51 protein-coding genes and 1 pseudogene (2 of these 52 running past the window's edge) are annotated in these 54,878 nt (G+C 73.9%); 22 read left to right on the forward strand and 30 right to left on the reverse strand.

Going from position 1 to position 54,878, the window contains the following annotated elements; all coding sequences use genetic code 11:
* Nucleotides 1-149, forward strand: the 3' end of a protein-coding gene (locus tag ACIRRH_RS17200) for a hypothetical protein (RefSeq protein ID WP_403067518.1). Its footprint begins 604 nt before the window's first position; only the last 149 of its 753 coding nucleotides appear in the window; its start codon lies off the left edge, out of view; the stop codon is at nt 147-149.
* A 46-nt stretch (nt 150-195) separates the two neighbouring features.
* Here ACIRRH_RS17200 and ACIRRH_RS17205 read toward each other — a convergent pair whose 3' ends face one another.
* Nucleotides 196-930, reverse strand: a complete 735-nt coding sequence (locus ACIRRH_RS17205; protein ID WP_403067520.1) for a (2Fe-2S)-binding protein — start codon at nt 928-930, stop codon at nt 196-198.
* Between the two features lie 160 nt (nt 931-1,090).
* On the reverse strand, nt 1,091-1,657 hold the full coding sequence (locus tag ACIRRH_RS17210) for a hypothetical protein (protein WP_403067522.1): 567 nt from the start codon (nt 1,655-1,657) through the stop codon (nt 1,091-1,093).
* A 157-nt stretch (nt 1,658-1,814) separates the two neighbouring features.
* On the opposite strand from ACIRRH_RS17210, the gene ACIRRH_RS17215 reads away from it, so the two are divergent.
* On the forward strand, nt 1,815-3,041 hold the full coding sequence (locus ACIRRH_RS17215) for an RNA-guided endonuclease InsQ/TnpB family protein (RefSeq protein WP_403067524.1): 1,227 nt from the start codon (nt 1,815-1,817) through the stop codon (nt 3,039-3,041).
* Nucleotides 3,042-3,238: 197 nt separating this feature from the next.
* Nucleotides 3,239-4,531: a sensor histidine kinase gene (locus tag ACIRRH_RS17220; RefSeq protein ID WP_403067526.1), complete on the forward strand. Its 1,293-nt coding sequence runs from the start codon at nt 3,239-3,241 to the stop codon at nt 4,529-4,531.
* Nucleotides 4,532-4,590: 59 nt separating this feature from the next.
* Here the strand turns inward: ACIRRH_RS17220 and ACIRRH_RS17225 are convergent, their stop codons facing one another.
* Nucleotides 4,591-6,162: a purple acid phosphatase family protein gene (locus ACIRRH_RS17225; protein WP_403067528.1), complete on the reverse strand. Its 1,572-nt coding sequence runs from the start codon at nt 6,160-6,162 to the stop codon at nt 4,591-4,593.
* An 88-nt stretch (nt 6,163-6,250) separates the two neighbouring features.
* Here ACIRRH_RS17225 and ACIRRH_RS17230 point away from each other — a divergent pair, with 88 nt between their 5' ends.
* Entirely contained in the window at nt 6,251-6,940 is a 690-nt protein-coding gene (locus ACIRRH_RS17230) for a response regulator (RefSeq protein ID WP_403067530.1), read from the forward strand.
* A 309-nt stretch (nt 6,941-7,249) separates the two neighbouring features.
* Here ACIRRH_RS17230 and ACIRRH_RS17235 read toward each other — a convergent pair whose 3' ends face one another.
* The 3 genes from ACIRRH_RS17235 to ACIRRH_RS17245 all read right to left on the reverse strand — a co-directional run bounded on the left by ACIRRH_RS17235 (nt 7,250) and on the right by ACIRRH_RS17245 (nt 11,735).
* Nucleotides 7,250-8,914: a peptide-N4-asparagine amidase gene (locus ACIRRH_RS17235; RefSeq protein WP_403067532.1), complete on the reverse strand. Its 1,665-nt coding sequence runs from the start codon at nt 8,912-8,914 to the stop codon at nt 7,250-7,252.
* Nucleotides 8,915-9,149: 235 nt separating this feature from the next.
* Complete coding sequence (gene polX / locus ACIRRH_RS17240; RefSeq protein ID WP_403067534.1) at nt 9,150-10,880, reverse strand: DNA polymerase/3'-5' exonuclease PolX; 1,731 nt, start codon at nt 10,878-10,880, stop codon at nt 9,150-9,152.
* 123 nt (nt 10,881-11,003) lie between these two features.
* The gene (locus ACIRRH_RS17245) at nt 11,004-11,735 is read right to left on the reverse strand and encodes a sensor histidine kinase (protein WP_403067536.1); all 732 of its coding nucleotides are present in this window, start codon (nt 11,733-11,735) and stop codon (nt 11,004-11,006) included.
* 278 nt (nt 11,736-12,013) lie between these two features.
* On the opposite strand from ACIRRH_RS17245, the gene ACIRRH_RS17250 reads away from it, so the two are divergent.
* Both ACIRRH_RS17250 and ACIRRH_RS17255 read left to right on the forward strand, forming a co-directional pair.
* Nucleotides 12,014-12,628 carry an ArsR/SmtB family transcription factor gene (locus tag ACIRRH_RS17250; RefSeq protein WP_403067538.1) on the forward strand — a complete coding sequence of 205 codons (615 nt, stop codon included), beginning with the start codon at nt 12,014-12,016 and terminating at the stop codon, nt 12,626-12,628.
* Nucleotides 12,625-13,950 (forward strand): MFS transporter, encoded by a 1,326-nt coding sequence (locus ACIRRH_RS17255; protein ID WP_403067540.1) that lies wholly within the window; start codon nt 12,625-12,627, stop codon nt 13,948-13,950. Before ACIRRH_RS17250 ends, ACIRRH_RS17255 begins: the two co-directional genes overlap by 4 nt.
* Nucleotides 13,951-14,047: 97 nt before the next feature.
* Here the strand turns inward: ACIRRH_RS17255 and ACIRRH_RS17260 are convergent, their stop codons facing one another.
* Nucleotides 14,048-15,022, reverse strand: a complete 975-nt coding sequence (locus ACIRRH_RS17260) for a DMT family transporter (protein ID WP_403067542.1) — start codon at nt 15,020-15,022, stop codon at nt 14,048-14,050.
* A gap of 267 nt (nt 15,023-15,289) precedes the next feature.
* Between ACIRRH_RS17260 and ACIRRH_RS17265 the strand changes: the two genes are divergently transcribed.
* Nucleotides 15,290-15,553 carry a dsRBD fold-containing protein gene (locus ACIRRH_RS17265; protein WP_224282700.1) on the forward strand — a complete coding sequence of 88 codons (264 nt, stop codon included), beginning with the start codon at nt 15,290-15,292 and terminating at the stop codon, nt 15,551-15,553.
* A gap of 658 nt (nt 15,554-16,211) precedes the next feature.
* On the opposite strand, the gene ACIRRH_RS17270 is transcribed toward ACIRRH_RS17265, so the two are convergent.
* The gene (locus ACIRRH_RS17270; protein ID WP_403067544.1) at nt 16,212-17,081 is read right to left on the reverse strand and encodes an alpha/beta fold hydrolase; all 870 of its coding nucleotides are present in this window, start codon (nt 17,079-17,081) and stop codon (nt 16,212-16,214) included.
* Nucleotides 17,082-17,214: 133 nt separating this feature from the next.
* Between ACIRRH_RS17270 and ACIRRH_RS17275 the strand changes: the two genes are divergently transcribed.
* On the forward strand, nt 17,215-17,670 hold the full coding sequence (locus ACIRRH_RS17275; RefSeq protein WP_403067546.1) for a MarR family winged helix-turn-helix transcriptional regulator: 456 nt from the start codon (nt 17,215-17,217) through the stop codon (nt 17,668-17,670).
* Nucleotides 17,671-17,699: 29 nt separating this feature from the next.
* Here the strand turns inward: ACIRRH_RS17275 and ACIRRH_RS17280 are convergent, their stop codons facing one another.
* Complete coding sequence (locus ACIRRH_RS17280; protein WP_403067548.1) at nt 17,700-18,626, reverse strand: AEC family transporter; 927 nt, start codon at nt 18,624-18,626, stop codon at nt 17,700-17,702.
* Between the two features lie 227 nt (nt 18,627-18,853).
* Here ACIRRH_RS17280 and ACIRRH_RS17285 point away from each other — a divergent pair, with 227 nt between their 5' ends.
* Nucleotides 18,854-19,312, forward strand: coding sequence for an HD domain-containing protein (locus tag ACIRRH_RS17285; RefSeq protein WP_224282703.1), 459 nt, complete (start codon nt 18,854-18,856; stop codon nt 19,310-19,312).
* Between the two features lie 204 nt (nt 19,313-19,516).
* Here ACIRRH_RS17285 and ACIRRH_RS17290 read toward each other — a convergent pair whose 3' ends face one another.
* A complete protein-coding gene (locus ACIRRH_RS17290) occupies nt 19,517-19,912 on the reverse strand; it encodes a transglycosylase SLT domain-containing protein (protein WP_403067550.1) in 396 nt (131 codons plus the stop codon).
* A 418-nt stretch (nt 19,913-20,330) separates the two neighbouring features.
* Nucleotides 20,331-21,926: a carboxyl transferase domain-containing protein gene (locus ACIRRH_RS17295; protein WP_403067552.1), complete on the reverse strand. Its 1,596-nt coding sequence runs from the start codon at nt 21,924-21,926 to the stop codon at nt 20,331-20,333.
* Nucleotides 21,927-22,335: 409 nt separating this feature from the next.
* On the opposite strand from ACIRRH_RS17295, the gene ACIRRH_RS17300 reads away from it, so the two are divergent.
* Nucleotides 22,336-22,668, forward strand: coding sequence for a ribonuclease domain-containing protein (locus ACIRRH_RS17300; protein WP_403067936.1), 333 nt, complete (start codon nt 22,336-22,338; stop codon nt 22,666-22,668).
* Nucleotides 22,669-22,861: 193 nt separating this feature from the next.
* Here ACIRRH_RS17300 and ACIRRH_RS17305 read toward each other — a convergent pair whose 3' ends face one another.
* Nucleotides 22,862-23,680 carry an MOSC domain-containing protein gene (locus ACIRRH_RS17305; RefSeq protein ID WP_403067554.1) on the reverse strand — a complete coding sequence of 273 codons (819 nt, stop codon included), beginning with the start codon at nt 23,678-23,680 and terminating at the stop codon, nt 22,862-22,864.
* 127 nt (nt 23,681-23,807) lie between these two features.
* Here ACIRRH_RS17305 and ACIRRH_RS17310 point away from each other — a divergent pair, with 127 nt between their 5' ends.
* Both ACIRRH_RS17310 and ACIRRH_RS17315 read left to right on the forward strand, forming a co-directional pair.
* Nucleotides 23,808-24,500, forward strand: a complete 693-nt coding sequence (locus ACIRRH_RS17310) for a TetR/AcrR family transcriptional regulator (RefSeq protein ID WP_403067556.1) — start codon at nt 23,808-23,810, stop codon at nt 24,498-24,500.
* Between the two features lie 179 nt (nt 24,501-24,679).
* On the forward strand, nt 24,680-25,213 hold the full coding sequence (locus ACIRRH_RS17315) for a universal stress protein (protein ID WP_403067558.1): 534 nt from the start codon (nt 24,680-24,682) through the stop codon (nt 25,211-25,213).
* Here ACIRRH_RS17315 and ACIRRH_RS17320 read toward each other — a convergent pair.
* The gene (locus ACIRRH_RS17320) at nt 25,210-25,932 is read right to left on the reverse strand and encodes an alpha/beta hydrolase family protein (RefSeq protein WP_403067560.1); all 723 of its coding nucleotides are present in this window, start codon (nt 25,930-25,932) and stop codon (nt 25,210-25,212) included. The genes ACIRRH_RS17315 and ACIRRH_RS17320 overlap by 4 nt on opposite strands.
* 231 nt (nt 25,933-26,163) lie before the next feature.
* Nucleotides 26,164-26,970: an IclR family transcriptional regulator gene (locus ACIRRH_RS17325; RefSeq protein WP_403067562.1), complete on the reverse strand. Its 807-nt coding sequence runs from the start codon at nt 26,968-26,970 to the stop codon at nt 26,164-26,166.
* 326 nt (nt 26,971-27,296) lie between these two features.
* On the opposite strand from ACIRRH_RS17325, the gene ACIRRH_RS17330 reads away from it, so the two are divergent.
* The 3 genes from ACIRRH_RS17330 (at nt 27,297) to ACIRRH_RS17340 (ending at nt 30,600) form a co-directional block, all read left to right on the forward strand.
* The gene (locus ACIRRH_RS17330) at nt 27,297-28,607 is read left to right on the forward strand and encodes an extracellular solute-binding protein (protein ID WP_403067564.1); all 1,311 of its coding nucleotides are present in this window, start codon (nt 27,297-27,299) and stop codon (nt 28,605-28,607) included.
* A 116-nt stretch (nt 28,608-28,723) separates the two neighbouring features.
* On the forward strand, nt 28,724-29,701 hold the full coding sequence (locus tag ACIRRH_RS17335) for a carbohydrate ABC transporter permease (protein ID WP_403067566.1): 978 nt from the start codon (nt 28,724-28,726) through the stop codon (nt 29,699-29,701).
* Between the two features lie 20 nt (nt 29,702-29,721).
* Entirely contained in the window at nt 29,722-30,600 is an 879-nt protein-coding gene (locus ACIRRH_RS17340) for a carbohydrate ABC transporter permease (RefSeq protein WP_363390034.1), read from the forward strand.
* A 106-nt stretch (nt 30,601-30,706) separates the two neighbouring features.
* Here ACIRRH_RS17340 and ACIRRH_RS17345 read toward each other — a convergent pair whose 3' ends face one another.
* The 3 genes from ACIRRH_RS17345 to ACIRRH_RS17355 form a co-directional block, all read right to left on the reverse strand.
* Entirely contained in the window at nt 30,707-31,318 is a 612-nt protein-coding gene (locus ACIRRH_RS17345) for a hypothetical protein (protein ID WP_403067569.1), read from the reverse strand.
* Nucleotides 31,319-31,477: 159 nt separating this feature from the next.
* Nucleotides 31,478-32,236 (reverse strand): VOC family protein, encoded by a 759-nt coding sequence (locus tag ACIRRH_RS17350; protein ID WP_403067571.1) that lies wholly within the window; start codon nt 32,234-32,236, stop codon nt 31,478-31,480.
* A 128-nt stretch (nt 32,237-32,364) separates the two neighbouring features.
* The gene (locus ACIRRH_RS17355; protein WP_403067573.1) at nt 32,365-33,006 is read right to left on the reverse strand and encodes an alpha-ketoglutarate-dependent dioxygenase AlkB; all 642 of its coding nucleotides are present in this window, start codon (nt 33,004-33,006) and stop codon (nt 32,365-32,367) included.
* 61 nt (nt 33,007-33,067) lie between these two features.
* Between ACIRRH_RS17355 and ACIRRH_RS17360 the strand changes: the two genes are divergently transcribed.
* The gene (locus ACIRRH_RS17360) at nt 33,068-33,685 is read left to right on the forward strand and encodes a hypothetical protein (RefSeq protein ID WP_403067575.1); all 618 of its coding nucleotides are present in this window, start codon (nt 33,068-33,070) and stop codon (nt 33,683-33,685) included.
* A gap of 95 nt (nt 33,686-33,780) precedes the next feature.
* A complete protein-coding gene (locus ACIRRH_RS17365) occupies nt 33,781-34,299 on the forward strand; it encodes a universal stress protein (RefSeq protein ID WP_403067577.1) in 519 nt (172 codons plus the stop codon).
* Between the two features lie 7 nt (nt 34,300-34,306).
* On the opposite strand, the gene ACIRRH_RS17370 is transcribed toward ACIRRH_RS17365, so the two are convergent.
* From ACIRRH_RS17370 to ACIRRH_RS17410, 9 genes and pseudogenes are all read right to left on the reverse strand, one after another.
* Complete coding sequence (locus ACIRRH_RS17370; protein WP_403067579.1) at nt 34,307-35,926, reverse strand: amidohydrolase; 1,620 nt, start codon at nt 35,924-35,926, stop codon at nt 34,307-34,309.
* Nucleotides 35,923-36,780 (reverse strand): PaaX family transcriptional regulator C-terminal domain-containing protein, encoded by an 858-nt coding sequence (locus tag ACIRRH_RS17375; protein WP_224281137.1) that lies wholly within the window; start codon nt 36,778-36,780, stop codon nt 35,923-35,925. The genes ACIRRH_RS17370 and ACIRRH_RS17375 overlap by 4 nt, the downstream gene beginning before the upstream one ends.
* A gap of 142 nt (nt 36,781-36,922) precedes the next feature.
* The gene (locus ACIRRH_RS17380; protein WP_403067581.1) at nt 36,923-37,675 is read right to left on the reverse strand and encodes an Asp/Glu racemase; all 753 of its coding nucleotides are present in this window, start codon (nt 37,673-37,675) and stop codon (nt 36,923-36,925) included.
* A gap of 34 nt (nt 37,676-37,709) precedes the next feature.
* Complete coding sequence (locus tag ACIRRH_RS17385; protein WP_403067583.1) at nt 37,710-38,603, reverse strand: fumarylacetoacetate hydrolase family protein; 894 nt, start codon at nt 38,601-38,603, stop codon at nt 37,710-37,712.
* Between the two features lie 17 nt (nt 38,604-38,620).
* Entirely contained in the window at nt 38,621-39,748 is a 1,128-nt protein-coding gene (locus tag ACIRRH_RS17390) for a cupin domain-containing protein (RefSeq protein WP_403067585.1), read from the reverse strand.
* The gene (locus ACIRRH_RS17395) at nt 39,745-40,716 is read right to left on the reverse strand and encodes a carbon-nitrogen hydrolase family protein (RefSeq protein WP_403067587.1); all 972 of its coding nucleotides are present in this window, start codon (nt 40,714-40,716) and stop codon (nt 39,745-39,747) included. Before ACIRRH_RS17395 ends, ACIRRH_RS17390 begins: the two co-directional genes overlap by 4 nt.
* A 9-nt stretch (nt 40,717-40,725) precedes the next feature.
* Nucleotides 40,726-43,095 (reverse strand): FAD-dependent monooxygenase, encoded by a 2,370-nt coding sequence (locus tag ACIRRH_RS17400; RefSeq protein WP_403067589.1) that lies wholly within the window; start codon nt 43,093-43,095, stop codon nt 40,726-40,728.
* On the reverse strand, nt 43,092-43,475 hold the full coding sequence (locus ACIRRH_RS17405) for a thioesterase family protein (RefSeq protein ID WP_224281143.1): 384 nt from the start codon (nt 43,473-43,475) through the stop codon (nt 43,092-43,094). The genes ACIRRH_RS17400 and ACIRRH_RS17405 overlap by 4 nt, the downstream gene beginning before the upstream one ends.
* Before the next feature lie 33 nt (nt 43,476-43,508).
* Nucleotides 43,509-45,122 (reverse strand): annotated as a pseudogene (locus ACIRRH_RS17410) (AMP-binding protein); the annotation flags it as partial.
* A 323-nt stretch (nt 45,123-45,445) separates the two neighbouring features.
* Here ACIRRH_RS17410 and ACIRRH_RS17415 point away from each other — a divergent pair.
* The gene (locus tag ACIRRH_RS17415; RefSeq protein ID WP_403067591.1) at nt 45,446-46,705 is read left to right on the forward strand and encodes a sensor histidine kinase; all 1,260 of its coding nucleotides are present in this window, start codon (nt 45,446-45,448) and stop codon (nt 46,703-46,705) included.
* Nucleotides 46,690-47,337, forward strand: a complete 648-nt coding sequence (locus ACIRRH_RS17420; RefSeq protein ID WP_403067593.1) for a LuxR C-terminal-related transcriptional regulator — start codon at nt 46,690-46,692, stop codon at nt 47,335-47,337. Before ACIRRH_RS17415 ends, ACIRRH_RS17420 begins: the two co-directional genes overlap by 16 nt.
* An 11-nt stretch (nt 47,338-47,348) precedes the next feature.
* Here ACIRRH_RS17420 and ACIRRH_RS17425 read toward each other — a convergent pair whose 3' ends face one another.
* From ACIRRH_RS17425 to ACIRRH_RS17440, 4 genes are all read right to left on the reverse strand, one after another.
* Nucleotides 47,349-48,446 carry a hypothetical protein gene (locus tag ACIRRH_RS17425; protein WP_403067595.1) on the reverse strand — a complete coding sequence of 366 codons (1,098 nt, stop codon included), beginning with the start codon at nt 48,444-48,446 and terminating at the stop codon, nt 47,349-47,351.
* A gap of 200 nt (nt 48,447-48,646) precedes the next feature.
* Nucleotides 48,647-49,660, reverse strand: a complete 1,014-nt coding sequence (gene adhP / locus ACIRRH_RS17430) for an alcohol dehydrogenase AdhP (RefSeq protein ID WP_403067597.1) — start codon at nt 49,658-49,660, stop codon at nt 48,647-48,649.
* A 197-nt stretch (nt 49,661-49,857) separates the two neighbouring features.
* Nucleotides 49,858-50,355 (reverse strand): GNAT family N-acetyltransferase, encoded by a 498-nt coding sequence (locus ACIRRH_RS17435; RefSeq protein ID WP_403067599.1) that lies wholly within the window; start codon nt 50,353-50,355, stop codon nt 49,858-49,860.
* Nucleotides 50,352-51,677: a DUF6271 family protein gene (locus tag ACIRRH_RS17440; RefSeq protein ID WP_403067601.1), complete on the reverse strand. Its 1,326-nt coding sequence runs from the start codon at nt 51,675-51,677 to the stop codon at nt 50,352-50,354. The genes ACIRRH_RS17435 and ACIRRH_RS17440 overlap by 4 nt, the downstream gene beginning before the upstream one ends.
* Before the next feature lie 358 nt (nt 51,678-52,035).
* Between ACIRRH_RS17440 and ACIRRH_RS17445 the strand changes: the two genes are divergently transcribed.
* From ACIRRH_RS17445 to ACIRRH_RS17455, 3 genes are all read left to right on the forward strand, one after another.
* The gene (locus ACIRRH_RS17445; protein WP_403067603.1) at nt 52,036-53,229 is read left to right on the forward strand and encodes a peptidoglycan-binding protein; all 1,194 of its coding nucleotides are present in this window, start codon (nt 52,036-52,038) and stop codon (nt 53,227-53,229) included.
* Between the two features lie 158 nt (nt 53,230-53,387).
* Nucleotides 53,388-54,077, forward strand: a complete 690-nt coding sequence (locus ACIRRH_RS17450) for a DUF2269 domain-containing protein (RefSeq protein ID WP_403067605.1) — start codon at nt 53,388-53,390, stop codon at nt 54,075-54,077.
* Nucleotides 54,078-54,149: 72 nt separating this feature from the next.
* Nucleotides 54,150-54,878, forward strand: the 5' portion of a protein-coding gene (locus ACIRRH_RS17455) for an MsnO8 family LLM class oxidoreductase (protein WP_403067939.1). 279 nt of this gene lie beyond the right edge of the window; 729 of the gene's 1,008 nt are visible here — the first part of the coding sequence; its start codon is at nt 54,150-54,152; its stop codon lies beyond the right edge, outside the window.

Here is a 54,878-nt window from a genome sequence, read left to right on the forward strand (position 1 = left end):
CGCTGCTCGACGCCGAGGGGCGGGTCCTGGCCGCCACCACCCCGGCCCTGCCGGTGGGTTCGCTGGCGCGCGGGCTGCTCGTGGACCCGGCGGCCGAGCGGGCCGGGGTGCCGTCGGCGGCGGTGGACTGGACGGTGGTGCGCGGCTGACGGGGGCGGCGGGCGGCGGCCAATATGACCTTCATTTATGAAGGTATTAGTCGTTCCGCTTCCCGCGGCCGGGCGGTGTGCTGAAGCAGCAGTCCCCGCAGAGCCCGGCACCCGGCCCCGCCCGGTAGTAGAGGCAGCAGCTGTTGCGCCGGAACGCCGTGCCGCTCGGCCCGGTGCGCAGGGTGCCCGATCCGGCCAGCGGTGGACGGTCCAGCAGCTCCGCGGCCAACGCCCGTGCGGCGCCCGGCGCATGGGCGTCCAGCACCCGCAGCGTCCCGGCCAGCGCGGACGCGGCGTTGCCGAGCAGCAGGCGCGGGGAGAGCGGGGCGACGGCCCGGACGGCCGCCGCCAGCCGCTCCAACCAGCCGAGCAGGACGGCTTCGTGGAGCTGGTCGGCGAGCGTTCCGGCGGCCGGCCGGGCGGGCTCCGGGGGCGTCCACAGATCGAGCGGGCCCTGGTCCGGGATCCGCATCCAGGCGTGCTCCAGGGTCGGGACCGTCCCCAGCAGGACGGCCGAGCCCAATCCCACCGACCAGAAGCGGGCGGCCAGTCCCAGGTGCAGGATCGAGGCGGCGACCCGGGGCTCGTCGGTGCCGAGCCGCCGCGCCACCACCCGCAGCCGCGCCGCCAACGGCGCGTCCGGCCCGGTGCCGTACAGCTCGGCCAGCGGTCGGAAGCCCGCAGGCGGTGGCCCGGCCGGCGAGGTGTCCAGCGCGAAGTACGGCCCGACCGCGCCGAGCCGGGCGTAGTCGGGCGGCTGCCGGTCCAGCGCGGGGTTCAACGACCGTCCCCTGTTCGGTCGTTGAACCCCGCGCCCGCCAGTGGCGGGATGGTCGGACGGTTCGGGGACAACGGGGCCTCCAGGTCTCCGGGTGTTCGCGCGGCGGTGCGCAGCCCCGCTCGTTGCCCGAGAGGCCCTGGCAGGCCCGGTCGGCCGGGTCTCAGCTGCGCACGGAGAAGTCACCACTGGTCGTGCGGATGAACGGTACCGTGCCCTGGCAGTCCGACACCGGCTGGCCGAACACGCCCCAGACCCAGCCCATCCGGTCCCCGCGCCGCCCGTTGTCCTCCACCGAGAGCGAGACCTTCTGGCCGACCAGCTCCAGCCCCGGGAACCAGGGCGCCTCGCCCTTGGTGATCACCCCGGTGGCGATCGCCTCCCGGCCGCCGACGGCCAGGCAGGTGATGTCCCCCTCGAAGTCGGCGACCAGCCGGCCGTCGGTGCGCACGTGGCGGACGTGGAAGTGGCCTGCGGTGCTGCGCGGGTCGGTGTTGATGGCGGCGCGGGCGTCCACCGAGATCTGCACCGGGTCGCCTTCGAAGCCGTGGAACGAGGTGGTGAGGACGGTGTTGCCGGTGCCGCGCACGCTGACCGGTCCGAAGTCGGGTGCCGCGGCGGCCGGTTGTGCGGTGGGGGCCGGTGCGGCGACGGCGGCCGGTGCGGCGGTGGCGGCCGTCGCGGCCAGGAGGAGGAGCGAGACTGCGGCGGTGGCGAGGCGGCGGTTCATCTGAAGCCTCCAAGGGGACCCCGGTCTTTGGGCCGGGGAGGAATTGGATTGCCCGCGTGGCGGGGCAGGGATGGGCAGACCGCTGTCAAGGCGGCTGCCGCCTGTGCAGGTGACTGCGTGTCATGTAGTCACAAGAAGTGGTGTTAGCGTGTAATCCATGACGACCATCCACGTGAAGCGGGCGTTCAAGTTCCGCTTCTATCCGACCGATGCGCAGGCGGCTGAGCTGTCGCGCACGTTCGGGTGCGTGCGGAAGGTCTACAACCTGGCGTTGCAGGCCCGCACGGAGGCGTGGACGCTGCGCCAGGAGCGGGTCAACTACAACGCCACCTCCGCGATGCTGACGGCGTGGAAGAAGACCGAGGAGCTTGCCTACCTGGGCGAGGTGTCGTCGGTTCCGTTGCAGCAGGCACTGAGGCACCTCCAGGGGGCGTTCTCGAACTTCTGGCAGAAGCGGGCGAAGTACCCGACGTTCAAGTCCCGGAAGAAATCCCGCAAGTCCGCCGAGTACACCAGCTCGGCGTTCCGGTTCCGGGACGGCAGGCTCACCCTGGCGAAGATGGCGGAGCCGCTGGCCATCGTGTGGTCGAGGCAGCTGCCGGAAGGCGCGACACCGTCCACGGTGACGGTGTCGCAGGACAGTGCGGGGCGTTGGTTCGTCTCCCTGCTGTGCGAAGACCGCCCCACCATGCCGGACGCCCCGGGTGGTTCCGCCGTGGGTATCGACGCAGGTGTCACCAGCCTGGTGACGCTCTCCACCGGAGAGAAGATCACCAACCCCCGGCACGAGCGCAAGGACCGGGAACGCCTCGCCAGGGCCCAGCGGAACCTTGCCCGCAAGGTCAAGGGCGAGGGCGCCAACCGGACCAAGGCCCGTATCAAGGTCGGCCGGGTTCACGCGCGGATCGCCGACCGGCGCAGGGACTTCCTGCACAAGCTCACCACTCGACTCGTCCGCGATAACCAAGTGGTCGTGATCGAGGATCTGACCGTCCGGAACATGCTCAGGAACCGGCGACTGTCCCGCGCCATCGCCGACGCCTCGTGGTCGGAGATGCGCAGCATGTTGGAGTACAAGTGCGAATGGTATGGCAGGGATCTGGTGGTCGTGGACCGCTGGTTCCCCTCGTCCAAGCTGTGCTCCACCTGCGGCACCCTGCGAAGCAGGATGCCGCTCAACGTCCGCGAATGGACGTGTGACTGCGGAACGACCCACGACCGGGACGTGAACGCGGCGAAGAACATCCTGGCCGCCGGGCTGGCGGTTGCAGCCTGTGGAGACGGTGTAAGACCTCAACGGAGCACTCCGGGCGGGCGGTCGTCGGTGAAGCAGGAAGTCGTCCCACCGCGGCGCTCGCGCGCAGCGGCTCAGCCGCGAGGCTGAGGGGAATCCCCCTCGTTTACGAGGGGGAGGAAGTCAAGGCGGTTCGTTCTCCTTCGGCGCGGTCGTTCCGACGCCATCGAGCATGCTCTGCGCCCGGCCGTGCAGACCTCCCGCTGCGGAGGGGAGTTGACGGCGGACCGCTCCCTCCCGAGGAGGAGGCCGCCTCCCCCGGGAGAGCTGCCCGTAGGCTCGGCCGGGTGCGCACCGACTCCTCCTCCGTCCGGTCCGATTCCACGTGGCCGCGGTCGGCCCGGATCCGGCGGCGGCTCGCCGCCGTCGCCGCGCCGGCCCTGATGCCGCCCGTCGCGCTGGCGCAGGCGGACGCCCGCGGTGCGGCCGCGCTGCTCGCCCTGACGGCGCTGCTCGCCGCGGTGGTGGCGGTGCTGCCGTGGCCCATCGGTCGGATCACCCTCGGCCCGGCCGCCGGGGCGGTGGCCGGCGCCTCGCTGCTGGTCGATCTGGCCTACCCGGGGCCCTACCGGCTGCCCGCGTTCTGGATGCCCTTCGAGTGGCTCGCACTGCTCGGGCTGCTCTTCCGGGCCGTCCGCCGGCTGCCCGACCGCTCGGTCTGGGCGGTCAGCGGGCTGCTCGGGCTCGCGGCCGTGCTGCTGCCGCTGCGGTTCGCCCTGCGCGTGCCGCAGGGCGGCGCGGCCGGGACGGTGGGCGGGGTGCTGCTCGCGTTGCCGCCGGTGCTCGGCGTCGCGGGCGCGGCCCTCTACCTGCGGGTCCTGGACGCCCGCCGGGAGCGGGCGGTGGCCCGGGCCCGGCGCGAGCAGCGGCTCGAAGTGGCCCGGGGGCTGCACGACTTCGTCGCCCACGAGATCACCGGCATCGTGCTGGAGGCCCAGGCCGGCCAACTCCCGGGCCAGGAGCCGGAGGAGACCGCCGCACTGCTGCGCCGCCTGGAGGAGGCCGGGCTGCGGGCACTGGACTCGATGGACGAGATGGTCGGCGCCCTGCGTGAGCCGAGCGGTCCGGAGGGGCCGGAGGGTCCTAAGGGTCCGGAGGGCCGGGGTGGCCGGGCCTCCGGCCGGGGGGACCGGGGGGACCGGGAGGAGTGGACCGACGGGGCGAGCACGCGTCGGCTGGGCCTGGCCGACCTCCCCGAGCTGGTCGCCCGCTTCGGCACCACGGGCGGCCTGCGCGCCACCGCCGAGCTGGCGCCCGGCACCGCCGGCCGACTCTCCGCCGAGGCCGAGGCGACCGCGTACGCCGTCGTCCTGGAGGCCCTCACCAACATCCGCCGGCACGCCCCGCAGGCCACCGAGGTCACCGTCCGGGTGGCCGCCGGCGAGGACGGCGCCGTCGAGCTGACCGTCACCGACGGCGGCGGCCCCACCCGCAGGCCGTTGCTGCGCCGCCGCCCGGGCGCCGGCGGCACCGGCCTGGCCGGACTCACCGCCCGCGCCGCCGCCCACGGGGGCTCGCTGACCGCCGGCCCGGGCACGTCCGCGGGCTGGCGGGTCAGCTGCTCCCTGCCGGGACGCTGAGAGGCGCGTCCTGCGGCGCCGGCCCGTCGGCCTGCGGCGCTTCCGGGGGCGCCGCGGGGTCAGTGGCCGCGGGTGCCGCGCGGACGGGTCAGGGTGAAGCGGTCGACCGGGACGAGGTCCCCGTACGGACCGTTGACGGAGTAGTAGGTGACGCCGATGGTGGTCCGCCCGTCGCGACCGCCCGGGTCGACGTCGAAGGACGCGAAGCCGTACGGGTTGTCGGCGTCCCGGAAGGCGGACCAGGGGGCGTCCTCGATCACGTACACCGGCGGGCGCTTGCCGGTGGCCGGGTCGGGGGCGTCGACGCCGGTGATCACCCGGGCCTTGGCGGGGCTGAAGAAGAGCTGGTTGGACGGGACCGAGGTGCCGCCACCGCCGATGACCATGTGGACGGTGCCCTTGGTGGTGTCGATGGTCTCGGTGTCGGTGGAGACCGGGACCGGCGTGCGGGTGTCGGTCGGCTGCTGGCCGCGGATCGGGTGCGAGCGCTCGTAGTGGTGCTCGTGGCCGCAGACCACCAGGTCCACGCCGTACTTGTCGAACAGCGGCACCCAGGCCTCGCGGATGCCGAGGTCGGCGCCGTTGAACTTGTCGGCGGTGGAGATCACCACCTGGTGCATGCAGACCACGATCCAGTCGATCCCCGGGTCCGCGTCGGCCGCGATCAACTCCCGCTCCAGCCAGAGCTGCTGGGCGCCGCCGGAGTAGCCGTGGACGTAGCTGTTGCCGCCGTCCTGGTAGGCCACGTCGTCGTTGTTGAGGCTGATCACCCGCACCGACCCGGCCGTGAAGGAGTACCACAGGCCGCGCGTCTGCGCGTCGGAGCGGGCGTCCGGCAGCTCGAAGTACGCCTGGTAGGCACCGAATCCGATCGGGCCGTTGCCCTTCTCGTTCTCGTGGTTGCCGGCCGCGGGCATCCAGGGGCGGTGGCGCGCCGAGCGGCTGTTGTTCTCGAACCAGTCGGACCAGGTGCGGACCCGGTCGGTGGCGATGTTCGCGTAGCAGAGGTCGCCGTTGAGCAGGTGGAACAGCGGGGCGATCCGCTCGACCCCGGCGGTGGTGTCGCCGGCGGCGGGGCTGCCGAGGTTGTCGTTCACGTAGCCGTTGGCGGTCTTCCTGCCGAGGGTGGGGGTGCCCTGGTCGCCGAAGCTGGTGAAGGTGAAGGCGGACCGGCCCCGCGGGGCGGTGCGGACGGTGCCGAGCTCAGGGGTGGCGCCGTCGTGGACGGCGGCGTAGACGTAGTCCGTGTCGGCGTGCAGGCCGGTCAGCCGGGCGTGGTGCACCTGGACCTCGGTGCCGGAGGCGGCGTCCCGGTAGGTGCGGGTCGCGGCCTGGACCGTCCGGCCGAAGCCGCTGTTCGAAGTCCCGTACATCACGCGCGGGTTGCCGACGGACCTGGTGGTGTGCCAGGAGACGACCACCTCGCGCGAGGCGTCCGAGCCGAACTGGAGGTGCAGGCCGGCCACGCGCGGCGCGCCGGAGCGGCCCGGCCGCTGCCACAGCACCGGGGAAGCGGCGGCGGGGGTGGCCGGGATGCCGGAGAGGGACACGGCACCGCCGAGACCGACGCCGGTCGCACCGGCCAGGAGCCCGCGCCTGCTGACGGGGAGACGTCCACTGGAATCGTTCATGGCGGCCAGCCCACCGGACGAAGGTGAACCGGGCCGGGTCCGCCGCGTGAACTTTCCCGTCCGGCGGCCGTGCGCCACACTGCTGGGCGTGACGAGTACGAACGGCGAGGGCCCGCGGGTGATCCGCACCCTGATCGCGGACGACCAGGAGGCCGTCCGGCGCAGCGTGCGGCGGATCCTGACGGCCCAGCCGGACATCGAGGTGGTGGGCGAGGCGGCGGACGGGCTCGCCGCGCTGGAACTGGCGGCCGAACTGCGGCCGGACGTCGCGCTGGTGGACATCCGGATGCCGCGGATGGACGGACTGGAGCTGACCCGGCGGCTGGCCGGGCCGGGGGTGGCGGAGCCGGTGCGGGTGGTGGTGCTGACCACCTTCGACCTGGACGAGTACGTGTACCCGGCGCTGCAGCACGGGGCGTCCGGCTTCCTGCTGAAGCGTTCCGGCCCGTCCCTGCTGGCGGAGGCGGTACGGGCGGCGGCGGACGGGGAGAGCCTGATCAGCCCGTCGGTCACGGTCCGGCTGCTGCGGCACGTGTCGGCGCCGCGCCGACCGGAGCGCCGCCGGCCGGGGCTCGTGGTCCCGTTGACCGAGCGGGAGGTGGAGATCGCCGGGCACGTCGCGGCGGGCCTCACCAACGCGGACATCGCCGCGGAGCTGTTCATCTCGCCGGGGACGGTGAAGACCCACGTCGCCAGCATCCAGCGCAAGCTCGGGGTGGCGAACCGGGTCGGGATCGCGGTGCACGCCTGGGAGATGGGCTGGGCGGGTGCGCGGTAGCCGAGGGGCGTACGGACACGGGCGCGTCCACGGGGCCGAGGGGATGCTCCGTGGACGCGCTGAACCTACGAGGTGGGGGTGGCCTCCGGACTTGACGTCCTCCGGCCGGTAGTTCGATCGTCGACCGAGGTAGTAATTCAGCGGCAGACCCTGATCCGTCTCGATCCGTCGCCACTGCCTCCTGCGGTCGAACTTCCTTCAGCTACCTCGCAGGTCCATTTCCCATCATGCGCCTCCTACGCGCCGTGCACCAGAGGTGAGCGGCATGAATCCGACCAATTTTCGCAATACGGGCATCGGGGATCTCCCTCAGGGGCGCGGCCAGCCGTCCACGAAGCTCAGCGTCCGCTGGTACGGCCCCTCGGGCCCGGTGCTGCGGTACTCCTCGGTGCTGCTGCCGCTCCGGACGGTGCGGTCCCCGTCGTGCCGCCGGGCGGTGGGGCGCAGGGTGTGGTCGATGGTGGAGCGCTCGGTGACGTGGCCGCCGGTGGCCGTGGTGGCCTCACGGTGGTAGCCGAGGTCCATGGTGGTGGACTGGTCGGTGTTGCCGGCCGCGTCGCGGCTCACCTTGTAGCCGACGTCCAGCGGTTCGCCCTCGTGCACGGTGGTGGTGCGGTGCGGTCCGCCGCCCCAGGTGGCGGTGGTGCGGGTGAGGTCGGTGCCGTTGTGCAGCGTCACGTCGTTGCCGCCGTCGCGCAGTCGCTGGGCGGAGCGGAAGGCGAGTTCGTCGCGGACCTCGGTGGTGATCCGGCCGTGCGAGGTCTGCACCCAGCCCCGGGCGAGGTCGTTCCGGGCGGCGGTGACCGTCCAGTCGCCGCTGCCGCCGCCGTGGTCGGCGAGGTCGGTGGCGACGGTGGCCTCCGGGGCGACCCGGTAGTCGGTGAGCTGCCCGGTGGTGCGGGCGGTGCCGTGGTCCGTCTCGGCGAAGAGGTTGACCTGGCCGGTCCAGACGTCGTTGCTCTGCGCCTCGGCGGCGTTCACGGTGACGCCCACGGCGTGCGGCCGGCCGTCCAGCAGCAGCCCGACGTACGGGGTGAGGTCGAGCCGGTAGGCGGGCAGGTCGAACGCGAAGACGCCGGGCACGGGCCGCCAGAGCAGCGGGTCCCAGCCGCCGGTGTAGATCACCGGGTACGGCCAGACCGCGCCGGCCACCCGGCCGTCCACGGTGAGCCGCAGCTCGCGGAACGGGCCCTTGCCGCAGATGCCGGTGCCCGGGTTGGCAGCGGCGAAGGCGTCCGGTGCGGAGGCGTACGCGAACTCCTCGCAGGCGCCGCCGCCCCGGGCGTAGACCTCGGCGGTGAGGCGTTCGAGGTTCTGCGGGAAGGTGAGGTCGCGCCCGGCGGCGGGGGCGGCCTGGGTGAGCCCGAACGGCCCGGTGGTGAGCACCCGGTCGGCGGAGCGGGCAGCCGGCCAGCGGTCGTCCGCGGTGTAGAAGGTCAGGCTCGCACTGATCGTGAAGACGCCGGTGTAGGTGGAGTCGGTGACGTTGGCGAGGTCGAAGGAGAACTCCTGCGGGCCGCTCGCGAACAGCGGGGCGTAGCGGGTGACGTCGTGCTCGACGTTCCACGCGATGCCGTCCTTGGACGGCTCCGGGGTGGAGGAGAGCAGCACCTGGACGCCGCCGACGCGGACGCTGAAGATCCGGTCGAACTGCCGTCCGGCGACCTGCCCGTGGAGGTCCAGGACCACCGCAGACCAGGGGCCGGCGCAGTCGGCGGGCGGGGCGAGGGTCGTGTCGTACGGGGTGTCCGGCGGGTTGCCGTACCCGTTGCGGAACTCGCGCTCGTGCATCACCTCGACGGTGCAGGAGCGGGTGTCGGGGCGGGTGAGCGGCTTGGTGGCGGTGACCGGGTCGTGGTAGTCGGTGCCGAAGTCGGCGTGGGCCGGGCCGGCGGCGGTGAGGGTGCCGGCCAGGGTGAGGACGGCGGCGCCGGCCAGACCGGCGGCGCGGCGGAGCAACGGGCGCAGGGTCAAGGCGGGTTCCCGGGGTCGGGCGGCCCGCGGGCGGGTGCCGCGGGCCGGTCGGATGATCCGGGAATCCTTCCGGTGGTGGCATGCCAGCGTCAAGCATCGGCGCCTTCCCGGACGCCGGGGACCCCGGGCGCGCGGCCGGGCCCGGGCACCGCAGCCCCGGGTGCCGGCCTCGCCCGGGGCCTCCTGCGGCGGACGTTTCCGCGGGCGCCCCTCGATGCCGGGGCCGCCCCGGCGGCTACTTGGGCACCGCGTCCTTGCGGAGGAAGTGCTTCAGCTTCTGCCAGGTCCAGGTGTTGATCACGTCCCCGGCGGTGAGCCAGCCGCGCTGCGCCGTGCCGATGCCGTAACGCGGGTAGGCGAGATGGCCGGTGGCGTGCGCGTCGCTGTCGATCGCGAAGCGCACGCCGTGCCGCCGGGCCCGCAGGACGTCCTCGTCGCGCAGGTCGAGCCGCTGCGGGGAGCTGTTGATCTCGATCGCGGTGCCGGTGCGCGCGGCGGCCTCGAACACCGCGTCCAGGTCGACGTCGATCGGCCCGCGCCGGCCGATCCGGCGGGTGGTGAGGTGCCCGATGACGTGCACGTACGGGTTCTCGCAGGCGCGGACCAGCCGGCGGGTCTGGGCGGCCCGGTCCAGGGCGAAGTGCGAGTGCACGGAGGCCACGCAGACGTCGAAGCCGGCCAGGAACCCGGGTGGCCAGTCCACCCCGCCGTCCGGTCCGATGTTCAGCTCGGTGCCGTGCAGCAGGCGCAACTTCTTGTGCCGGTCAGCGAATTGCCGCAACTGCTCGCGCTGGGCGAGCATCTTCTCGTCCGTCATCCGCTGCATCACCAGGTCCGGGGCGTGGTCGGTGACGGCGAAGTAGGAGTAGCCGCGGGCGGCGGCGGTGTCGATCATCTCCTCCAGGGTGGCCAGCCCGTCGGTCAGGTCGGTGTGGGTGTGCAGGTCGCCGCGCAGGTCGGACTCCTGGACCAGCTCCGGGAGCCCGCCGTTCAGCGCGGCCTCGATCTCTCCCCGGTCCTCGCGCAGCGGCGGAGGGATCCACGGCAGGCCGAGCGCTGCGTACACCTCGTCCTCGGTCTCCGAGACCACCTTGGCGCCGCCGTCCACCTCGAACAGTCCGTACTCGGAGAGCTTCAGCCCGGCCCGGACGGCCATCGTGCGCAGCTTGATGTTGTGCGCCTTCGAGCCGGTGAAGTAGACCAGCGCCGCTCCCCAGTCCTCCTCCGGCAGGACCCGCAGGTCCACCTGTACGCCCTGGGTGGTACGGACCGAGGTCTTGGTGCTCCCGCTGCCGATCACCTCGGCGACGTAGGGGAGTTCGGTGAGCGCGGCCATCAGTGGGGCGGAGTCCTCGGCGGTCGCGAGGATGTCGATGTCGCCCACCGTCTCGCGCATCCGGCGCAGCGAGCCCGCGACCGTGCAGCGGGTGCAGCCGGGGACGGCGGAGAGCGCGGCGACCAGCTGCTCGGCCAGCTCGGTGGCGGTGTCCAGCAGGGTGCGGCCGCCGGACTGCCGCATCAACTCGATGCCGTGCAGGATCTTCTCGCCGCTGCGCTCGCCGAAACCGGGCAGGTCGGCGAGCTTCTCGGCGCGGGCAGCCGCGGCGAGTTCGTCCACCGAGGCGATCCCGAGGTCGCGGTAGAGGGCCAGGGCGCGCTTGGGCCCGACGCTGGGGACGGCCATCATCTCCCGTACGCCGGACGGGATCTCGGCGCGCAGCGCCTCCAGGGCGGGGAAGGTCCCGGTGGCGAGGTACTCGGCGATCTTCTCGGCGGTGGACCTGCCGACGCCCGGGATCTCCTGCAGACCCTTGACGTCCAGGCCGGCCAGGTCCTCGGGGTGGCCGCCGACCGCGCGGGCGGCCTTCTCGTAGGCGCGGGCCCGGAAGGCGTCCCCGCCGGTGATGTTGATCAGATCGGCGTACTCCTGGAGCAGCTCCCTGACCTGGTCGTTGAGCCGGGGCATGGGGCAAGTCTAGGGCGCCGTCGCCGAACTCGCGTCGTTCGCCCGGCAGGCGCGAACTCGACGACGGCGCCCCGGTTCGGCGGGGCGGCTCCGCCGGGTGGAGGCGGTCGGCGGGTGCTCCCGTCACTCCTGCGCGACGGTCAGCAGCAGGACCACGGTCAGTCCGCCGCCGGGGGTGGTCTCCACCGTGAGCCGGCCGCCCGCGGCCAGCACCAGGCTGTGCAGGGCGGGCCCCGCCGGGCCGTCCGCCCGCACGCCCGTGATCGGCCACTCGCAGGCCTCGGGCAGCTCGTGGGCGCCCCGGTCGGAGATCCGGATCTCCACCCGGCCGCGGGTCGCCGCCGTCCGGCCGGGGGGCCGCAGTGCGGGCGCGCCGCCCGCCACGTCGGCCCGCACCAGCACCCGGCCGCCCGGCGGGCTGCGCCGGATGGCGTGGTCGACCAGTCCGGCGACGGCCGTCTCCAGTCGGCGGGCGTCCCCGGCCACCACCGGGAGCCCGGGCGCGACCCGGACCGTGACGACCGCCGCCCGGCCGCCGCCGCGCACCACCCGGCGGAGCACGTCGGCCACCTGGACGTGCCGGGCCATCGGCTCGCAGCCGGCCTGCCGGGCGGTCCACCGCAGCCGCTCCAGCTCCGTGCGGGTGAGCGGCCTGGGTGCGGCCATCGCGCCCGGCGAGAACGGGCCGAGACCCTCCTCGGCCGCGGCGGCCGCCAGTGTGCCCGGGCGTCCGGGCCCGCCCCGACGGCCGGTGCCGCCCGTGCCGACGGTGCTGCCCGCGCCGACGGTGCCGCCGATCGCGCCGAGCGCCCGGGCCCCCGACGCGACGTAGCCCCAGAGCCTCCCGCGTGCCATCGTCCTGCCCCTCGTGCTCCCCGGCGGCCGTCATCGAATCCGCAGCCGAACGGGGTGGGCCGCCTTCCGGGCCCTTCCTGCCAGCCTGCGCCTCGGCCGCCCGGGTGACAATCCTGCTCCGGGTCGCGGTCCGCTCCGGGAGCCCCGCCGAGCGGCCGGCCGGACACCCGCCGACCGGCGGGGCCGGGAGCGGCGGTCTCCTCCATGGCGAGCAACCCCAAAGAGTTCTTCGCAAAAAAACCTTTGCAAAGAACCCTTTGGGGTTCTAGTCTCCTGCCATGACCGAAGAACGCGGCTGGAAGCACAGCGACGACCCGCACGTCGCCATCACCGCCAAGAACATGCGGGCGATGGCGCACCCCGTGCGCATGCAGTTGGTCGGACTGCTGCGCAAGCACGGCCCGTCCACGGCGACGAGGCTCGCCGCGCAGCTGGGGCTGAACTCCGGAGCCACCAGCTACCACCTGCGCCAGCTCGCAGCCGCGGGCTTCGTCGAGGAGGACGAGGAACGCGGCAACGCCCGTGAGCGGTGGTGGCGTTCGGCCCACCGGATGACCGTCTGGACGGGGGACGACATGGCGGACGAGGAGCCCGAGACGGCCGCCGGCTTCCTGCGGTCCGTCCTGGCCGCGCACACCCTGGCGGCCCAGCGCACGCTGGACGCCTTCGAGACCATGCCGCGCGACTGGCGCCGGGTGACGGACCTCAGCGACCAGGGACTGCAGCTCACGCCCGCCGAGGCCGAGCAGCTGACCGGCGAACTGTTCGAGGTGATCCGGCGCTACCGGCGGATCGACCACGGCGGGCCCGCCCCGGAGGGCACCGAGCAGGTCTCCGTCGTCGTCCACGTCCTGCCGGACGCGACCACCACGAGCGAGGGGGAAACCGCATGACCACCACCGTCGTCGCCCCGTCCGGGCGCAGCTTCCGGCCGCTGGCCGGGGTACTGACCGCCACGGCCGTCTCCGTGACCGGCACGCGCGTCTCGGCCATCGCCCTGCCCTGGTTCGTCCTGGCCACCACCGGCAGTGCCACCATGACGGGCCTGGTCGCGTTCGCCGAGATGGCGCCGTACGTGGCGGTCAAGGCGCTGACCGGGCCGTTAGTGGACCGGCTCGGGCCGCGCGTGGTGTCCTGGACGACGGACGCGGTCAGCGCCGTCGCGGCCGGGCTGGTCCCGCTGCTGCACGCGCAGGGGCTGCTCCCGTTCTGGGTGCTGCTGGTGATGGTCGCGGTGATCGGGGCGATGCGCGGCCCGGGGGACCTGGCCAAGTCCGTCATGGTCCCGGAGGCCGCCGACCACGCCCGGGTGCCGATGGAACGCGCCACCGGGCTGTCGGGCGTCACCGAGCGGTTGGCCTCCACCATCGGCCCGGCGGTCGGCGGCGGGCTGGTCGCCCTGATCGGCCCGCTGGCCGGCCTGGCGATCAACGCGGGCACCTTCGCGCTCGGGTCGCTGATCATCGCGATCGCGCTCCCGCACGGCATGGGGCGCTCGGCCGTGCCCGCCGCGGCCACCGATCCGTCCGAACAGGAGCCGCCCGCGGGCTACTGGCGGATGTTCCGTGAGGGCTTCACCTTCCTGCGATCCGAGCCGCTGCTGCTCACCGTGATCGTGATGATCGGCATCACCAACCTGATCGACGCCGGGTTCACCACCGTTCTCGTCCCGGTCTGGGCGCGGGAGTCCGGCAACGGACCGGCCGCCATCGGCCTGCTCGCCGCCGTCATGGGTGCCACCGCGGTCGTCGGCAGCCTGATCGCGGCGGCCGTCGCCTCCCGGCTGCCCCGCCGGACGGTCTTCTTCACCGGCTTCCTGCTGTGCGGCGCGCCCCGCTTCCTGGTGCTTGCCCTCGGCGCGCCGATGTGGCTGGTGTTCACGGTCGTCGCGATCAGCGGCTTCGGCTCCGGCTTCCTCAACCCGATCATCGGAGCGGTGCTCTTCGAGCGGGTGCCCCGCCACCTGCTGGGCCGCGTCCACGCCCTCGGCGACTCCCTGGCCTGGGCCGGCATCCCGCTCGGCGGGCTGGTCGCCGGCGCGGCGGTCGCCCTGGTCGGACTGATACCCAGCCTGATCGTGGGCGGAGCCCTGTACTTCGCGACCACGACCCTGGCCGGGCTGCGCCCCGAGTGGCGCGAGATGGACCGTCTCCGGGGGAGCACGGCCCGAGCGGACAGCACGGCCGTCGAACCGGAACCGGCGCACAGTGCGTAAGCCGCTCCTCGGGGCCGGCCAGCAGGTCTTACCGGCGGCCGGGGCAGGCCCGCCCGCCGGCCACGGCACCCGCCTGTGCGCTCCGGCACATCGGGGCCTAAGCGTTGCTCCCGGGGCGGCCGTTCTCCTCGGACCCGCCCGTCGGCCTGTCCCCCGGCACGTCCTCGGACTTCTTCCCCGGTTCGTCCTCCGGCAACGTCCCGATGCTCTCCAGGGTGTCGCGGACGGTCCCGGGCATCGCCGGATGGCGTCCGATCACGATCACCCCGATCACGATCGCCAGCAGCCCGGCCGCCTGCCAGGCCAGCGCCCCCGGGGTCACCTGCAGCCGGTCGCCGAGGAAGCCCACCGCGCAGGCGATCCCGGCCACCGGCTGGGCGGCGGTCAGCGCCGGCAGGGACATCCGCAGCGGCGCGGCCTCGAAGGCGCTCTGCACCAGCAGCAGCCCGACCACACCCGCCACCACCACCGCGTACGGCTGCCAGCTGCGCAGCACCGCCGTCAGGCCGTCGTGGTCGAGGCGCTGGGTGGTGGTCCGGGTCAGCGCGTCCTGGAGGCCGTAGAGCAGTCCGGCGGCGAGCGCCAGCAGGGTCGCCTCCTCGAACAGTGGCAGCCGCCGGGCCAGCGAGACCAGCAGCAGGACCAGCCCGACCACGGTGCCGACCACCAGCCAGTGCCGCAGCTCCCCGGCGGGTGGCCCGCCGCCGGTCGGCTGTCCGGCCACGATGAAGGCCGTCACCCCGAGGGCCAGCAGCAGCACCCCGGCCCAGCCGGAGCGGCCCAGGGTCTGACGGGTCAGCACCCGGGCCAGTGCCATGGCGAAGATCAGATTGGTGGCCAGCAGCGGCTCGACCAGCGACACCTCGCCCTGGTTGAGCGCGAGCGCCGAGAGGATCAGACCGCTGACCATGAACCCGGTGCCGAGAAGCCACTGCGGCATCCGCATCAGGTCCAGCAGCAGCCGCCAGCGCAGCAGATCGGAACGCGGGGCTTGCTGCGCCGCGTGCTGCTGGAGGACGAAGCCGAGCCCCAGACAGCAGGCCGCACTGAGAGCGAGGAGGAAGACCGCCACGGAGGGACCACCAGGTTGTCGCTGCCCGTGCCGCGCCGACGGGTCCGAGAGGTGGGTCGGCCGTCGCGGGCGCTCCCGTCAGCCTACCGCCGGGCCGGTACCCGAGCCGATCGCACGACACGCGTGCGGCGTGGCGGGCACCGGGCCTTCCGGCAGCGCTTGCCGCCATCGGCGGGGCAGGCGCACGCTGGTGTGAGCGGCCGCCACGGGTCACCGTCCGTGCCGGTCCGGACAGGCGCGACGGGGGCCGCCGCCAGGAGGTGTGGCATGCACAACCAATGGGACGTGGAACTGAGCTTCGAGGAAGACGGCGTGCACACGGCGTGTGAGGCCAGGCTGACCGGCGCGAGGGCGCCCGGCCTGAGCGCGCACGGCGAGTCCGTGAAGAGCGCGGACGACCGCCCGCTCGCCAGGATCGGCGAGGAGGTCGCGGCCTCCCGGGCCCTGGAGGAACTGTCCCGCAAACTGCGGACCCAGGCCACCGGGGAGATCGACGACGAAGGGCACCGCCCCGGCTACCTGATCTACTGAGTCCACCGGTGACGCCGTCGGCCCCGGTGGTCACGCACGGCTACCGGACGGGGAACGTCGTGCGGTAGGTCGCTGAGCCGCCGAGCGGAGCCGCCCCTGCCAGGCCGCGGGTTCCGCCTCGGTCCAGCCCGGGAGGAGGCGCTGGGCGAAGGCCGTCCGTGAGGTCGGACCGAACCGGACCTTCGCTTCGCCTTCACTCCGGGTCTGCTCGGACGCCCTGGCTCCTGAGCAGTGGTCTCCTGAGCAGTGGTCCCGAGGGCGCCGGGTAGCTGTGGCCGGTCCATGGCGCGGCCGTACACCCCTGTCAGTTTCGAGGAGCCGCCCGTTCCCTCCGGAACAGCGCCCCGCATCCTGCCGCCCGGACGGCTCTTGCCCGCAGGAGGTCGGTCTCGCCGATGTGTCGTCGAATCCTGTGGGGCGAGGAGTCGGGTTGGGCGGTTGGGCTGACTTTTCGTGCGTGCAGTGCGGTGCTGGTTGCTGCGCATGTGGCGGCGCGGGCCTGTCGCTGGTGCGGCAGGCCCGGCTGATTGCAGGTGCCGATGGGGTGGGCGTCCCGGGTGGGGATGTACGGCGTGCCCTCTCCCTGCGGGGCCGGTGGGGTGCGACGTGGGAAGTCGGGCGGGCCGACTTCCCGTGCGGGTAGGTGGGGGAGGCGTGGTCAGGGGTGGCGGGTGGGGGTGAGGAAGGTGGTGAGGCGGGGGTTGAGCTCCCGGGCGGCGGCCATGGGGAGGTTGTGGTGGGAGGCGCCCGGGAGGACGGCGACTTCTGCTGCGGGGAGGGTGCGGCGGGCGACTCTGGCGATGTGGTGGGGGTCGTGGGTGCGGCTGTGGGCGGCGAGGAGGGTGAGGACGGGGGTGGTGAGGGTGCGGAGGCGCTCGGGAGAGGGGCGGGGGCCGGTGACGACGCGGGAGGCGGGGAAGTCGGCGTAGCCGAGGGCGTACAGCTCGCGCCAGCCGGGGTCGAGTCGGGGGGTGCTGCCGGTTTCCCAGTCGAGGTAGGAGCCGGCGCGGGCCGGGGTGCGGTGGGGGAGGAAGAGGGGGAGGGCGCGCAGCAGGTAGCCGGGGCGGAAGCCGGCGAAGCACTGGGTGGGGTCGAGCAGGGCGAGCCGGCCGACCCGGGCGGGGGCGTGCAGGGCGTACTCCAGGGCGATCCAGCCGCCGTACGAGTGTCCGCAGAAGTCGGCCTGCGGGACGCCGAGCCCGTCGAGGACGGCGTCCAGCCAGCCGAGCAGGCCGGGGACGCCGTCGAGCGCGGCACCGTCGTGGACGCTGCGGCCGGGGTCGCCGATGAGGTCGACGGCGAGGACGCGGTGTCCGGCCTCGGCCCAGGCGCCGGCGTTGGCGAACCACATGGTGGAGGTGGCGCCGCCGCCGTGGAGCAGGACGAGCGGGCGGCCGTCGGCGGGGCCGCAGGCGTTGATGCGGGTGGTGCCGTGGGCGGTGCGGACAATGAGCGCCTCGGCCGGGACGGGCCAGCGGGCGAGCAGGGCGTCGTAGGCGGCGAGGAAGGGGGCGGTGCGGGCGGACATGAGAACCTCCGCGGGTGTGGTGTGATGGCGGCCGAGTCGGCTGAACCACTCGATGAACACGTATGACGTTGAACAAGTATCTCGCTGAGCGAGAGAATAGCTCCCCATGCCCTACCCGAGGAAGGACGACAGGGTGTCCGAGGTTGCCGAGCCGATGCGGCTGATCCATCTGCTGCGTGGTCTGACGGTCGAACTTGACCTGTTCGGCGCCGAGTTCGCGGCCCGTAACGGTCTGCATCCGACCGATCTGCGGGCGCTGATCCACCTGCTGGACGCGGCCAGGGGCGGGGAGGTGGTCACCCCGGGCCGACTCGGCGAGGCGCTGGGGCTGAACTCGGCGGGCACCACCGGTCTGGTGGACCGGCTGGAGCGGCTCGGCCTGATCCGGCGCGAGCGGGACCCGCAGGACCGGCGCCGGGTGCGACTGCTGGTGGAGGAGCGGGCGATGGAGCTGGGGGAGGGCTTCTTCGGTGGGCTGATCGGTGATCTGGTCGCGGCCATGCGGGAGTTCGAGCCGGGCGAGCTGGAGACGGCCCGGCGTTTCCTGGCGGCCATGACCGGGGTGGTGGCGGGTGCCAGGAAGCAGTGACCACCGGGAAACGAAACGGGCTACGCGGGCTACGCGGGCCCGAGGGTCCAGCTGATCACCGACAGCGTGGCCATCGACACCAGCGTCGACCAGAGCACCGCGTCCCGGGCGAGGGCGGTGCCCTGCTGGTATTCGCGGGCGTAGGTGTACACGTTCTGGGCGGTGGGCAGCGCGGAGAACAGCACCACGGTGAGGAGTTGGTGCGCGGGCAGGTGGAGCAGCGGTCCGGCCACGGCGAGTGCGACCAGCGGCTGGACCAGGGTCTTGAGCGCGACGGTCAGCCCGACCTCGGCGCGGCGCGGACGGCCGTCCGCCGGAGGGCGGTTGTGCAGTGAGATGCCGAGGGTGATCAGCGCGGTCGGGACGCCGGCGCCGCCGAGCAGTTCGCAGGAACGATTCAGCTCGGCAGGCAGGTGCACACCGGTCGCCGAGGCGATGGCGCCCAGTGCGGTGGCCAGCAGGATCGGGTTGCGGACGGGCAGGGTGAGCAGCGCCCGGCGGCCGGCCGCGCCGCCGTCCAGGACGGCCAGGACGGCGGGGGTGACCACCAGGATCTGGAACAGCACCACGGGTGCCACGAAGGAGGCGTCGCCCAGGACCTGCATGGTCACCGGGATGCCGAGGTTGGCCGAGTTGACGTAGCCGGAGGCCATCGCGCCGACGGCCAGTTCGCCGGGCTTGCGGTGGAACAACAGCCGCCCCGCGAGCAGCCCGAGGCCGATCGCGACCACGGTGCCGGCCGTGAAGGCGAGCATCGAGGCGTTGGCGAAGCGGTCCAGCGGGGTGCGGGCGATCATCAGGAACAGCGCGGCGGGCATCGCCACGTGGAAGACGAACCGGTTGAGCACCGTCTCGGCCTGCGGCCCGAGCAGCCCGGTGCGGCCGACGGCGTAGCCGGCGCCGGTGAGCGCCCAGATCGGTGCGAAGGCGGACAGCAGGGGCTGTAGGGCTGGCATGGTGCCTCGGATCGCTCGGACGGATCTGCCGGGTGCGACGGGGGTCTCCCGTCGGGGGCGTCGACTCCCGAGCTCGGTGACCCCCCGAAGCCCATGAACCCCCGGGGCAGTAAACCAGGGGCCGCCGGCGAGGCGATCAACGGGCCTGTCGCGGGCACGCCACCCGGACCGACCGCCCGGAGCGACCGCCCGGAGCGGGCCCGACCGCCCGGGCCTACGATGAGCCGATGGAGGACCAGTACCTGAGCCTGTCCGAGGTGGAGGCGATCGCGCGCCGGGCCCACCAAGGGCAGGTGGACAAGAACGGCCACCCGTACGGCGAGCACATCGCGGCGGTCGCCCGGGGGACGGCGGCGCGCGGCGGCAGCGCGGCGCAGATCGCGGCGGGCTGGCTGCACGACACCGTCGAGGACGACCGGCTGAGCCGGGAGTGGCTGGCCGGGGCCGCGCTGCCGGAGGAGACCAAGGCGATCGTGGACGCGCTCACCCGGCGCCCGGACGAGCCGGTCGAGGAATACACCGCGCGCATCCTGGCCACGCCGGGCGCGCTGCTGGTCAAGCGCGCGGACTTGGCGCACAACTCCGATCCGGCCCGCCTCGCCACGCTGGATCCGGCGACCGCCGAGCGGCTGGCCGCCAAGTACGCGCGGATGCGCGAGCTGCTCGGGCTCACCGGCGAGCCGTAGTCCACGAGCCGTGCCGCCCGGGGAGCCGCGAGCCGTGCCGGCCGGGAGCCGCGAGCCGTGCCGGCCGGAGAACCACGACAGGGCCCGGACCACGCGGGTCGCGCGGGTCCGGGCCCTGCCGGGCACCCCGGTGGTCCCTGTCCGACCCCCGGGGTGAGGGGGAGTGGTCAGGTGGCGGGCGGAGTCGGTGAGCCGATGGCCGGCTTAGTACCAGTGGTGGGTCTGCCAGAAGGCCCAGGCGGCGTTCGGGCTGCCGTAGCGGGTGTTCATGTAGTCCAGCGCCCACTTGATCTGGGTGGTCGGGTTGGTCCGCCAGTCCGCACCCGCGGAGGCCATCTTGGAGCCCGGCAGCGCCTGGGCCAGGCCGTACGCGCCCGAGCTCGGGTTGGTCGCGGTCACGTTCCAGCTGGACTCGTGGGAGATGATCTGGTTGAAGGACGCCAGCTGGTTGGCCGGGACGATCTGGGCGGCGATGGCCTTCGGGGAGAGGGTGGCGGCGTTCGCGGTGGCGGGCAGCACACCCGCGCCCAGGGCGGTCAGACCGGCGGTGCCGGCGAGGACGGCGGCGGAGGTGCGCATACGGAGCTTGGAAGCGGGCATGAAGAAGAAGACCTCAATCGGGTTGGGCCGGTCACACCCCGCCTCGGACCGCGGTCGGACAGGGGCCGGGCGGTCGCGGGGCGTGATTCGGCAGTGAGCCACTCACCGGCGGGACAGGTGCCGGTGCGGCTGGCGATGGAAGCCATTGTTGGCAGACCGGATGGGCCGTCGCCAAGACCCCCTCGTTACGACCCGCGGTCGTACACAAGGGCCCGCCGTGGATTCGACGGGCCGCCTCGTGCGGGATGCTTCGACCGGCGCTGAGCTGGGCAAACGCGAGGTGCACGGGGCCGGTCGGTCGTGCCGGGGCGTCTACTACCGGCCGCCGTGGGCCCTGAACGGCTGTGAGCGCACTCACCGTTTCGGTTCGGCGGGCGTCACGCGCCGGGACCGGCCGGAACACGGTGGGTACAGACGATCAACCCCGTATCTGAGACCGGCGCCACACCGTCGCGGTGGACGGCCGGTGCAGGTCGCCCAGCCGCCGGTGCCGGACGGCCCGGTCCGCGAGTCGGTCCGCTTCGGTGGCCGCCGCCAGGGCGCCGAGCGCCGCCCCGACCGCGTGCCCGAGCCGGGCACAGAAGGCCTCCGGCTCCTCGGCGGCGTCCGGCTGCTCCGGGACCACCTCGTCGACCAGCCCGACCTCGGCCAGGTGGTGCGCCCCGATTCCCTGGGAGCGGGCCAGCTCGGCGGCGTGCGCACCGTCCCGGTGGACGATCGCCGAGGCGCCCTCCGGCGGCAGCGGCGCCAGCCAGGCGTGCTCGGCGGCGATCACCCGGTCCGCCGGGAGCAGCGCGAGCGCCCCGCCGCCCGAGCCCTGGCCGAGCAGCACGGCCAGGACGGGCGTGCGCAGCGCGAGCAGGGTGGTCAGGCAGTGCGCGATCTCCACCGCGATGCCGTCCAGTTCGGCCTGGGCGGAGAGCTCGGCGCCGGCCGTGTCCACCACGGTGACCAGTGGCAGCCCGAGCTGCTCGGCCAGGCGCGCGGTGCGCCGTACGGCCCGCAGGTCGGCGGTGGTGAAGGGGCGCTCGTGCTCGGGGGTCTGCCGCTGCTGGCCGACGACCACCACGGGCCGCCCGCCGAGCACGGCCAGCGCCCGGACCAGTGCGCCGCCGCGCCCGCCGGGGGCGTCCAGCAGCACCAGCTCCTCCGCGGTGTGCCGCAGCAGCTCGCGGGCGCCCGGACGGTCGGGGCGACGGGTGCGGCGCACGGAGTCCCAGGCGTCGGGGTGGCCGGGGGCGGCCGGAGCGGGCTCGGGAGCGGTCGCGGGGTCCGTGGACACCGGGGGGTCCGCGGGAGCCGTGGGATCCGTGGAAGGGGACGGCGGTGCGGCGGTGAGGACGGCGAGCGTACGGCGGAGCAGCTCGCGCAGCTCCTGCGGCGGTACGACGGCGTCCACCAGTCCCCGACCGGCGAGCGTCTCGGCCCGCTGGACGTCCGGCGGCAGCTCCACGCCGCGCAGCTCCTCGTACACGCGCGGCCCGAGGAAGCCGAGCCGGGCGTCCGGCTCGGCGAGGACCAGCTGACCGAGCGTGCCCCAGGAGGCGAAGACGCCGCCCATGGTGGGGTTGCGCAGATAGGTGAGATAGGGGAGGCCGGCCGCGCGGTGCGTCTGGACGGCAGCGGTGATCCGCAGCATGCAGAGGAAGGCCGCCGATCCCTCCTGCATCCGCGTCCCGCCGGAGACCGGCAGGGCGAGCAGCGGCAGCCGCTCGGCGGTGGCGCGTTCGACGGCGCGGGTGATCCGCTCGGCGGTGGCGACGCCGATGGAGCCGCCGAGGAAGCCGAATTCGGAGGTGATGAGGGCGACCGGCCGGCCGTCGACCAGGCCGACGCCGGTGAGGACGGCCTCGTCCAGGCCGGTGCGCTCCTGGGCGCGGTCGAGCGAGGCGCGGTAGCCGGGGTCGGTCCGGTCGACGGTGGGCGGCTCGTCCCAGCTGCGGAAACCTCCCGGGTCGACCAGCAGACCGATCAGCTGGTGGGCCGTCAGTGCCGCGCCCGAGCCCGTACCCATGCCCACCCCTGTCAGAGATCGTTCCGGCCCGCCGTGATCCGCCACTCTACGCGGCACTCCATGCGGCACGGTCGGGGCGTGGTCGGGAGCGCGGTGGGGCGCGGTGGGGGCGTGGCCCGGGTGCGGGGAGCGCCCGGACGGCCGGGCGGGGCGTCCCCGACACGAGTTCGATGACGGTCGATCCCCGTGCCGGGCAGGTGGTTCGTGGGCGGTTCGCGGGCGGCTTCGGGGAGCGGGCGCCCAGGCCGGAGTACGGCTCAAGTCGCCACAGGTAAAGGGTAGTTACTCACTGATTAATAGTTTTCCGGAGGACTTCCGGAGTTGACGGTGTCTCGCCACACTGGTGGACATGACTCGCACTCTACGCGCGTGGAAGTCCCGCGCAGCCGCTGTCACCGCCGTCGCCCTGATGACCCTCGCCCCGGTCGCCGTCGCCACCGACGCGCACGCCGACGTGAGCGGCTCGGTCTGCCTCTCCGCCCTCCCGTCGCAGGCCACCGACACCCTCAACCTGATCGCCTCCGGCGGACCGTTCCCCTACTCCCAGGACGGCGTGGTCTTCCAGAACCGGGAGGGCGTCCTCCCCGGCGAGTACTACGGCTACTACCACGAGTACACCGTCATCACCCCGGGCTCCCCGACCCGCGGCGCCCGCCGGATCGTGACCGGCCAGGCCTACCAGGAGGACTACTACACCGGCGACCACTACGCCACGTTCTACCTGATCGACCAGACCTGCTGAGTGCTCACCGCGTACCGGCCGACCGTCCGTTGACCGTCGCCGACCACCGGCCGACCGTCTGCTGAGCGCCGGTCGATCGCCGGCCGGCCCTCCCGGGACCGACCCCGGCCCGGGGCACTCCCCACACGACGGTGGCCCCGGCGCACTTCCCCGCCGAGGTCACCGCCGTGCGGCCGCAGCGGCCGCGCCGGGCTCAGAGCTCGGACGGCCCCCAGGCGCCCACCGCCAGCTCGTCCCCCACCCGCAGCGTGCCGGGCCTCAGCACCGCGAACTTGCTGCCGAACGCCACCCCGCCGGCCGTCGCCCGGCGGTACCGGGCCAGCGTGCGCAGCGGCTCCGGGCCCGCCTTGGCGCCGCAGGACTGGTCCACCATCGTCACGGCGCAGCGGATCGCGAGCTTGGCGTAGCCCAGTTCGGCCCCGCCCACCTCGATCCGGCGGGCCAGGTCCTCGGTGTGCGGCTCGGTCCAGCCGTCCACCACCAGGTTCGGGCGGAAGCGGTCCATCGGCAGCGGCTGAGCGCCGGAAAGCTCGTTGAAGCGCTCCAGCGAGGAACGCGACACCAGGTGCACGGCACAGCTGTCCGCGTAGCCCGAGGTGCCCGGCGTCAGCCCGTCGGTCACCCGGTCGTGCTCCGGTGGCACCCGGACCAGCCGGCTGCGCACGCCCAGCACCTCGGAGAGCCAGCCGGCCGCCTCCCCGCCCTGGTCGATGCCGAGGAACGGCGCACCGAACAGCCGCACCTCGCGGCGCGGGCCCTCGGTGTCCACCGTCACCGACACCGGCTCCACCCCCGCGGCGGCCAGGGTCAGTCGACGGCCGTCCTCCGACACCACCGGGCGGACGGCGGCCAGTGCCGGGTCCCGGCGCTGGGAGCGGAACACGCCCTCCTCGTCCACCACCATGAACGCCCGGTCATGGGCGAGCCCGGCCCGGGTGAGCTCCGCCTGTGCGGCCGTCACCCCGGCGCACCCCTTCACCGGGTAGTACCGCAGCTCCGTCACCGTGGCCATCGTCCCGCTGCCCCCTTCCTGCCTGCATGCCGTCCATCTCGTCGATCCCACAGGGTAGTTGAGCGCCTCGGCGGGGGGCGGTGGGTGGTGCCGGGTGCATGTGTCCGGCGCTTGCTAGGGTCGGGGCATGGCACCACCGCGCAGCGCGAACCCCCCGGGGCGGCTCCGGCGGGACGCGCAGCGCAACCGTGACCTGCTGCTCGCCGCCGCCCGCGACATGTTCTCCCGACACGGCCTGGACGTACCGTTGGACCAGATCGCCAAGGAGGCCGGCGTCGGCAACGCCACCCTCTACCGGCACTTCCCGACCCGCGAGGCGCTGATCGGCGAGGTGTTCGCGGACGCCGGGGACGGCCTGGCCGCCGCGGGTGAGGAAGCGCTCGCCGCCCAGGACGCCTGGAGCGGCCTCGAACGGTACTTCGCGTGGATCTTCGAGCTGGTCGCCGCCGACCGGGGCATCAACGACCTGGTCAGCCAGGCCATCCCGACCATCCCCGGAATGATCGAGATCAGCCGCCGGCACGCAGTCACCGTCGGCGCCCTGATCGCCCGCGCCCAGGAGCAGGGCACCATGCGCCGCGACGTGGTCACCATGGACCTGCTCTTCCTGCTCGGCCCGCTCTGCCGGGCCCTGCCCGCCGCCACCGAGCTGCGTTCCGACCTCTGGCGCCGCTACCTCGCCCTCCTGCTCGACGGCTTCCGCGCCCAGGCCACCCACCCGCTGCCGGTCCCGCCGATCGGGGAGGAGCACCTGGACCGGATGTTCGCGGACCTCTGGGAAGCGGAGGCTCCGGAGCCCCCGGAGTCGCCGGAGGCCTGAGCGCGCGTCGTCCGCACGGCATCAGGGACGCGTACGGAAGGGCGGGCTCCGCGTCAGAGCCGCGTCAACGGGCCGGGGCCGCACGGGTGCGACCGCTTTGCTGGGGTGGAATCGGCACCGTCCGGTCCGGTGCGCGGGCACGCGGACGCGCGGGCGGACGGAGAGGCAGGGGCAGGGCCATGGCGGACAGCGGTGCGGACGAGGGCCGGATCGTGGTCGGCGTCAGCGGCTCGCTCGGCAGCCTCGCCGCGCTGCACCACGCGGTGGCCGAGGCCCGCCGGACGGACGTCGAGGTGCTCGCGGTGCTCTGCTGGACCCCGCCGGGCGACGTGTTCGGCTGCCGCCGCACCCCGTGCCCGCCGGTGGTCAACGCCGGCCGGGACGCCGCCGTGGCCCGGCTGCGGCAGGCCCTGGACGAGGCCTTCGCCGGGCGCCACGCGGGCGTCCGACTGCGCTGCCAGGCCGTCCGCGGCGACACCGGCCACACGCTGGTGCGGTGCGCCGACCGGCCCGGGGACCTCCTCGTCCTCGGCGCCGGACGGGAACGCGGCCGCCTCGCCCGACTGGTGCACCCCTCGATCACCGCCTACTGCGTCCGGCATGCCGCCTGCCCGGTCCTGGCCGTCCCGCGCCCACCGCTGCAACGCGACCTGGAGGCACTGGAACGCGCCCACGGGCTGCCGCGGGAGCCGGTGGCGGAGAACGGCGGCTAGGACAGTCCGGCCGCCTCGGCGAGGACGGCGGCGGTCCGCCGGCCTGCGGCCAGGGTGCCGGCATCGGTGGCCGGGAGACAGCGGCGAGCCTCGGGCCGGTAGGTGGTCATCACCACACCGGCGTGGTCGGTGGGCAGTTCGAGGGTCCGTACCGTCGACATCTGCTTTGCCAGAGCAGCGCTCAACTGTCGGGTGTGCTCGACGTCCACGATCTCGTCCGCCGTGCCGTGGACCAGCCGGAGCGGGACGGGGGAGGGGCCGGCCGCCAGGTGGTCGAGCGGGGCTTCGCCGGTGGTGACGGCCTCGGTCGAGTAGCGGGAGGCGATGCCGACGGCGGCGACGGGGCGCAGCTCGGCGGGGGTGCCGGGGTGGGTGGCCACGGCGATCGCCTCGCGGCCGCCCATCGACCAGCCGGCCAGGACGAGGCGCGTCGGGTCCCCGTCGTGCTCAGTGGCGATCCGGCGGGCCTGGGCCAGCGAGGCGAGCAGTTCGGCACTGCCGCCGTCCGGCTGCTCGGCGTTCCAGTCCGGGACGAGCACCAGCAGCCCCAGCCCGGCGGCTTCCCGGGCCAACGGCCGCAGCACGTCACGCTCGTTCGGACCCCTGCCGTGCCAGAGCAGTACGACGGGAGCCGGCCCGGCGCCGCCGGGGGCCGGAAGGTGAACGTCCGTCAGCCGTCCGGCGGCGTACGGAACCGTCTGAAGCCGAGCGCTCGTCATCCGGGATTTCCCTCCGATTCGGTGAATGATCACGGAGCTGGTACTGTACTTCCCGTTGCGAGGGAGTGATTCCTCCTCAGGCGTCAGTGGTGCTACCAGAGCACGTCCTACTTTCAGTAGGAAGAGTCCGTGCGACCCGGGCCTGGCGCTCCGATGTCGGACAGGGTCCGGCGCCGTCGAACCGGTGCCGGGCCCTTTTCGCATGTCCGGGAGCGGGGACCGGCCGGGCGTTCAGGACGTCTGGCGGTCGGAGCCCAGTTCGCGGGAGATCCGCAGGCCGACCTGGGCGACCACCGGGCCGAGGGCGCGGACCCGGGCGGCGGTCATCCGTGAGGTGAGGCCGGAGACGGACAGTGCGGCGGTCACCTCGCCGGTGTGGTCGAAGATCGGGGCGGCGACGCAGCGGACCTCGGGCTCGTTCTCGCGGTCGTCGATCGAGTAGCCGCGGGCGCGGATGCGGGCGAGGTCGGCGCGGAGCCGGGGTTCGTCGGAGATGGTCCAGGCGGTCACCGGGCGCAGGCCGGCCGCGACCACCTCGCCGACGGCCTCCTCGGGCAGCCAGGCGAGGATCGCCTTTCCGGTGGCGGTGCAGTAGGCGGGGGCCCGGCTGCCGACCCGGGAGGCCATCCGGACGTTGGTCTCGTCCTCGACCTTGTCCAGGTAGACGATCCCGGGGGCCTGCCAGACGGTCAGGTGGACGGTCTCGCCCGCCTCCCGCTGGAGCCGGCGCAGGTGTTCGGCGGCCACGCTGCGCAGGTCGAGGGTGGTCAGGTAGGCCTGACCGAGCCGCAGGGAGCCGTGGCCGAGCCGGAACCAGCCGGTCTCGCGGTCCCGGTCGAGGAGGTGCTCGTCCAGCAGGGGGCCGGCCAGTCGCAGCACGGTGCTCTTGTTGAGGCCGAGTCCGTCGGCGAGCTGGGCGAGCGGGACGCCGCGCCCGTCGCTGTGGTCGCGGACGTAGCCGAGGACGGCGAGCGCGCGGCGCAGCGAGGAGGACTGGTTGCGTTCGGTCGCGGGCTTCTTGGGCGCCGTCTCCGTCATGGGTCCGTTCCCTGGTGTCGTTCTGCCGGTGTTCCCCCGCAGGTCGGCGGCGGCTGTCCGAACGTACCCGTTCGCAGCCGGATCGCCGCATCTTCGATACAACGTTGTGCAGTGCAAAACTTTCACCAACTCCCTCTTGTTGGCGCCGATCGCCCCCGCCTAACGTCCCTGCCATCGAGCAGGCGACGTCGCCCCACCCGAGCGCTGCGCCCTGCCGTACCCCCACCACTTCACCCACCATCGGCCCCGGTCAGGGCCTGCTTCGACGTGCCCGTCCCCGGCGGCGGACGTCTCGGCGGCAGCTGTCGGGAGGGGAGGTCTCCACCATGCGACTCATCGGACGGACCGCCGCAGCCGTCGTGCTCGCCGCCGGCTGCCTGGCCGCCACCGCCTGCGCCCCCGGCACCGCCTCGCCGGCGAGCGACAAGGCCGCCGACGACCGGACCGGCACCCTGCAGGTCTGGCTGTACAACGAGGCGGGCAACGCGGCCAAGGAGGCCGTGGTCGCCAAGGCCGTGACCGAGTTCCAGGGCTCCCACCAGGGCGTCACCGTCAACGTCAGCTACATCGACACCGACGCCTCGGCCCGCGCGGCCAAGATGAAGGGCGCGTTCAACGACCCGAACAGCGCCCCCGACCTGGTCGAGTTCGGCAACACCGACCTGCCCGGCTACGTCGCCGCCGGCGGCCTCGCCGACATCACCGCCGACCTGGACAAGTGGCAGGACAAGGGCGACCTCGACCCGGCGATCGCCAGGACCGCCGTGGTCGACGGCAAGACCTACGGCCTGCCCTGGTGGGTCGGCGTGCGCGCGCTGTACTACCGCACCGACCTGTTCACCGAGGCCGGCCTCACCCCGCCGGCCTCGTACGCCGAGCTGGTCGCCGCCAACCAGAAGATCCACGCCGCGCACCCGGACACCTTCGGCATCGCCGTCGGCGGCAAGTACACCTTCGCCGCGCTGCCCTTCGTCTGGGACGCGGGCGGCGACATCGCCACCAAGGACGGCTCCAGGTTCAAGGCGGCGATCGACTCACCCGCCTCGCAGACCGGCATCAAGCGCTACACGGACCTGTTCGGCGCGGACGGCTGCCCCGCCCAGCAGTGCGCGGACCTGATCGGCGGCAAGACCGTCGACCTGTTCGCGGCCGGCAAGTCGGCGATGGCGGTGCTGCTCAACTCCAACCGCAGCAAGGTGGACGCGGGCGCGGTCAAGGGCAAGTACGGTGTGGTGCCGCTGCCCGGGGAGAAGCCCGGCTCGATCGCTCCGGCCTTCGCCGGCGGCAACAACCTGGGCGTGATGAAGGCGGCCAAGCACCGCACGCTGGCCGTCGAGTTCGCCGAGTTGCTGGCGAGCCCCACGTACCAGGAGCAGATGTACGACGCGATGGGCAACCTGCCGACGCTCAAGTCCGTCAGCGGCAAGGTCGCGGCGAAGGACGCGTTCCTGAAGCCCTTCACCGACACCATCGCGGCCGGCACCAGGTTCGTCCCGCTCGACCAGGCGTGGGCGCAGATCGACGCCCAGTCGGTGATCCCGACGATGCTCCAGCAGGTCGTCACCGGCAAGGCGGACGTGGCCAAGGCCTCGGCGGACGCCGCCGCGCAGATCTCCTCCGCCTTCGCCGCGCACTGACGGCCGACCGCCCGTCACAGGCATCGAGCCCGCGGGCATCGAGCCCGCGGGCACTGCGCCGCCGGCCGCGTACGGACGGCCCCCTCCCGGTTCGTCTCAGAGAGCAGGTCCCGCACGTGTCCGTATCCACCTCGACCGCCCCGGCGCCGCCTTCCCCGCAGAGGCGCCGTGGGGGCAGGGCGCCGGCCGCACCCCCGGGCGGCCGGCGCCGACGGCCCCCGCTGCTGCTGCTCCTGCCGGCCGCGGTCATCCTGATCCCGCTGGTCGCCTACCCGATCTACCAGCTCGGCCTGCTGTCCGTCCTGGACTTCGGGCAGGCCCAGGCCTCCGGCGGCGCCCCGACCTCCTTCGTCGGCTTCGGCAACTACACGAAGATCCTGGAGGACCGGCAGTTCTGGACGGTGCTGTTCCAGACCATCGGCTTCGCCGCGTTCTGCGTGGTCGCCACCCTGGCCGTCGGGGCCACCCTCGCGGTGCTGCTCACCAAGGTCGGCCGGTGGCCGCGGCTGGCGCTGACCACCGCGGCGATGGCCGCCTGGGCGGCGCCCGCGATGACCGGTTCGACGGTGTGGAGCTTCCTGTTCGACACCAACCTCGGCCTGGTCAACCACACCCTGGAGGGGCTCGGGTTCTCCGGTTTCCACGAGTTCAACTGGTTCTACGACAGGTGGACGGCGTTCCTGATCGTCGGTGCCGTGGTGGTGTGGCACTCCTACCCGTTCGTGATGGTCACCCTCTACGCGGGCATCCGGGCCATCCCGGAGGAGATCATGGAGGCGGCCGCCCTGGACGGCGCCAACACCTGGACCACCTTCCGCCGGATCACCGCGCCGATGCTGCGGCCGATCCTGACCATCGTGGTGATCCAGTCGGTGATCTGGGACTTCAAGGTCTTCACCCAGATCTACGTCATGACCGAGGGCGGCGGCATCGCCGGCCAGAACCTGGTGCTCAACGTGTACGCGTACCAGAAGGCGTTCGCCTCCTCGCAGTACGGGCTGGGCGCGGCGATCGGCGTGATCATGCTGCTGATCCTGGTGATCCCGACGGTCCTGTACATCCGCACCCTGCGACGGACGGGGAACGAACTGTGAGCCCGGCGAACCCCCTTGCCGTGAAGCCGGCCCGGAACACCCGCGGCCTGCGGAACACCCGCGGCCGGTGGCGCCTGGCCGCCAACACCGGCGCGATCGTGCTGGCCGTGGTCACCGCCTTCCCGATCTTCTGGATGGTGCTCTCGGCCTTCAAGCCCAAGGGCGAGATCCAGTCGCTCGACCCCAAGCCGTGGACCGCTCACCCCACGCTGGAGAGCTTCCGTCAGGTGCTCAGCGTGGACGGCTTCGGCCGCTACTTCGTGAACAGCCTGGTGGTCGCGCTGTCGGTGGTGGTGCTGTCGGCGATCGTGGTCTTCCTGGCAGCGGTGGCCGTGACCAGGTTCCGGTTCAGGTTCCGCACCACCATCATGGTGATGTTCCTGATCGCCCAGATGATCCCGGTCGAGGCGCTGACCATCCCGCTGTTCTTCATGTTCCGCGACGCGGGACGGTTCGCCCCGGGCATCGGGCTGAACACCCTGGCCTCCCTGGTCCTGGTGCAGCTGGCGTTCTCGCTGCCGTTCGGGATCTGGATGATGCGCGGCTTCGTCGCGGCCGTCCCGGTCTCGATCGAGGAGGCGGCGCAGATCGACGGGGCGAGCCGGACCCGCATCCTGTGGCGGATCCTGCTACCGCTGGTGGCGCCGGGCCTCGCCGCGACCAGCGTGTTCTCCTTCATCGCGGCGTGGAACGACTTCGTCTTCGCCAAGACCTTCATCATCAGCGCCACCCAGAACCAGACGCTGCCCTCGGCGCTGCTGGTCTTCTTCAAGCCGGACGAGAACGACTGGGGCGGCATCATGGCGGCGTCCACGCTGATGACCGTGCCGGTGCTGATCTTCTTCATCGCGGTGCAGCGCAAGCTGGTCTCCGGGCTGGCCGGCGCGGTGAAGGACTGACGCCCGCGGGTGCGCAGCAGCCGGGAGTCCCGTCGCCGTCCGGGACTCCCGCGGCCGTTCCGGGGCGGGTTGCTCGGAGGTCGTCCGGGTTCTGTGGCTCACGGGCTCAGGAGACGAAGCCGACGATGTCGGCGTCCTTCCGGCGCTGTGCGAGCCGGAGCCAGCGGACGATCTCCGCGACGGCCTCCGCCACCTCGCGCTCCGGCGCGGGGGTGCGGCCCGCGCGCTCGGCCTGTTCGAACCGGTCCAGTGCCTTCCCGCAGTCCTCGGCCGACCAGGTGCTGCATGACGGTACGTCGCAGTGGGGCAGTTCAGTGGGAAGCCCGCCGCCGCACTGGAAGTCCGCGACCGAGACGGCGGTGATCCCGTACGCCTTCAGGCCCTCGTCGACCACCTCCAGCCAGTTGCCCCGGAACGGGCCGAAGGAGTCGACCTCCAGGGGCTGCCCGACCAGCCAGCACAGCCGCCGGTACGCGAAGGCGTACTGGAAGGCGTGGTCCTCGCTGTCGGAGAAGGGCCCGCCGTGCACCACGGCGCGCAGCGCCTCCAGAGCGGTCGGAGCGCCCTGCGTGATCTCGTCGGCGAAGTGTTCGTCGGACCTGTCCAGGGACGGGCCGAAGTAGGCGAGGGCCTCGTCCACCGCCCCCTCGTTGCCGCTGCCGACGCGGGCGCGGAGCTCCGCGGGGTCGACCAGGTACGCGCGCAGGAAGGAACTCATACCAGCACGGTAGCGCTCGCAACGGACGGCCGGTTCGGCGGGGCCGGTCGCCATCGGGCGTGCGGCGCTGATGAATCTTCTTGCCAGGCAGGAAAGTTGACGGTCCGGTATGGATGGCGCCGGCTCCGTGGGCGAGGGGGATGCCCCGGCGATCCGGGTTCAGGCGGCCGCCGCGGAGTGGCGGGCCGGGACGGCGACCAGCACGAACTCCGCGCCCGCGTCGTCCCGGACCAGCGCGGTGCGGCCGAACGGCGCCGGCTCCGGCCCGGTGACGACCGTGCCGCCGAGGGTGCGCAGCCGGTCGGCGGTGCGGTCGGTGTCCTCGGTCGCGAAGTGCGCCAGCCAGCGGGCGTCCGCGCCCGCGCCGGAGGGGCCGATGCTGCACGCGGGGAGGCCGGCCACCCGGGCGAGGGCGTGGCCCGCCCGCGGCCGGTCGTAGGTGTAGCCGAAGACCCGGCGGTAGAAGGCCCGGGCGGCGCCGGGGTCGGGGGAGAGGTGTTCGTTCCAGGCGAGCGTGCCCGGCTCGTCGACCAGGCCGGCGCCGTCGATGGTGCCGGCCTGCCAGAGCCCGAAGCGCGCGCCGAGCGGGTCGACGGCGAGCGCGGCGCGGCCCTGTTCGGGCACCTCGTGGGGCTCTCGGGCGAGGTGTCCGCCGGCGGCCCGGACGACGGCGAGGGTGCGCAGCGGGTCGGGGCAGGCGAGGAAGGTGGTCCAGACGGCGGGCGGGTCGCTCGGCCGGGCCCGTTCGACGGCCGCGACCTGGGCGCCGTACCGGGTGGCCACCGCCTCGGCGGGGCCGGTCGGGACGAACTCCCAGCCGAACAGCGCACCGTAGAAGGCCTGTGCCCGTGCGGTGTCCGGCGTCGTGAGCGCGACCCAGCACGGGACTCCGGCGCGGTAGACGCCCGGCTTCGGCATGCGGCCCTCCTGGCGGGCCCGGTGTCCGGCGCCCGGCGTTCAGTGCCCGGTGCCCGGTGCCCGGTGCTGAGCGCCACCGGCCCCACTCGCCAGCCTCCGCGCCCGGCGGGTGCGCGGCAAGCGGGGGATCAGGACACTCCGTGCGGCCGGAACTGGATGCTGATCCGCGGGCCCACCGGGCGGGCCGTCTTGGGGATCGCGTGCTCCCAGGTGCGCTGGCAGGAGCCGCCCATCACCACCAGGTCCCCGTGACCGAGCGGGTGGCGCACGACCGCCGCGCCGCCGGACCGGGGCCGCAGCGCCAGGGTGCGCGGCTCGCCGACGGAGAGGATCGCCACCATGGTGTCCTCGCGGGCGCCGCGCCCGATCCGGTCGCCGTGCCAGGCCACGCTGTCCCGGCCGTCCCGGTAGTAGCAGAGGCCGAGGGTGCGGAACGGCTCGCCCAGCTCCTGGGCGTAGTGCCGGCTCAGCGCCGCCCGGGCCAGGCCGAGCACCGGGTGAGGCGGCTCGGCCTGCGCCGGGTAGGAGGCCAGCAGGCGCGGGACGTCGACCGTCCGCTCGTACATCTCGCGGCGCTCGGCCCGCCAGGGCACGGTGGTGGCCAGCTGTTCGAACAGCTCGTCCGCCCCGTGCAGCCAGCCCGGGAGCAGGTCCAACCAGGCGCCGTCGCCGAGCGGCAGCCGGCGCAGGCCGTCGAGCGGGCCGAGGCGGATGCCGCTGTGGTCCGCGTCGTCGAACAGCGAGGGCTGGAGGTGGACGGTGCCGTGCATGGGGCCAGCGTACGCCGTTATTCGAACACGTGCTCGAATAGAAAGGTCCTAGGCTTTCGACATGGCGATCAACGGCTTCGGGGTGAGCGAGTTCCAGCTGGTGCTGTTGCGCCGGATGGCCGATTTCCAGCCCGGGCTGGTCGAGGAGGCAATGCGGCGGCTCGGCGCCACCCGGACCTCGATGCGGGAGGCCAACAAGCGCTGGCAGGCGATGGTCCGCGCGCCCCGGTTCCCGCGCGGCGCCGCCCGGTACGCCGCCGTGCTCGGGCCGGCCGAGGTGAGCGTGCCGCGCCGGATCGGGGACCTCGCCTGTGTCGCGCGGCAGTGGGCGCTACCGCTCTGGCCGGAGCTGCGCTTCGAGGTCCTGCTCGGTCCGGCGGAGATCGGCGGGCCGCTGCTGAACGAGTGGCTGGTGCGGGCGGCGGGCGCCCCGGCGCCCGTGCTGCGCACGCTGGCCGACCTTGCGCCGTGGAGCTGCGTGGTGGGCGACGTGGGGGCCGCGTTCCCGCCCGCCGTGCCGCGCGAGGGGAGCGCGCCGACCAGGTTCCGGCTGGACTTCGCGGCGCCGGACGCCGACGGGCGGCTGCGCCCGTGCGAGGCCGACTTCACGTGGGGGCTGCTCCAGGAGGTCCGGCCGATGGCCGGCCGAGGCATGGATATGCCGAGCGATGCAAGGTGATATTCAGTGAATGCCTTCGATTTGCAGGTCAAGTGGCGAATGTGGCAGCCTAATCGCAGACATTGAAGAGTTCTGGCATCGGAAAGTGAAGGATCATGTCGGACGGCGCCCGCGTCATCGTCGGAGTCAGCGGTTCACTGCACAGCCTGACCGCCCTGCATCGGGCGGCCGAGGAGGCCCGGGCCCGGCAGGCCGTCCTGGTCCCGGTGCTCGTCTGGACGCCGGTCGGCGGCGAGCGCAACTACCGCGCCCGGCCGTGCCCGCCGCTGCTGCGGGCCTGGCAGGAGCTTGCCGAGGCGCGGATGGAGAGCGCACTGGAGCAGGCCTTCGGCGGCCTGCCGATCGGCGTGCCGGTGCGGCCGCTGGTCGTGCGCGGCGAGGCCGCGGCGGTGCTGACCGAGCTCGCCGACCGTCCGGGCGACCTGCTCGTGGTCAGCACCGGCGAGCAGGGCGGCCTCCGGGCCCGGACGCGTGGGCTGATGCGTCGCTCGGTCACCCGGCACTGCCTGAAGCGGGCCCGCTGCGGGGTGCTCGCCGTCCCGCCGTCCACGCTGCACGAGGACCTGCGTGCGCTGCACCGCGGCATCGACCTGCGGGAGCTCGTCGCGGCCTGACGGCCCGTCAACCGTGGTGCGTGGTAAGCCCACCCACCACCGTGCGGGTGGGCTGCAGCTCGCGCAGCGCGCCCACCGGGCAGTCCAGCGGATCGAGCGGCCACACCGTGAGGTCGGCGAACGCCCCCGGCCGCAGGCTGCCGCGTACCGCGCTCTCGCCGGTCAGCCGGGCCGCGTTCACGGTGTGCAGTGCGACCGCCTCGGCCCGGCCGAGCGCGTGCTCCGGGCCGACCACCCCGGCCGTGGTGCCCCGGGTGGTCATGCCCCACACCGACACCATCGCGCCGTACGGGCCGACCGGGAAGTCCGAGCCGCCGGTGATCAACGCGCCCTCGTCCAGCCACTCACGCAGCGGGAAGAGCGCGGCGGTGCGCTCCTCGCCCCACGCCCGCTGCTGGGTGGGCGCGCCGTCGTGCAGCAGCGGATGCTGGACCGTCACCGGGATGCCGAGCGCGATCGCCCGGGCCCGCTGCTCGGGGCGGGCCAGGCCGCCGTGCTCGACCACCAGCGTGCCGGGCGGCAGGCCGGGGCGTCGCGCGACCACCTGCTCGAAAACGTCCAGCAGCACGCGCAGCCCGCGGTCGCCCCAGGCGTGCACCCCGACCCGCCGGCCCCGCCCGACCACCCGCTCCACCGCCGCGAGCAGCTCGGCAGGCTCCCAGAGCAGCCGGCCGTGGTAGCACGGCTGCCCCTGGTAGGGCTCCTCCACCGCGCCCGCCTCGAAACCGCCGTCGATGCCGAACTTGACGCCCCAGAGGCGTAGTCGGTCGTCGTCCCGGCCGGTGGCGCGCCAGTCGTCCATCCGGTCCAGCAACGTGTCCACCTGCTCCGGCGTGCGGGCGGCGAAGCCGGAGACCAGCGCCCGGACCCGGACGGCGAGGGCGCCCTCGGCCCGGGCGGCGTCCAGCACCGCGAGGTCCTCGACCGGGACCAGGCAGTCGCGGACGGTGCCGATCCCGGTGGCGGCGAAGTCGGCGGAAGCGGCGCGCAGCCCCTCGATCCGCTCGGCGAGGGTGGGGCGCGGCATCACCCGCTCGACCAGCTCGACCGCCCGGTCGATCAGCCGGCCGGTGAGCCGCCCGTGCCCGTCGCGCTCGATCACACCGCCGGGCGGCGCCTCGGTGGACTCCGTGATCCCGGCCAGCCGCAGCGCGGCCGAGTTGAGCACCATGTTGTACGCGCCGCGACGCACCAGCACCGGGTGCTCGGTGGTGGCCGCGTCCAACTCCCCGGTGGTGGGCATCCGTTGCTCGGCCAGCAGCACCTCCTGCCAGTTGACGGTGGTGTGGATCCACTCCCCGGCGGGGGTGCGGGCGGCGCGCTCGCGGATCAGGCCGAGGAACCCGGTGAGGTCGCGGGCCCGGTGGACCGGTACGCCGTGGACGCTGTGCCCGGCCAGGATCAGATGGGTGTGGGTGTCGTCGAAGGCGGGCAGCACGGTCGAGCCCGGGGCGTCCACCACCTCGGTGGCCGGGCTGATCAGGGCGTCCAGCCCGTCGGGCACGGGGGAGAGGGCGGTGATCCGGCCGCCGGTGACGGCGATCGCCCGGCGGGGCGGCTCGCCGGGCACCAGGGTGTGCACGGCGGCGGCGCGGATCAGCAGGTCGGCGGGGGTGTGCTGGTTCATGGCCGCTCCTCGTGCGGTGCCGGGTCTCGCGGCACCAGACCGGTGACCTTCTCGACGTACCGGAGGCTGGGCTCGGCGAGCAGCCCGTGCAACTCGGTGAACACCGCCCGGGCCGGCACCGCGTTCCAGTCGGCGGGAAGCAGCTGCGCGGGCAGCCCCGGGTCCAGGTACGGCAGCCGGCGCCACCGGGTGAGCATCGGCACGTAGTCGCGGAACGCCTCGGCCGGGTCGACCGGTGACCGTCCGCGCAGTTCCTCGGCGGCCGGGCGCCAGGCGTCGGCGAAGGCCGCGTACTGCGCCTCGATCGCCGGGAGGTCCCACCAACTCGCCACCGCGGTGGGGAGATCGGCGAAGCCGGCGTACTCGGCGGAGAGGAACAGGTGGACGTAGGCGCTCAGGCCGAGCCGGTCCAGCAGCCGGCGGGCGTCCGGCAGCAGCCGGGCGGGCGCCAGCCAGACCCCGGGGGCGGCGTTGCCGAAGCCGAGCCAGCTCAGCCGGGAGCGCAGCTGGTGGCGGTGGGCGCGGGCGGACTCGGGCACCGAGAAGACCGCCACCACCCAGCCGTCGGCGAGTTCGGCGGGCTCCAGGCTGTGGAAGATCCGCCGGTCGCCCTCCTCGAAGACCGGCTCCATCGCCCGGGCGAGCCGGTAGCCGGTCCCCGCGCGGCGCTCCTGGAGCAGGGTGCCGGCCTTCTTCAGCCGGGACGTCGCCGAGCGGACGGCCGGGCCGTCGACGTCCAGCTCGGCCAGCAGCGCGATCAGGTCGGCGATGGATATCCAGCCGCCGAGGCGGCGGACGAACTCGCCGTAGACGGTGTGGATCAGGGAGCTCGGCCGGGGTGTGCTCTCGGACATGCGCAGGCCCTCCTCCCCGGCGACTGGTGGCGATCATAACGAGAGTGCCGGTCCGGGGGCGCGGAATCCTGCGCTTCCGAGACGGCCGGGCGGTCGGGGCGGGTCCGACGGTTCCCGCGCGGCGCGAACCGTCGGACCCGCCCTATGCGTAGGCGCCGGAGAGCAGGTGCCCGGCGCCGGGGGCGAAGGCGGGCAGGCCGAGGGCCCGCAGGAGCTGGTGGGCGGTGCAGACGGCGGCCGAGACCACCGGTTTGCCCAGTTGCTGCTCGGCCTCCTCGACGGCGGACAGCGACGGCAGCTGCACGCAGGCCGAGAGCACCACCGCGTCCGCCTCGGTGTACGCGAGAGCGCGGGCGATCGCGGGCAGCCGGGCCGGGTCGTGGGCGGCGACGTCCAGGTTGTCGGCGATCTCCAGGGCGGCGTGGTCGAGCACCTCGATGCCCTCCGCGGCGAGGTACTCGACCACCGTCCGGGCCAGCGGCCGCAGGTACGGGGTGACCATGGCGACCTTCGCGGCCCCGAGTTCGCGCAGCCCGGCGACCAGTGCGCCGGCGCTGGTGACCACGGGCGCGGGGGCGCCGTTCTCGACGGTGCGCAGGTGCAGCCGCCGCTCGGCCTCGCGGTGGTAGCCGGGGCCGGTGGCCATCACGGCGACCAGGCAGGCGTACCCGATCACGTCCATCCGGGCGTCCGAGAGCTCGGCGGCGCAGCGGTCGGACTCGGCGTCCATGGCGCGCAGCTGCTCGGGGGTGACCCTGGTCATCCGCATCCGGCTGGAGTGGAAGGTGAACCGCTCGGGGGCGACCGCCTCGCGGGCCCGCAGCAGGGCGGGGACCTCGGTCTCCATGGTGACGTTGGAGCTCGGGACGATCTGGCCGATCCGGTAGGTGGTCATCGGTTGCGGGCCCCCTTCGGTGGGCGTCGATCGGTCAGCGGGCGTCGATCACCGGGTTGGCGAGCGTGCCGATCCGTTCGATGGTGGCCTCGACCAGGTCGCCGGGCTGGAGGAACTGCGGGGGCACCATCCCGGCGCCGACGCCCGAGGGGGAGCCGGTGGCGATCACGTCGCCCGGTTCCAGGGTGACGCCGGAGGAGATGTCGGCGATCAGCCGGGCGACGCCGAACAGCATGTGGCGGGTGTTGGAGTCCTGCCGCAGTTCGCCGTTGACCTTCAGCGAGAGGTCGAGCCGCTGCGGGTCGGGGATCTCGTCGGCGGTCACCACGACCGGGCCGAACGGCGCGTAGCTGTCCTGGCCCTTGGAGAAGAACCACTGGCCGGAGCGGCGCTGGTCGCGGGCGCTGACGTCGTTGACGATGCTGTAGCCGAACACGTGCCGCAGGGCGTCCGCCTCGGCCACCCGGAAGGCCGGTGCGCCGATCACCACGGCGAGTTCGCACTCCCAGTCGAGCTGCTTGGTGAGGTCGGCGTTGTGCAGGATGGGCCCGCCCGGGCCGGTGACGGCGGTCGAGGGCTTGCCGAACAGCACCGGACGGTCGGGCAGTTCGCGGTCGGTGTCCAGGGTGCGGTGCGACTCGGCCACGTGTTCCACGTAGTTGAGGCCGACGCCGACGATCTTGCCGGGGCGCAGTGGCGCGCGCAGCGAGACCTCGGCGAGCGGCCTGGTGGCCGGGGCACCGGCGAGCAGTCCGCGGGCGGTGGCCAGGGCGGGCTCACCGGCGCGGATCAACCCCAGGAGGTCGGGGGGGAGTTGAGCTCCGGCGGCGGTGGCGAGGGCGGTCAGGTCGGCGACCCGGTCGCCGTCGAGCCGGGCGCCGAGTCGCGGGGTGTCGGCGCCGTCGGCGCGGAAGGTCAGCAGGTGCATGGCGGTGGGGCTCCTGGTCAGGCGTCGGTGGGGGGCTGGTGCCCGTCCGGGTGGGCCTCCTCGCGGTACAGACCGAGCGAGTGCATCACCGGGAAGTCGTCGAAGGAGAACAGGCAGGCGTCCTCGCCCTGGTCGAGGTTCGCGTGCTCGTGCCAGGCCCAGGACGGGACGACGAAGATGTCCCCCTGCTGCCACTCGAAGCGCAGCCCGGCGATCACCGAGGCGCCGCGGCCCTTGGCCGCGGTGTACACCACCGAGCCGGTGTGCCGGTGGGCGCGGGTGGCCTGGCCCGGGCGCAGCAGCTGCAGGTGGGCGGACATGGTCGGCATCACCGGGCCGCCGGTGACCGGGTTGGTGTACTCCATGATCACGCCGTCGTAGGGCGATCCCTCGGTGGCGCGGGCGAGCCGGCACAGCGCGTGGTAGCTGGGTTCCCAGGGCCAGCCGAGCAGCGGCGAGTAGGGCCGGGTCCACTTCTCGACGCCGTACGGCAGCAGGTTGCCGCCGTAGCTGAGCAGCGAGGAGTTGATGACCGGCCCCGGCCGCTGGTACAGCTCCGGGTGGACCTCGTAGAAGTTGGCGTCGAGGGTGTTGACCAGCGGGATGTCCAGGCCGTCCTGCCAGATCACCGGCGCGTCGTCGGCCTCGTTGCCGTGCTCGTGCCAGGTGTTGTTCGGGGTGATCGCGAAGTCGCGCGGGCCGACCCTGAGCTTCTGCCCGTCCACGACGGTCCAGGCGCCGGTGCCCTCGTGGACGAAGCGCAGCGCGGAGGCCTGGTGGCGGTGCGCGGTCATCGCCTCGCCGGGGCCCATGATCTGCAGGCCGGTGTACAACAGGCCGACGGCGGCGCTCAGTTCGCGGCGGCCGGGGTTCACCAGCATCACCACCCGGCGGCCGGCGTCGTCGGCCTTCACCAGCGGCAGCGCCTTGCGCACCAGCGGGCGGAGGTCGGCGTAGCGCCAGAGCACCGGGACGGACTTCGGCTGCGGGTACCAGGGCTCGATCTCGTTCGCGACCGTCCACAGGGCGCCGGCCTCGTGCTCGGCCAGCTCCTCGTAGTAGGCGAGCAGTTCCGGGCTGTCGGTGACTCTGGACCGGCCGATCCGGTCGTCGTCGTGCTCAGGGGAGCGTTCGGGGCCGGTCATGCCTCCTCCTCGGGGAACACCAGGGGCCGCAGCGGGCGGTTGTCCACGTGCAGCCGGAAGACGTCGAAGCGGTTGTAGTGGCCGACGACGTCGTGCATCTGCTTGGGCTGGATGCAGCGGCCGAGGTCGATCTCGGCATGGACGATGCCCTCCTCGTCCACCAGCGGTTCGGTGACGGCGCGGCCGTCCGGGCCGAAGATCCCGGACAGGGCGCTGTGTGGGCGGGCGAGCTGCTTGCGGACCTGCGGGTCGTCGCCGGCGAGCAGGTCCACCATCTCGGGTGAGACGGTGGAGCAGGAGACGACGGAGAACACCTTGCCCTCGAAGCAGTGCGCGGCGGTGCGCAGTGCGATCGAGTCCGCCATGTCGTAGTCCTCCGGGCCCACCGGCAGTGCGATGTAGCAGGCGGCGTGGACCAGTTCGCCCTGTGCCAGCAGGGTGAAGCGGGCCAGCGGGTTGGTGTTCTCGCCGCAGGCCAGCGCGCCGAGCGGGCCGACGGTGGTGGGGTGCACCGTGAGGGTGCTGCCGTCGCCCTGAGCCCAGGTCAGCTTCTCGGCCCAGGTCGGCATCAGCTTGCGGTGCACGCTGAGCAGTTCGCCGTTCGCGTCGATGATCAGCAGGGTGTTGTACAGCAGTCCGAGGCTGTGCCGGCCGCGTTCGTTGATCCCGATCACCAGCACCACGCCGGCCTGCCGGGCGGCGGCGCACAGGGTGTCGACGTACGGGCCGGGGACGTCCACGGCGGCCCGGTACAGGCGCTCGTACCAGGGCGAGCCCTGCACCGGGTTCATCGTCCAGTTCCAGTACGGGTAGCCGGGCACGAAGACCTCGGGGAAGACCACCAGTTCGGCGCCGTGCCGGGCCGCCTCGTGGATCAGCGCGACGGCCTTGTCGACGGTCGCGGCCGGGTCCAGGTAGACCGGGGCGGCCTGGACGGCGGCGGCGGTGAAGCGGGGCAGGTGGGGCATGGTTCCTCGTCACTCCTCGGGAAGGGGCGGTGACCAGCGGCGGTGGACGGGTGCGGGCGGCTCGCGCAGCAGGTGCAGGCGCGGGGCGACCCGGTCGGCGTTCGGGCCCGGCGGTTTGCGGCTGCCCGCCCGCCAGGGTTCGGGCCAGCGGGCGCCCGGCCCGGTGTGGCCCCGCTCGGCGGCGGCGTGCAGCGTCCAGAGCGGGTCGTACAGGTGGGCCCGGCCGACCGCGACCAGGTCGGCCCGCCCGGCCAGCAGGACGGAGTCGGCGTCGTCGTACCCGGAGATCGCGCCGACCGCGACGGTCGGCAGGCCGGTGGCGGTGCGGACCAGCTCGGCGAAGGGCGTCTGGTAGCCGCGCCCGTACGGTGGCCGCTGGTGCGCCACCACCTCGCCGGTGGAGACGTCCAGCGCGTCCGCCCCGGCCGCGGCGAGCGCGCGGCAGATCGCCACGGCCTCCTCCTCGGTGGTGCCGCCGGGCGCCCAGTCGCTTGCCGAGATCCGCACCAGCAGCGGCCGTCCGGCCGGCCAGACGGCGCGCACCGCCGTCAGCACCTCCAGCGGTAGCCGCAGCCGGTGGGCGAGCGGGCCGCCGTAGTGGTCGGTGCGGTGGTTGGTGAGCGGGGAGAGGAAGGAGGAGAGCAGGTGGCCGTGGCCGAACTGGAGCTCCAGCACGTCGAAGCCGGCCCGGGCGGCCCGCTCGGCGGCGGCCGCGAAGTCGGCGGTGACGGCGGCCGATTGGATGTCGTTCGCCTCGTGCGGCACCGGGCTGTCGGCGTCCCAGGGGATGGCCGAGGGGGCGATCAGTGGCCAGCCGTCGGCGAGCGGGCGCCCGGTGCCGTCCGGGCCGGGAGCGGTGGACGCGCCCCGGCGGCCGGCGTGGGTCAGCTGGATGCCGAGCGGGGTGTCGCTCACCGCCCTGACGGCGTCGCGGAGTCGGCGCCAGGCGGCCTCCTGGTGGTCGGTCCACAGGCCCGGGCACCGGTCGGTGGCCCGGCCCTCGGGGCTGACCGCGGTCATCCCGGCGAGCACCAGTCCCGCGCCGCCGAGCGCGTGCCCGGTCAGCTGGGCCCGGTCGAAGCCGCTGGGCAGCGCGTCGGGGGAAGTGAAGGTGGCGAGCGGGGGCACCACGACGCGGTTGCGCAGCTCCAGCGCGCCCAGCCTCAGCGGCCGGAACATCGGCGGCGTCCCGGGCGAGCCGCCGAAGGCGGTGTCCACGGCGTCCACGAAGGCCGGGTCGCGGGCCCGAAGGCTGCCGTAGGTGACTCTCCGGCTGCGGGTGAGCAGGTTGAAGGCGAACTGGTCGGCGCCCTGCCCGGTCCGCCGCCCGATGGTCTCGAACCACTCCAGGCTGGCCTGTGCGGCGCGCTGGGTGGACTCCACCACCGGGCGCCGCTCGGCCTCGTAGCCCGCCAACGCCTCCTCCAGGGTGGGTTGTTCACTCAGTGCGGCGGCCAGGGCGAGGGCGTCCTCCAGGGCGAGCTTGGTGCCCGAGCCGATCGAGAAGTGCGCGGAGTGCGCGGCGTCGCCGAGCAGGACCACGTTGCGGTGGCGCCAGCTCGCGTTCCGCACCGTGGTGAAACGGATCCAGCGGGAGGCGTTGGGGATCAGCCGGTGGCCGTCCAGGTGTCCGGCGAGCAGCTCCGCGCAGCGCCGTACGCTCGCCAGGTCGCTCTCGCCGCGCGCCGGCTCCCGTGCGGCGAGGGCCTCGAAGCCCGCGCGGCGCCAGGCGTCCGCGGCCGCCTCGACGATGAAGGTCGAGCGGGTGGCGCTGTACGGGTAGGCGTGGACCTGGAGGACGCCGAAGTCGTACTGCTCGACGATGAAGGTGAAGGCCTCGAAGACCTTGTCGGTGGCGAGCCACATGTAGCGGCAGTGGCGCTCGTCCAGTTCGGGGCGGAAGCTCTCCGGGTGGGCGGCCCGGGTGCCGGAGCGGATGCCGTCGGCGGCCACCACCAGGTCGTACTCGGCGGCCAGCCGGTCGACCGGCGGGGCCGGGGTGCGGTAGCGCACGTCCACCGCCAGCTCGGCGCAGCGCTGTTGCAGGATGGCGCGCAGCCGGTTGCGGTCCAGGGCGGCGAAGCCGTGGCCGCCGCTGGTGCGGACCTCGCCCGCGTAGCGGATGTCGATGTCGCTCCAGCGGGCGAACTCGGCGCTGATCGCGGCGAAGACGCGCGGGTCGGCCCGGGCGATGCCGTCGAGGGTCTCGTCGGAGAAGACCACGCCGAAGCCGAACTCGTCGTCCCGGCCGTCCCGTTCGAAGACGGTGAGCTCCCGGTCGGGTGCCAGCTGCTTGGCCAGGGCGGCGAAGTAGAGCCCGCCGGGGCCGGCGCCGATCACCGCGATCCGGCGGGCTGTGGTGGCGGCGGCCTCGTTCATGCGACCACCTCGGGCTGCTGCGGCCCGGCCTCCGCCAGGGTGCGGCGGACCTGCGTGGGCCACGGCTCGGCACCCCCGGCGTGCGGCGCGGCGTGCACCACCGACATCCGCCCGCTGGCGGCCAGCCCGTGCGGGCCGTGCACCTCGAAGGCGTAGTGCAGCGAGGAGCCGCCGACCCGGACCACCCGCAGCTCGGTGCGGACCAGGTCGCCGAACCAGAGCCGCTCGCGGTAGTCCGCCTCGAAGTGCACCCGGGGTATCCGGCCGAACAGCTCGGCCAGCCCGAGCCGGCGCAGCAGGGCCGCCTCCGCCGCCTCGGCCCAGCGCTGCACGGCGGAGAAGTGGTAGTGCCCGGCGGCATCGGTGTCGGACCACTCCACCCGGCGCTCGACGGTGACGCTGGCCGGGGTCAGCGCGGCCCGCCGGCGCAGCTCGGCGCGGTGCAGCTTGCCGGTCGCGGTGCGCGGCAGCTCGGGCACGAACTCGACCGTCCGCGGGTACTTGTACGGCGCGATGGTGCGCTTGACGTGCTCCTGGAGCCCGTGCGCCGTCTCCGGCCCGGCCGGCACGCCCGCGCGCAGCACCACGTACGCCTTGACCACCGCGCCGCGTCGCTCGTCCGGCGCGCCGACCACCGCGCAGTCGGCCACGTCGGGGTGGGCGGCGAGCGCCTGTTCCACCTCGGGCCCGGCGATGTTGTAGCCGGCCGAGACGATCATGTCGTCGTTGCGCGCCCGGAACCGGAAGTAGCCGTCGCCGTCCCGGACGTAGGTGTCGCCGGTGACGTTCCAGCCGCCGCGGACGTACTCCAGCTGGCGATCGTCGCCGTTCAGGTAGCGGCAGCCGGTCGGGCCCTTGACGGCGAGCAGCCCGGGCTCGCCGTCCGGTACCGGGCGGCCCTGCCCGTCCAGGACCGTGGCCCGGTAGCCGGGGACGGGCCGGCCGGTGGACCCGGGGCGGCTGTCCTGGTCGGCGGCCGAGACGAACACGTGCAGCAGCTCGGTGGCGCCGATGCCGTCGATCAGCCGCTGTCCGGTGGCGGCGTGGAAGGCCTGCCAGACGGCGGCGGGCAGCGGCTCGCCCGCCGAGACGCAGCGCCGCACCGCGGCCAGCCGGTCGGCCAGCCCGGCGGCCAGGATCGCCCGGTAGGCGGTCGGCGCGGTGAACAGCACGCTCGCCCCGTGCCGGCGGACCTGCTCGGCGAGCTGTTCGGGGGTGGCCTGTTCCAGCAGCAGGCTGGCGGCGCCCGCCCGCAGCGGGAAGACCAGCAGGCCGCCGAGGCCGAAGGTGAAGCCGAGCGGCGGGGTTCCCGTGAAGAGGTCCTCCGAGGTGGGGCGGAGCAGGTGCCGGGAGAAGGTGTCGGCGATGGCGAGCACGTCGCGGTGGAAGTGCAGGGTGGCCTTGGGACGGCCGGTGGTGCCGGAGGTGAAGGCGATCAGCGCGACGTCGTCGGCGGCGGTCGGGACGGCGGGGAAACCGGTGGGCTTGGCGGCGCAGCGGGCGGTGAGGTCCTCGGGGCCGGTGCCGCCGTAGCGCAGGACGCGCAGGCCGGGGGTGCGCGCCCGGTCCAGCTCGTCCAGGAAGCGGTGGTCGCACAGGGCGAGGACGGGCCTGGCGATGGCGTGCAGCTCGGTCAGCTCGGCGGCGCGCAGCAGCGGCATGGTGGTGACGGCCACCCCGCCGGCTTTCAGCACGCCGAGCCAACAGGCTGCCAGCCAAGGGGTGTTGGGGCCGCGCAGCAGGACCCGGTTGCCGGTGACGAGGCCGAGGTCCTCGGTCAGCAGACGGGCGATCCGGTCGGCGTGGTCGCGCAGCTCGCCGTAGGACCAGTGCCCGGTGGGGGTGAGCAGGCAGCGGCGGTCCGGGCCGAGGCGTTCGATGGTGTCGTCGATCAGGGCGGCGGCGCAGTTCAGACGGTCGGGATAGGCCAACTCCGGTAGTTCGAAGAGAAGTTCGGGCCACTGCTCGAAGGGTGGGAGGTGGTCTCGACAGAACGTGTCCACGTGCGCTGAGGGGGAGAGCTCCATGGGCGGGCACCTCATCGTGCGAGCGGGGAGTGAGGCCAGTATGGCGGGTCGGTGACGTGAGTCAAGAGAGCGATACATGCATTCGGGCGACGGCCCCGCCGGCGTTCCCCGGGCGGCCCGGCTCCCCGCCGGTGCCCGCTGAGGCCGGGTGGCGCGGTCCACGGCTTCGCCGGTGGGCGGCGCCTGGGCGGCCGGTATGGGCCTGGCCCCACGACGGGGTGGGGCCGGCCACACCCCTCGGCCGACCGGGGCGGCGACGGGCTCCGCGGGGTGCAGAGTGGGAGCATCGAACGAAGATCGAACGAAGAACGGGGGCGGGGGCAGTGAGACAGCCGGTTTCATGGGTCGAACGCGTGGGGGTGGGGTTCGTCCGGGCGTGCGCGGTGTCGGCCGTCACCCTGCTGATCCCGGCGGTGTGGGCCGCCGCCGTGGCCCTGGGAATCCGGTGGGGCCCGGCCAACCCGTGGTCGTGGCTGCTGCCCGTGGTGCTGGTGGGCACGGGCACGCTCGCGCTGGCCCGTCCGGTCTGCCGGGCGGTGCGCTTCCTGGTCGAGCGGTGGACCGGCACCGCCGTCCCGGCCGGCTACCGGGCGGCCGGGCCGGTCACCCGGATGTCCACCGGCCACTGGTGGAACGGGTACGCGTACGAGCGCAGTCGCCGGGACGCCGTCATGGACCAGTCCTGGCGGATCTGGTGGAGCGACCCGGCCACCTGGCGTGACCTGCGGTTCACCGGGATCGCCCCGTTCGCGGCGGGCCTGGCCGCGGTGCTCCCGCCGGCCGCGGTGGCGGTGGCGGTGCTCGGACTGCTCCGGCCGGAGCCGGTGGCCCGGGCGGTCGGGGTACTCGCCGCGGTGGCGGCCGTCGCCGTCGCCCCGTACGCCTGGCGGCTGATGGAACCGGTGGCCGTCCGCTTCCTCGGCCCGTCCACCGCGATGCTGCTGGTCGAGCGGGTGGACGAACTGACCGCCCAGCGCGCGGATGTGACGGTCGCGCAGGCCGCGGAGATCCGCCGGATCGAGCGGGACCTGCACGACGGCGCGCAGGCGGGGCTGGTGGCGCTCGGGCTCTCGCTGGCGACCGCCGAGAAGCTGATGGAGACCGACCCCGAGCGGGCCAGGGCGCTGATGCGGGCGGCGCGGGCAGGGGCGGCGAGCTCGCTGGCCGAACTGCGGGACCTGGTCCGGGGCATCAACCCGCCGCTGCTGAACGAGCGCGGGCTGGTGGACGCGGTCCGCGCGCTCGCCCTGAACAGCCCGCTCGACGTCGTGGTCACCACCGACGGGCCGTTCCGGCTGGAGCCGCCGATCGAGTCCGCGGTGTACTTCGGGGCCGCCGAACTGCTCGCCAACGCGACCAAGCACGCCCGGGCGACGAGCGTGCGGATCGCCATCGCGCACAGTGGGACCGGCGTCGTGGTGGAGGTCCGGGACGACGGCCGCGGCGGTGCGGTGACGGGCGGTGAGGGCGGGCTGGCCGGACTGCGCCGCCGCCTCGCGGTGTTCGACGGCACCCTGGAGCTCACCAGCCCGGCGGGCGGTCCGACCTGTGCGACGATGGTGGTGCCATGCGAATCGTTGTAGCCGAGGACCTCTACCTGCTGCGGGACGGAATGGTCCGGCTGGTCGAGGCCTACGGGCACGAGGTGGTGGCGACGGCCGCCACCGGCCCCGAGACCCTGGACGCCCTGCTGACCTGGCGCCCGGACGTCGCCGTCGTCGACGTCCGGATGCCGCCGACCCAGTCGGACGAGGGCCTCCGGGCGGCCCTCCACGCGCGCCGGGCGGTGCCCGGGCTTCCGGTGCTGATCCTCTCCCAGCACGTGGAGCAGCTGTACGCCCGTGAGTTGCTGGCCGACGGCGCCGGCGGCATCGGCTACTTCCTCAAGGAGAGCGTGTTCGACGGTGAGCAGTTCGTCGACGCCCTGGAGCGGGTGGCGGCGGGTGGGACGGCCATGGACCCGGCCGTGATCGGCGCGCTGGTCTCCTCCGCCCCCTCGAACCGGCGGCTCGACCGGCTCACCGGGCGTGAGCTGGAGGTGCTCGGACTGATGGCGGAAGGGCTGTCCAACCAGGCCATCGCGCAACGGCTGTTCCTCAGCGACAGCGCGATCGGCAAGTACACCACCTCGATGTTCGGCAAGCTCGGGCTCACCGACGACGAGAACGGCAACCGGCGGGTGCTGGCCGTCCTGGCCTACCTCAACAAGCCCTGACCGCCGGCCCGTCAGCGCGTCGTCGCCCAGGAGATGTCGGGGATGTGCCCATCCTGCACCTGCCGGGCGCGCTCGGCGACCAGCTCGGCGAGGCCGGTGAGCGCGGGCACGGTGAGCTGGTAGCCCGGCCCCTCCTCGCGCACGATGAGCAGCGCGCTGCCGACCCTGGCCAGTGCCACCGCCGACAGGGAGCCTTGGATGCGGATGGCGCTCTGGTCGCCGATCAGCGGGACGGCCACCGTCGGTTTCGTCCCGGCGGTCCGGCCGAGCGCGTTGTCGAAGGCGCGGGCGGCGGCCTCGGGGGAGGCGAAGGTGGCCACGCGGAACTCCACGGCCTGCACCGAAGTCGAACCGAACGTCACGATGCCGTAGGCGAGTTGCTCGTCGCAGGAGTCCGGCAGCAGGCACGGCCGCTCGCCGTCCGTACCGAGCGCCGCCGTCGGCCCCCGCTGCACCTGCCAGTCGCCCGGCACCGCCCTCTCGTCGGGCAGCAGCCTCAGCACCAGCGCCGGATTCCCCAGCGGCTGCGCGGCGTGCGCCAGGTCGGGCCCGCCCGGCTTCAGCAACGGACGGGAGCTCAGGTGCACGCCGAGCGCGACCAGCGCGGCGATCAGCACCAGGGCGAGCGCCAGCACGATCCCCGTGGTGCTCCTCCGGGCGGCGAGCGCCCGGGCGTGGGCGGCCGCAGGGCCGGTCCGCAGCTGGACGGTGGTGGGGCCCTTCGGCGGCGGCGCGGACGGCGGGCCGGTCCGCAGCTGGACGGTGGTGGGGCCCTTCGGCGGCGGCGCGGACGGCGGGCCGGTCCGCAGCTGTACGGTGCCGGGTTCGCTCCGCAGCTGGACGGTCGGCGGATCGCTCGGCTTCCCGAGCCCGGTGGTGGCCAGGTACTGGGCGAACGCCTGGTCCGAGGCCAGCAGTTGTGCGACCGCGGCGGTCAGCAGCGCCCGTGCCTGCGCGTCCCCCGGGCTCGCCTCCGCCGCCGCGAGGGCCCGGGCCCCCTCCGGTACCATCCGCAACCGCGCCCGCACGACGTCCGCCACCGCCTGATGCGGCCCGTCGTCCAACAGCGCCGCCACCGCCTCCGGTACCAACCCCCGGCCGTCCCCCATGGCAACTCCCCTTGCCGCACGAGTGGTTGCCCTCCACGATCCCGGACCGCCACCCGGTTCGTACCCACGCCGAACGGAACGGAGACGCAACTGCAACCGCTTCCGGACGATCCCGGGCCGGGGAACGCGGCTGTCGGGCCAGGACCCGCAGGGCGTCCGGTGGCAGTACCGGGTCGGCCGCGGCGGGAGGGCGAGGGGTGTCAGCGCAGGTCGAAGACCAGGCGGGCGGAGACCTTGCCGCTCAGGACCTCGTCGAAGCAGGCGTTCACGTCCTCGAGTCGGCGGGTCTCGCGGATCACCCGGGTGCGGCCGAGGGCGTGCAGGCGGAAGACCTCGGCGAGGTCCTCGCGGGTGCCGACGATCGAGCCGATCACCTTGGTGCCGTTCAGCACCGTCTCGAAGACGGGCAGTTCGAGCTTGCCGCCGGCCGGGAGGGCGACCAGGACGAGGGTGCCGCCGCGGCGCAGGGCGCCGTAGGCGGCCTGGAAGGAGGTGTTGCTGACGGCGAGGGCGATCGCGGCGTGGGCGCCGCCGAGGGCCTGGACCTCGGTGGCGACGTCCTGGGTGCGGGCGTCGATGACGTGGTCGGCGCCGAGGTCGCGGGCGAGGGCGAGTTTGTCGTCGGTGACGTCGACGGCGATGGTCTCGGCGCCGCAGATCCGGGCGTACTGGAGGGCGAGGTGGCCGAGGCCGCCGATGCCGGAGATCAGGACCCGGGTGCCGGGGCGGGCGCCGGAGACCTTGAGGGCCTTGTAGGTGGTGACGCCCGCGCAGGACAGCGGCGCGGCGTCCATCGGGTCGATGCCGTCGGGGACGGGGACGACGTAGTCGCCGTGCGCGAGCGCGTACTGGGCGTAGGCGCCGTCCACCGAGTAGCCGCTGTTGTGCTGCTGGAGGCAGAGCGTCTCCCAGCCGCAGACGCACTGGTCACAGCGTCCGCAGGCGTCCGCGAGCCAGGGGATGGCGACCCGCTCGCCCACCCGCACGTGCCGGACCAGGTCACCGGCCGCCTCGACGATGCCGACGCCCTCGTGCCCGGGGACGAACGGCGGGCTGGGCCGGACCGGCCAGTCGCCGTGGGCCGCGTGGATGTCGGTGTGGCAGAGGCCGGAGGCCTCGATCCGGACCCGGACCTGGTGCGGCCCCGGCGTCGGGACCGGGCGGTCCTCGACGACCAGCGGTGCGGTGAAATCGTGGACGACGGCGGCCTTCATACGCTGCTCCTCGGGCGTGCGGACCTGTGGTGCCGGCGGGCTGCGGAGGGGACGCAGCCCGCCAACAGCTTCACCCGATGGGGTGAGCGTCGCCGTCGGAGCTGGGCCGAACGAGTGATCATCTGTCGAGGACCGGCGCAGGTCGGCGCAGGGCGGTGCAGGTCAGCGCAGGGCCGGTGTGGGAGCGGGCGGGCCGCTCAACTGACCGGCATGGACATGTACACCGCCCGCCGCCCGTAGCAGGCGGGTACCGGCACCTCCCGGTGCGCCCGGTAGCCGAGCAGCCGCAGCAGGATGTCGGCCCCGCGCACCGCGACCATCGAGATCCGCTCGTACCCCTGCTCGCTCGCCCGCTCCCGGAAGTGCCGCATGAAGCCCAGCGCGACGTCCCGTCCGCGCAGCTCCTCGGCGATCACCAGGTCGTGCACGTGCAGGTTGGCCGACTCGTACGCCGTCTCCTCCGGCCGGGCGAGGTCCGGGCAGCGCAGGGGCGGGTACGGCAGGCTCAGCAGGTAGCCGTGCACCGCGCCGTGCTGCTCCAGCACGAAGCAGGTCTCCGGCGAGCCGAGTGCGCGGGACTTCAGCGCCTCCCGGCCCTCGGACAGGCCGTCGGCCGCGTAGGCGGCGTGCTCCAGGGCGACCACGGCGTCCCAGTCGCCGTCCTCCAAGCGCCGGATCCGGAGGTCCTCGCTCACCCGGCCGTCCCCTGCGCGCCGACGTGGAGCCCCTCCGCACGGGCGGCGGCCACCAGCGCAGCCCAGGCTCCCATCAGCACCGCCCAGCGCTCGGTGTCCTGCTGCGCCTCGTCCAGGAGCTGCTGCCGCTGCCCGGCCACCACGTCCGCGAGCTCGGCGTACTTGCCGCCCAGCTTGCGGTAGGAGCGGTCCAGGACGTCCAGGCAGTGCACGTTCCCGGACCGGTCCCAGTCGACGCTGCCCCGCACCAGGTCGAGGATCGGCTCGACCTTCAGCCCGTGCCGCTCGTCCAGCAGCCCGCGGCCGAGGTCGATCATCCCGCCGTAGACCGGGTACAGGTACAGCATCGAGAGCAGGAACTTGACGAACCGCATCTGGTAGGAGATGAAGCCGGCGCCGGTGCGGCGCTCGGGCGTGTAGTAGTTGACGATGTGACGGTTGTGGGTCACGCCGGGCAGCCGGGAGTGGACCAGGGCGTGCAGCAGGGCGTAGTCGCTGCCGATGGTCTCGGTCGAGGGCAGCAGCGGCAGCACCTCGTAGGCCCGGTGGTCCAGGGCGATGTTGCACATGTAGACGTCCCAGATGTCGGGCACGCCGAGGGCGGAGTCGTCGGCGCTGAACGGCTCGGAGCCCGCGCCCTTGAAGGAGACGTCCACCATCGCGTCCCGCTCCTCCTCCGACCACACCGGCGGGGTCCACAGGCGCACCACGTCGCGGTAGACGGCCGGGTCCAGCTCGTGGATCTCGCCGATGTCCACGTTGAGTTCGCCGATGAAGGAGCCGCTGACCAGCATCACGGGCTTGTCCGCGTCGGCCGGGTCGAGCTCGGAGCGGGACACGCCGGCCACCGCCTCGCCGGCCGGCCGGCCGATCGAGAGCAGCTCGTGGTGGATCGGGAAGATCTTCTGACCGTCGATGACCTGGAAGTCGGCGTCGTCGTTGCGCAGGTGCGCCGAGGTGCAGCCCAGGGCGGCCGCGCCCAGGAAGAGCCGGTTGACGCAGGAGCCGTAAGCGACGGCCCGCGGGAGCATCAGGTCGAGCAGCAGCTCGGGGTCGGCGGCGCCGGAGCGCTCGGCCACCCGGCGCAGGAACTCCCGCTGCTGCGCCTCGCCGAGGTGATGGACGACCACGCCGGGAGTGGGCTCCAGTGCGGCCACGGCGCCCGCGTTCTCCGCGAACTCGACGGCGTCGGTGGTGTCGAGGATGAGGAGGTGCACCTCGACCCCGAAGTTCGCGACGGCGTAGGCCGCCTCCTCGGCGAGTTCCGCGATGGTGTCGGGGCAGGGCCGCATGGTGGGCAGGGCGAGGCAGACTCTTTGCATGGTGCGGGTTTCTCCATCGAATCGTCAGATTCGGTTCCACGGCCGCCAGTTGGGCGCACAGGGAAGGCCAGGGCGCGGGCTGGTGCCGGTCCGCCGGACTACCGTGGACTAGACCACTTTTGATGTCAACGATTGACAGCGAGGGCCCGGCGGGGTGGAATGCGCCCCCATCCGCACGACCGCCCGCCCCCGCACGGGCGCCCGAATCGCACGCAGGGGCGAATGCCCCCTGTGGAGTCGAACGGCCGGGCGGGCGTGGGTGGTTCACTGCCGGGAAGTTACGCCATAGGGGTCAATCCGCGAGCCGGACCTGCCGATACCGGAGGTGATGCCCTCACGCCGTTCGGAGGAGCCCACCATGCCCGAACTGTGGCTGCCCGGTGCCGAGGTCCACGACCTCGGCGACCACGCGCCGGCCGATCAGCAGTACCCGCCGAAGGCCATCGCCCACATCACCTGGGACCGCAACGCGACCGCCGCCGCACCGCAGGACTGGGTCCCCTACGCGAACCTGGTCGGTTACTTCACCGGCAGCGGCGCCGGCAGCGCGCCGCACCTGGTCTGGGACCCGTTCAGCGGTCGCACGGCACAGCTGTTCCCGGCCGACTCCCGCTCGAAGAGCCTGCTCAGCCCCGCCGAGAGCCCGACCCGCACCAACCGGGCCGGGCGGGTGGTGATCCAGATCGAGGCGGTGTTCTTCCCCTACTGCCGCTACCAGGGCGGCGTCTACGCGCGGCTGGTCGACACCCCGTGCGCGGGCTGGGACCGGATCCACGCCTGGATCGCCTCCTGGGGCGTGCCCGACGCCTGGCCGATGGGCCGTCCGACCGACTTCTCCAGCCACCGCGACGAACAGGTCTGGGAGACCCGCGGCGGCTGGTACGCGCACGCCCACGTGCCGTACAACGACCACACCGACCCCGGCTCCTGGCCCGACCTGACGGCCGGGGCCGGCTCCCCGGGCACCCCGCCCTCGCAGCAGCACCCGGTCCCCCCGGACACGCCCGCCCGCTACCAGGTCAGCATCAACGGTCTGCCGTACGGCTACGGCGCCCAGGGCTACCAGGTGACGGCGGTCGGGCGGGCGCTGGTCTCGCACGGCTTCGGCGATCACTACCTCTCCGGCCCGAGCCCGAACTGGACGGACGCGGACACCGAGAACTACGCGGACTACCAGGGGAGCCTGGGCTACTCCGGGCAGGCGGCGGACGGCGTCCCGGGCGAGGGCTCGCTGCGCCGGCTGCTCGGCTACCTGCCCGGGCAGCGGACGGTCTCGGTGTCCCACGTGATCGCGGCGGCCCGGACCGACCCGGGGGCCGAGCAGGGGCACCTGACCTACGGCGCCGAGGTGGCGATAGTGGAGCAGGCGCTCGTGGACGAGGGGCTGCTCGAACAGCGGTGGGTGGATGGATCGTTCGGCAGCCGGACGGTCTCCGCGTACGCGGCCTGGCAACGCCGCTGCGGGTACCAGGCGGGGGCGGCGGACGGGATCCCCGGCCAGGCCTCGCTGCACCGGCTGGGCACGGCGCAGGGGTTCGCGGTGACCGACTGATTCCGGTGCTACTCCCGGGGGAGGCGAGGTTCGGCGGTTGCCGGGGGCGCGTACTCGCCCGGGAGTAGGCGAGGTTACTTCCACCGTCAGATGCCGGATGAGGCGCGGACGGGAGAGCCTGGGGCCGTCCTCGTGACCCCGACTCGAAGGAGGTACCCGTGCGCTCGCCCACCGGCGCCGTCGTGGCGTCCGCACCGACGCCACGGCGGCCGGCGGCACCGGCGTCCGCCGGCCGGCGCCTGCGGCCGGCGGTGCGCAAACCGCTGGTCGCCCTGCACGTCGTCGCCTCGGTGAGCTGGCTGGCGCTGATGCTCTGCCTGCTCACCCTGGGCGTGACGGCGCTGACCACCGGGGACGCCGACCGGCTCCGCACCGCCTACCGGGCGATGGGGCTGCTCGGTGACGCGCTGATCCTGCCGCTGAGCCTGCTCACCTTCCTGAGCGGGGTGGCGCTCGGGCTCGGCACGTCCTGGGGGCTGTTCCGGTACTACTGGGTGAGCACGAAGTTCTGGCTGACGCTCGGGGCGATGACGGCCTCCGTCCTCGCCCTCACCGATCGGCTGCACGATGCGGTGCGGGTGGCGGACGCGCATCCGACCGGCCCGATCACGGTGGCGGACCTCGGCTTCGTCCGCTACAACACGGTGATCGTCCCGGCGGTGGCGCTGACGCTCTACCTGTTCAACGTGGTGCTGTCGGTGTACAAGCCCTGGGGCCGCCGCAAGGCGAAGACCACGGATCGCCGCAAGGCCGAGGCTGTGGGCGGCCGCAAGGCCGACGCTGCGGTGAGTCGCGAGGCCGAGGCCGCGGACACCCGTCGGGGCCGAATACCCGGGGCGGGCGCCTGATCGCCGGCCGTCGGTCTCGGCCCCGGGCGGTGCGGGGAATGCCCGCACGGCAGGCGGGCGTTGTCCACCGACGTGACCAGCGCCGCGCCCAGGACCAGGCTTTCCGTGCTCGACCGCTCCCGGACCAGACAGGGCGAGGAGCCGGCCGAGGCACTGCGGCACACGGTGGCCTTCGCCCGCGAGGCGGAGCGGCTCGGCTACCACCGGTTCTGGGTCTCCGAGCACCACGGCGTGCCGGGGGTGGCCGGATCGGCGCCCACCGTGCTCGCCGCGGCGGTGGCGGCGGCCACCACGCGCATCCGGGTCGGCACCGGCGGGGTGATGCTGCCCAACCATCAGCCGCTGGTGGTGGCCGAGCAGTTCGGGGTGCTGGCCGCGCTGTTCCCGGGGCGGATCGACATGGGGCTCGGGCGCTCGGTGGGCTTCACCGACGGTGTGCGGCGCGCGCTCGGGCGGGAGAAGGACGCCGCGGACGAGTTCGGTGCCCAGCTGGCCGAACTGCTCGGCTACTTCGACGGTTCGCAGCAGGTGCACCGCGGAGTCCACGCCCGGCCGGCCGAGGGCCTGCACGTCCCGGCCTTCGTCCTGGCCACCGGCGCGGGCGCCGACTTGGCCGCCGACGCCGGGCTGCCGCTGGTGATCGCCGCCGCGCGCGGGGAGGAGCGGATGCTGGCGGCGATCGACCGATACAGCACCCGGTTCCGCCCCTCCGCGCAGGCCGCCGAGCCGTACGTGGTGGTCTCGGGCACGGTGGCGGTCGCCGACACGGCCGAGCGGGCGCGCGAGCTGCTCGTCCCGGAG

Origin of the sequence: Kitasatospora sp. NPDC101235, from assembly GCF_044767505.1 — a bacterium.
GTDB lineage: Bacteria > Actinomycetota > Actinomycetes > Streptomycetales > Streptomycetaceae > Kitasatospora.

What these genes read in the sequence shown, in the direction of transcription:
- ACIRRH_RS17210 (WP_403067522.1), bottom strand. Translation starts at nt 1,657, where the DNA reads ATGAACCGCCGCCTCGCCACCGCCGCAGTCTCGCTCCTCCTCCTGGCC.
- ACIRRH_RS17215 (WP_403067524.1), top strand. Translation starts at nt 1,815, where the DNA reads ATGACGACCATCCACGTGAAGCGGGCGTTCAAGTTCCGCTTCTATCCG.
- ACIRRH_RS17225 (WP_403067528.1), bottom strand. Translation starts at nt 6,162, where the DNA reads ATGAACGATTCCAGTGGACGTCTCCCCGTCAGCAGGCGCGGGCTCCTG.
- polX (WP_403067534.1), bottom strand. Translation starts at nt 10,880, where the DNA reads ATGCCCCGGCTCAACGACCAGGTCAGGGAGCTGCTCCAGGAGTACGCC.
- ACIRRH_RS17245 (WP_403067536.1), bottom strand. Translation starts at nt 11,735, where the DNA reads ATGGCACGCGGGAGGCTCTGGGGCTACGTCGCGTCGGGGGCCCGGGCG.
- ACIRRH_RS17250 (WP_403067538.1), top strand. Translation starts at nt 12,014, where the DNA reads ATGACCGAAGAACGCGGCTGGAAGCACAGCGACGACCCGCACGTCGCC.
- ACIRRH_RS17255 (WP_403067540.1), top strand. Translation starts at nt 12,625, where the DNA reads ATGACCACCACCGTCGTCGCCCCGTCCGGGCGCAGCTTCCGGCCGCTG.
- ACIRRH_RS17265 (WP_224282700.1), top strand. Translation starts at nt 15,290, where the DNA reads ATGCACAACCAATGGGACGTGGAACTGAGCTTCGAGGAAGACGGCGTG.
- ACIRRH_RS17270 (WP_403067544.1), bottom strand. Translation starts at nt 17,081, where the DNA reads ATGTCCGCCCGCACCGCCCCCTTCCTCGCCGCCTACGACGCCCTGCTC.
- ACIRRH_RS17280 (WP_403067548.1), bottom strand. Translation starts at nt 18,626, where the DNA reads ATGCCAGCCCTACAGCCCCTGCTGTCCGCCTTCGCACCGATCTGGGCG.
- ACIRRH_RS17285 (WP_224282703.1), top strand. Translation starts at nt 18,854, where the DNA reads ATGGAGGACCAGTACCTGAGCCTGTCCGAGGTGGAGGCGATCGCGCGC.
- ACIRRH_RS17290 (WP_403067550.1), bottom strand. Translation starts at nt 19,912, where the DNA reads ATGCCCGCTTCCAAGCTCCGTATGCGCACCTCCGCCGCCGTCCTCGCC.
- ACIRRH_RS17295 (WP_403067552.1), bottom strand. Translation starts at nt 21,926, where the DNA reads ATGGGTACGGGCTCGGGCGCGGCACTGACGGCCCACCAGCTGATCGGT.
- ACIRRH_RS17300 (WP_403067936.1), top strand. Translation starts at nt 22,336, where the DNA reads ATGACCCTCGCCCCGGTCGCCGTCGCCACCGACGCGCACGCCGACGTG.
- ACIRRH_RS17305 (WP_403067554.1), bottom strand. Translation starts at nt 23,680, where the DNA reads ATGGCCACGGTGACGGAGCTGCGGTACTACCCGGTGAAGGGGTGCGCC.
- ACIRRH_RS17310 (WP_403067556.1), top strand. Translation starts at nt 23,808, where the DNA reads ATGGCACCACCGCGCAGCGCGAACCCCCCGGGGCGGCTCCGGCGGGAC.
- ACIRRH_RS17315 (WP_403067558.1), top strand. Translation starts at nt 24,680, where the DNA reads ATGGCGGACAGCGGTGCGGACGAGGGCCGGATCGTGGTCGGCGTCAGC.
- ACIRRH_RS17320 (WP_403067560.1), bottom strand. Translation starts at nt 25,932, where the DNA reads ATGACGAGCGCTCGGCTTCAGACGGTTCCGTACGCCGCCGGACGGCTG.
- ACIRRH_RS17325 (WP_403067562.1), bottom strand. Translation starts at nt 26,970, where the DNA reads ATGACGGAGACGGCGCCCAAGAAGCCCGCGACCGAACGCAACCAGTCC.
- ACIRRH_RS17330 (WP_403067564.1), top strand. Translation starts at nt 27,297, where the DNA reads ATGCGACTCATCGGACGGACCGCCGCAGCCGTCGTGCTCGCCGCCGGC.
- ACIRRH_RS17345 (WP_403067569.1), bottom strand. Translation starts at nt 31,318, where the DNA reads ATGAGTTCCTTCCTGCGCGCGTACCTGGTCGACCCCGCGGAGCTCCGC.
- ACIRRH_RS17350 (WP_403067571.1), bottom strand. Translation starts at nt 32,236, where the DNA reads ATGCCGAAGCCGGGCGTCTACCGCGCCGGAGTCCCGTGCTGGGTCGCG.
- ACIRRH_RS17355 (WP_403067573.1), bottom strand. Translation starts at nt 33,006, where the DNA reads ATGCACGGCACCGTCCACCTCCAGCCCTCGCTGTTCGACGACGCGGAC.
- ACIRRH_RS17360 (WP_403067575.1), top strand. Translation starts at nt 33,068, where the DNA reads ATGGCGATCAACGGCTTCGGGGTGAGCGAGTTCCAGCTGGTGCTGTTG.
- ACIRRH_RS17365 (WP_403067577.1), top strand. Translation starts at nt 33,781, where the DNA reads ATGTCGGACGGCGCCCGCGTCATCGTCGGAGTCAGCGGTTCACTGCAC.
- ACIRRH_RS17370 (WP_403067579.1), bottom strand. Translation starts at nt 35,926, where the DNA reads ATGAACCAGCACACCCCCGCCGACCTGCTGATCCGCGCCGCCGCCGTG.
- ACIRRH_RS17375 (WP_224281137.1), bottom strand. Translation starts at nt 36,780, where the DNA reads ATGTCCGAGAGCACACCCCGGCCGAGCTCCCTGATCCACACCGTCTAC.
- ACIRRH_RS17380 (WP_403067581.1), bottom strand. Translation starts at nt 37,675, where the DNA reads ATGACCACCTACCGGATCGGCCAGATCGTCCCGAGCTCCAACGTCACC.
- ACIRRH_RS17385 (WP_403067583.1), bottom strand. Translation starts at nt 38,603, where the DNA reads ATGCACCTGCTGACCTTCCGCGCCGACGGCGCCGACACCCCGCGACTC.
- ACIRRH_RS17390 (WP_403067585.1), bottom strand. Translation starts at nt 39,748, where the DNA reads ATGACCGGCCCCGAACGCTCCCCTGAGCACGACGACGACCGGATCGGC.
- ACIRRH_RS17395 (WP_403067587.1), bottom strand. Translation starts at nt 40,716, where the DNA reads ATGCCCCACCTGCCCCGCTTCACCGCCGCCGCCGTCCAGGCCGCCCCG.
- ACIRRH_RS17400 (WP_403067589.1), bottom strand. Translation starts at nt 43,095, where the DNA reads ATGAACGAGGCCGCCGCCACCACAGCCCGCCGGATCGCGGTGATCGGC.
- ACIRRH_RS17420 (WP_403067593.1), top strand. Translation starts at nt 46,690, where the DNA reads ATGCGAATCGTTGTAGCCGAGGACCTCTACCTGCTGCGGGACGGAATG.
- ACIRRH_RS17425 (WP_403067595.1), bottom strand. Translation starts at nt 48,446, where the DNA reads ATGGGGGACGGCCGGGGGTTGGTACCGGAGGCGGTGGCGGCGCTGTTG.
- adhP (WP_403067597.1), bottom strand. Translation starts at nt 49,660, where the DNA reads ATGAAGGCCGCCGTCGTCCACGATTTCACCGCACCGCTGGTCGTCGAG.
- ACIRRH_RS17440 (WP_403067601.1), bottom strand. Translation starts at nt 51,677, where the DNA reads ATGCAAAGAGTCTGCCTCGCCCTGCCCACCATGCGGCCCTGCCCCGAC.
- ACIRRH_RS17445 (WP_403067603.1), top strand. Translation starts at nt 52,036, where the DNA reads ATGCCCGAACTGTGGCTGCCCGGTGCCGAGGTCCACGACCTCGGCGAC.